The sequence below is a fragment of the Bacillus sp. FSL M7-1345 genome (genome assembly GCF_038006985.1).
Lineage (GTDB): Bacteria > Bacillota > Bacilli > Bacillales > Bacillaceae_G > Bacillus_A > Bacillus_A cereus_U.
Map to the genome: position 1 here is coordinate 824,215 of NZ_JBBOWG010000001.1, position 57,671 is coordinate 881,885.

The window sequence follows — 57,671 nt, forward strand, 5'->3', positions numbered from 1 at the left end:
TCCTTCTCGCCTATGCTGAAGGAAGCTGTCTTTACGACAATTCCGTTAACGCTTATTACATTTATTATCGGTATTATACTTGCGACGTTAACAGCGCTCGCGCGTATTTCAGGTAGTCGTATTTTACAATGGATTGCTCGTATCTATGTATCTATCATTCGCGGAACGCCACTTCTTGTACAGTTATTTATTATTTTCTATGGTCTTCCAACTCTTAATATTGAGGTTGAGCCATATACAGCAGCAATTGTTGGTTTTTCATTAAATGTCGGTGCATATGCATCTGAAATTATTCGTGCTTCTATTCTTTCTATTCCGAAAGGACAGTGGGAAGCAGCTTATACAATTGGGATGACATATCCGCAAGCATTAAAACGTGTTATTTTACCGCAAGCAACGCGTGTATCTATTCCGCCGCTTTCGAATACATTTATTAGCTTATTGAAGGATACGTCATTAGCGTCGTTAATTTTAGTAACAGAAATGTTCCGAAAAGCGCAGGAAATCGCGGCAATGAACTATGAGTTTTTAATTGTTTATTTCGAAGCAGGTCTAATTTATTGGGTAATTTGCTTCTTATTATCTATCGTGCAACAAATATTAGAAAAACGTTCAGAACGTTATACTCTAAAATAACCCTTTCATAAAAGGAGTTTTTGTTTTTATGATTTCAATTCAACATTTACAAAAAAGTTTCGGAGATAATACCGTACTAAAACATATAGACTTATCAGTTGAGAAGGGCGAAGTTGTTGTTATTATTGGGCCATCTGGATCTGGTAAAACGACATTCTTGCGTTGCCTCAATGTGCTAGAAACGCCGAACGCTGGTAGCATTCGCATCGGTAATAAAGAGCTCGATTTCTCTAAAAAAGTATCGAAGAAAGATATTGTAAATCTTCGTACGCAAACAGGTATGGTATTCCAGCACCATAATCTATTCCCGCATTTAACAGCAATTCACAATGTAATGGAAGGGCTCGTTACAGTGAAAAAGATGGGGAAAGAAGAAGCGAAGAAAAAAGCGAACTACTTCCTTGAAAAAGTTGGTCTTGCGGATAAAGTGGATTTATATCCGTTCCAATTATCAGGCGGACAACAACAGCGCGTCGGGATCGCTCGTGCGCTTGCGATGGAGCCGGAAGTATTACTATTTGATGAGCCAACGTCAGCTCTTGATCCTGAACTAGTTCAAGAAGTTTTAAAGGTTATGAAAGAACTTGCTAAAGAAGGAATGACGATGGTCATTGTAACGCATGAAATGCGCTTTGCTCATCAAATTGCGAACCGTGTTATTTTCATGGATGGCGGTGTCGTTGTCGAACAAGGTACACCGGAAGATGTATTTACAAATCCAAAAGAAGAACGAACGAAGAAGTTTTTACAAATGTTGCAGTAAATTAAGGAAGGTCTCAGGGCATATGCCCTGAGACCTTTTTGCCATATATATTTATTTTTGGAATCCGCCAAGGCTTTGCTCAGCCATTGCAACTAAACGTTTTGTAATTTCTCCACCAACAGAACCATTAGCGCGAGCCGTAGAATCTGCTCCTAATTGTACACCAAATTCTTGAGCGATTTCGTACTTCATTTGATCGATTGCTGCTGTTGCACCTGGTACTACTAATTGATTGTAAGAACTTTGGTTTGCCATAGGAATATATCCTCCTTAGAGTTATAAAAGTTTTTTTGGTTGGACTAGCTGGAGTTGAACCAGATTATCGCCCCGTTGGCGCTAATCCATCGGTAATTAAGTTTGTACTCATAGTATGGATGTTACCTAGAAAGATATACAAAATAATAATTTGTAAATTTTGTAAAAAACATTTCATCATTTCGTAAATTATGAAATAAGAGTAATCGTTGTATTTTTAAGAAAGAAGGCTAAACTAAGAGCGAAATCATATGCGTTTTTTCATTGTATAACCAGCTTGGCTTACTTAACTTATGATTTGTTAAAGTGAGAAAAATTCCAGCTTAGTAAAATGAAAACTAAATCGGTAGCAACTGTATAGTTTTGTTTTAGCCCGGTATGGGGCAGAAAAAGGAACTAACCGCTCCTATGCAAGGCTAGACGTTTTTTCAGCTTGATATTATTAAACAGATTAGAGAAACAAAAATGAAAATGGTATCAACTGCGTATTTCTGTTTTAACCCGGGATGGGGCAGGAAAAGGAACTAACCGCTCCTACGCACGGCTAGATGCTCTCTTCAATCTAAAAAAAGAGGCTTTTTAAACGACAATGTACGGAGGAATAACGATGGGAATTTGCCCGCTTTGCAACGCGCTAGAATCACAAACATATTCTTGTCAAAATTGCCAAGGAATACTCCAAGATTATGGGAAAGCTGTAGATTACATAGATGATTACAGTGCATATATGGATCAGGAATTATTAAGTGCGGTAGACGGTTTAACACATAATAATTCAAATGAGTACTGCAATCATATTTTTTATTGCGGAGTATGTAATGTGGAAACGGAAGTTGTAGTGAAGTTTGTATAAATAGAAAACTTCCACCTTATGAGTGAGGTGGAAGTTTTTGTATTTGTATTTGTGAGTTAATCATAGGGGACGGAATATTTCCGGTGTTAGGTGCAGTATTCGATTGGATTTGAGATGTTTTTTCTTTCGGACCGCACAAAGAATGTTCAGTTAAATAGATGGCATATTCATAAAATAATTGACGCGTAAGTTCACTTTGTTCTTTTAACTTTTCATCTTGGAATACAGTTCGCCCCGGTTTAGAATTTGCTTCAAATAGCCACGGATTTTCCGTGGTGTCTAAACCAATGTCAAAACCAATTTCTCCAATGTTCCCGGTTACTTGTTGGTCGAGTGCATAACTGATTTGTAAGGCTGTTTGTTTTAGTTTATTTTCAATTTGAACTTGCTTTGTTGAATCAGGAAACAGTTCCTGAAGTAATTTCGTATCACCACCGCTATTTACATGAGTTGTTAAGCTACCTTTGCCGGCGATTTTTGCGACGATTGCACTGACGACCCAATTACCAAAATGATTTTTATTTGTATGAATGCGAAAATCGACGGGTTGCCCTTCGAAGCGGAGCAGTGAGATACCTTGTTGTACGATAAACTTTTTTAAATCATGTCCTTTTAACACATGGTTAAGAAGTGCTTCTAATGATTGATACTTTCTTAGTTTATTTTGTTCATTTTCACGATAACGACAATAGTAGCAATTATCAGTTTGAGAATAGAGTATTTGATGAATATTTCTTCCGAAGCTACCGTGTATTGGTTTCATATAAATGTACTTATACGTACCGAGAAGTCGTTCTACTTGTTCAAAATGCTGAAATGCCTCTGTTTTTGGTAAGAATGGTTTAATCGAATCTTCTTTTATTAAAAGTTGATGAACTTCCCATTTGTTGAAAAATCCTGGATTAAACCATGGAATCGCATAGTCGCTTTCTAATCGTTTTTTTGCTCTTACGATAGGTTTGTAATTTTCTGCTTGCCGATTTGGTAAACGGTCGTAAATGACATTTGGTAAAGGGACTTTGTTTTTTACCCATTTGCTTTCTTGAAAGAAGTACCCTTCAATTGTTTCCTCTTCCCAGTTTATATGTTGAATGCCAAAGACAAATACAAATGGCTGCAATGTGAATGGTGGTGTTAGTAACTCGCCGAGAGAGATGGAACGATTCCCTAAAGGAGAATTAGAATCATCGTTAAAGCCAGTTGTGAAAATCCCGATTAATGGACCGAAAACAATGGTTTGATTTTGTATGAAGGCATGGATTGTTGCTGAATGCGGTAGTAAAAGTTTAGCTGCAATTTGTTCTCCAATAATGATTTCTCGAGTGAATGAATAATGAATTTTAATACTCTCACATGTAATATAACGTAAGCCAAAGGAAAGGGATGTAATTGGTGGTGTAATAGAAAAAACGTAAGGTAAAGTAATACTATTTGGATTCTCATCTGAAATACTTAATGTATATATGTGCTCTTTCAACGGGGATTTCCTCCTTTCGTTATGGTGTAAATCGGCTAAACTTTAATGGACCATGAAAAATTTGTTCAGCGAGTTCGTCGTTGTACCTAGTATAAACTTCGTAAGACGGCATCGTATTGACGTACATAAGCCAAATGGCACCTTTTTGATCCATAATGGTAGAAAGCTCTAATTCAAATAATGACGAATAGGACTGATCGAGTGTTTTAAACACTTCATTTACAACATCATGTAAAGCATCTTTCAATAATTGAACACCAGTTGAAGAAAGCAAATATTTAATTTTGGAAAATGGATGTAACATGGACCGCTCTGTTACTGAAAGTAAAAATTGCGCTGGGAATGAAGACTTTTGTATGAATTGACCAAGTACTTCCCAATTCTGTTCTTTGTTTTTTTGCATAATAGTCCGAATATGAATTGGATATGATAGTTGATTTGGAGGTTGTAACATTGGATGGATCATATAATGGGATGAGTGTACGTTCGATTTGCACCATGATATAAATTCATCTGTCCGTTTGAACTTAGTAGAAGTACAATGCTTTTCATTTATTGTATCGATATGAAATGTTTTATGTTTGTAAGTGACTCGATATAAATTTTCATTAGAGTGTATATTGATAGGACGTATAACAATATCTCTTGTTTCTAGTAGTAATTTGAAAATTCCTTGGACCGTTCCTTTTTTTATTTTTGGAATGTAAGGAGAAAGACGTTTATTAGTAAGAAAAAGATTGTGTAAATCACTTGGATTAATAAGAGTGTTATTTAAAAAAGTAGTCGAGGAACGTTTGCGTAATGAATGAATAATCGATTTTGCTTGTTGGAATGCTTTATCCTCCTTGAAATGACAGCGATCATATATATATGAAGGAATGGGAAAGGTTTGATCTATCCAATTTCCTGTATCTGTATCGTAAATAAGACCAGAAACAAGATCTGTCTTTGAATCAATGCTAAACGGTGTGAATTGGGCAACGACGTTATGATAAAGACGAGCTCGCTTAGCGATTTCGGTGTAATACATTTGCTCGTGATGAAATTTAGAAGTTAAAAGACCAAGAACCAACGAAACCCCTCCTTTATTAACAGGATGTTTGCATAATAGGCGAAGCTATATATTGCAAATACATTTTTATACCATTATACTTTTGTCCGTATGATGATATGCTATAGTTTTGGAGAAGTGAAAGGTTGATTATGATGAATATATGGTTGAATATGCTAACAACGACAGGACTCGGGGCGATTATTGGAGGGTACACGAATCATTTAGCAATAAAAATGTTATTCCGTCCTCATCGTCCTATTTATATTGGGAAGTTTCAAGTTCCATTTACGCCAGGGTTAATTCCGAAGCGTCGGGATGAGCTTGCTGTTCAATTAGGGAAAATGGTTGTAGAACATTTGTTAACACCAGAAGGAATCGGAAAGAAATTAACAAATGAAGAGTTTCAAGCCAGTTTAATTCGCTGGGCACAAGTGGAAGTTGATAAAGTAATTACGAATGAACAGTCGTTACGGGATATGTTAGAAAAATGGGATTTAGAACATGTAGAAGAAGAGGCGATTCAAAAAATTGAACATGTTATTACAGAAAAAATTCATGCATTTTTAGCAGAGTACTATACATATACATGGGAACAGGCTTTACCTCATTCTGTTCATGAAAAAATAGAGAATACGATTCCGAATGTAGCATCTTTTATTTTGAAAAGAGGAATTCGCTTTTTTGAAAGTGAAGAAGGAAAGGCACGCCTTTCAAAAATGATTGATGACTTTTTCGCTTCTCGCGGGACGATGCTTAATTTAGTTGGTATGTTTTTAGGGAATGTAAGTTTAGTGGATCGTGTGCAGCCGGAAGTGATTAAGTTTTTAGGACAAGATGGAACAGAGTGGCTGTTAACTGATGTACTGCAAAAAGAATGGGAAAAGTTAAAAGGAAGAGGCGTACAAGAATTAGAAACGTTTGTAGAGAAAGAAATGATTGTGAAATCCATATTGTCAGCTGTTAAAGTAGAGGAAACGGTGAGTAAATTTTTAAACCAATCTGTGCAGAAAGTATGTGAACCAGTTCGAGAAACAATCGTTGAAAAAGTGCTTCCTAGCGCAGTAGAGAAAGGCTTGAAGTGGGGAACAGAAAATGTAGCGAGCATACTAAACAATCTACAGCTTGCGGAAATTGTCCAGCAAGAAGTATCTACATTTTCAACAGAGAGACTAGAAGACCTCGTATTGTCCATTACAAAAAATGAGTTAAAAATGATTACATATTTAGGGGCGTTACTAGGAGGAACAATTGGATTTATTCAAGGATTGCTACTCTTGTTCCTTAAGTAATAAATATGGGGACATAGAAATAAAAGTGAAAATTCTTCACATCTCTTGCATAGTTTGATATGGTAAGAAGAGGTGCGGATGTAAATGCACTTAAAAGGCAGTGCGAGCGAAAAGCGCTAGCCTTCTAAAGGAGGAAAAATAAAATGACAAAAAACATTCATGATGTTGCATATGAATTACAAAAAGCAATCGCTGAAAACGAAGATTTCCAAACATTAAAAGCAAGCTACTCAGCAGTACAAGGAGATGCAGAGTCAAAGAACTTATTCGAAGAGTTCCGCACGATGCAACTTGGCCTACAACAAAAAATGATGCAAGGTCAAGAAATCACTGAAGAAGACAACCAAAAAGCACAAGAAGTTGTAGCTCGCATTCAACAAGATGCTAAAATCACAAAGTTAATGGAAACTGAGCAACGTTTAAACATCGTTATCACTGACGTTAACAAAATCATCATGCAGCCACTTGAAGAATTATATAGCGCGCAACAACAAGCTTAATAGTGGAAGACGCCCTGGTATAGGGGCGTCTTTTTTGTTTTCTACCATTAAGTTTATTAAAGCGCTTTGGGAAAGAAAAACCTGTCTTGAACAAGTTATCAACTTGTGTGAGTTTGTTTAATTTGTAAAATGAAACCCCAATTTTGAAGCAAAAGAAATATAAATTTCTCTCCAAACATATACATCAAAAGGGTAGGGGGGATATGATGGGAAACTCAATTACTATTAGTTTATGCATGATTGTAAAAGATGAAGAACAGACTATATCAAAATGCTTAGAATCGGTCAAAAGTGTTGTGGATGAAATTATTATTGTAGATACAGGTTCAACAGATGCTACAAAAGAGATTGTGAAGAAGTACGATGCGAAAGTTTATGATTTTCAGTGGATTGAAGATTTTTCAGCGGCACGAAATTTTGCATTTTCTAAAGCTACAAAAGAATATATTCTTTGGCTAGACGCAGATGACATAATAGGTACGGATGATGGAAAGAAATTGCTACAGTTAAAACGTACGTTAGATCGTAGTACGGATGCAGTATCTATGAAATATTATTTAACTTTTGATATAGAAGGAAATCCAACACATTCTTTAAGGAGATATCGATTAGTCAACAGAAGTAAAAATTTTCAATGGTATGGATTTGTTCATGAATATTTAGAGGTGTATGGAAATCTTATAAATAGTGATGTAGGGGTAAGTCATAAAAAAGAAAAAGCATATACTAATCGTAATTTGAAAATATATGAAAAACATCTTGAGAGTGGAAAAGAGTTTAGCCCCCGCGATGTGTACTATTATGCAAATGAATGTAAGGATCACGGATTATATGATAAGGCTGTTAATTGGTATTCAAGGTTTTTAGATGAAGAAAAGGGTTGGGTTGAAGATAATATTCAAGCTTGTTTAAAAAGAGCCGAATGTTATTTTGAATTGGGGGACTTAAAAAAATCTATCCATTCTTGTTTACAATCATTTATGTATGACACACCTAGAGGAGAACTTTGTTGCCACTTAGGACGTGTATTTTTGCAACAAAGTGAATATGCCAAAGCAATATATTGGTACCATGCAGCAATTGACGGACCGCGATCAAAAGATTCTCCATTTGTCCGGGAAGAGTGTCATACATGGTTGCCGCATATTCAACTATGTATTTGTTATGATCGAATAAAAGAATATGAACAGGCAATTTATCACAACGAACAAGCTGCACAGTTCATACCTAATAATCCGAGTATTGAATATAATAGAAAATATTTTGATGGTTTATTTAAAAAATAGTATTTAATAATACTAGATAATTATTTCGGTTGCTGAGAGGAGTCTGATTCATGCTCACAAGTATAATTATATTAACTCATAATCAATTACAATACACAAAAGAATGCATCCAAAGTATTAGAACTTATACAGTGGAACAAGAGTATGAGTTAATAGTTGTGGACAATGCATCAACAGATGGTACTGTAGAATGGTTACAAAAACAATCGGATATTATACTAGTGGAAAATGCAGAAAATATGGGTTTTCCAAAGGGATGCAACCAGGGAATTAAAAAGGCAAAAGGTGATAATATTCTATTATTAAATAATGATGTGGTCGTAACTAAAAATTGGTTAAGAAACTTAATTCGGTGTTTGTATGAAAACGAAGATACTGGAGCTGTAGGACCCGTCACTAATAATGCTGCTTACTATACTGCTATACAAACCTTTTATAAGGATATTCAAGGGATGCAGAATTTTGCAACTTTATATAATCAAAGTGATAAAAATAAATGGGAAGAACGTATGAAATTAATAGGATTTTGTATGCTTATAAAAAAATCAGTGTTAGATGAAGTTGGAGTATTAGATGAACGATTTACACCAGGGAATTATGAAGATGATGATTTGTCGTTAAGAATTTTTGAAAAGGGATATAAATTGTATTTATGTAAAGATACATTTATTCATCACTATGGAAGCGTATCGTGGAGAGAAGACAGTGTTAACTTTTCCATAGTTTTACATGCAAATAATATAAAATTGTATGAAAAATGGGGATTTTATGGTGAAAGTTTATACATTCATTATGATTTACTAGCAATTGTAGATCGATTTGCGCCTGATCAAGTAAATATTCTTCATATAGGAGCTGGATGTGGTGCAACTTTATTAGAAATGAAAAGGCGTTACCCGGCAGTTTCCACATTCGGTGCAGAAGTTAATGAAAAAGCGGCAACTCTTGCAAATAGGGTAGGTCCTACAACTTCTAGCGAGTATGACAAGTTACACGAGGTATTTAAAGATGAAAAATTCCAGTACATTCTATTATCACATCCTATTGAGCCAGCGCAATTACCTCATGTCATACAATCTATTTCTCAGCTTTTAACGCCAACAGGAACTTTCATTATGACGAAATTCAATTTAGATAATTATAATGCATTAAAAAATTCATAAGAAAATTAATGTTTTTTTAGGTTCCTCTTCGGAGGTGAACTGTATTTGGGAATTTTGGAGAGGAAATGGTTCCTTCTATATATACAAAACCGAAATCCGAGCCCGGATTTCGGCTTTTCGATGTGTGATGAAATAAGAAATCACCTTCGTATTTTTGTTGGTTTGGTCACTTGCAAATATACAGGATGGGGCAGTTCAAAGTCAGTGAAACATTATAGGATAGCTCCTTTACTTTGAAACACACGGATGCTTTTCATAATAAAACCGCCATGGATAGTGAACGGCTTCGTCTGCATAATCAATATTAATACGAGGACCAGCTAGTATGTTATGTGTGGATGATAAATGGCCTTCTTCAGGAACTAATTCAATATGTAACGCATCACTTTGAAGTGATACGCCGCGCTCTTCTAAAGTGATTCCGAGTGAGCGGCATAGTTTTCCGGGTCCATTTGTTAAGTTTTTATACTGAGCCTTCGTAATGTCAGTTTTGTTGTAGCGCGCTAGTTTCATGTCTTCGATGCCATCTACAGGTTCAAGAGCACGAATAAGAACTCCTTGCGGGGTGCCGATTGGTGCTGTAATTACGTTAAAGCAATGATACATACCGTAAATTAAATATACGTAAGCATGTCCTGGTGCGCCGAACATTACTTCTGTTCGATCAGTCCGTCTGCCGCCGTAACTATGTGCGGCCTTATCATCTGGACCTTTGTATGCTTCTACCTCTACAATAATTCCGCTTCGCTTTATGCCGTCTACAATATGAACGAGTTTATGTCCAAGTAACTTTTTTGCGACCTCTAACGTATCGCCTTCATAAAAAGAAGGTGGTGCCTGCATTGTACTATCTCCTTTGCCAGTTGTATATGTATATAGTAAACCAAATTTTCAGTAGTAATTCTAACTCGTTCTATTTACTACATTTATTTCATAAATTATGGATAGAGTACAACAGCGAAGAGGGGGAGTGCGACATGATTTATCGCTTACTAGCTCTTAATATAGATGGGACACTACTATACAACAACGGAAAAATTGCTAAAGGGTTACGGGAGACAATTGACTTTGTGAAAAGAAAAGATGTATACGTTACATTATTTACGAATCGTAATTTTCAATCTGCTCATAAAATAGCGAAGGCGTTAAAATTAGATTCAATATTAGTTACACACGGTGGAGCTTTCATTTCAGCAACGTTAGATAAGCCGTTCGCTCAAAGGAGATTATCTGAAGAGAAAACCTTTAATATTGTGCAAGTGTTAGAGCATTTTGATTGTAATGTTCGCATTTCTCATGAAAGATATTCAATTGGGAATCGTGAGAGAAATACACCAAACTTAATTGCGCGTACTGTATTATCAAGCGCAGATCCGTTATTTTATCCGGTTCAATTTGTAGATTCGCTAGGGGATGCCCTGCGTGATAACCCAGTAGCTGCACCAAAAATTGATATTGTCTTCCATACGAAAGGTGAAAAAGAAAGAGGGATGAATACGTTAAGAAAGGCATTTCAAGATGTAGAGTACGTCGAGTGTGATGCGAGGCGTATAGAAATTCTCCCTCAAAATGTATCAAAACTACGTGGTTTACAAGTACTTGGGGAGCATTTAAATATTAACCTTAGTGAGATGGTTGCGATTGGAGACAGCACAGAAGACTTAGAGGTAATTGAAAATGTTGGCCTTGGGGTAGCAATGGGGAACGCTCCTGTAGAATTAAAGCAAGCCGCAGACTGGATTACACGTTCTAATACTGAGAACGGCGTAGAGTATATGATTAAAGAGCATTTTCGTAAGCAATTCCCGCTTCCTTTTTTAAAGAATCATAAACATACACCGAAACGATGAAAAAAGAAACGTAGCATTTTCGCTACGTTTCTTTTCTTTTTTTATGCTTCGATTACTTTCAGCATTCTATTTAAAAATGCCGCAGCTTCACCACGTGTTGCTGTGCCTTTTGGTACAAACTCGTTTCGCTCGTTACCTTTTACAATTCCGTATGCGTAAATCCATTTTGATGTTTCGTTTAATTGAATTTTAAACCAATTTCCAGACTGTTCAGTAGGAGTGAGTGCTTGTGGCTATATTTTGTGTTCTTCTTTAAATGGTTCGAAAGGAAGTGAATATGTAAAAGTCTCTTCCTTTATATGTATTTAAACTAGTAGTAAGTACTAATACGTTTTAGATTGTAACAAGGGCATATTACAATTTCTATACAACTAGAGGGTATTCGTGAAAAATCAATATTCAGTATGTTTTAAATAGGATATAGAAATAAGGTAAAACCTTCTGTATTGACCTGCAAACGCCCTTCAAGTAAACTAAAGAGAGTTTGCAAATGAAAAGGTGATAATGTTGTTAATTTCAATTAAAACGTTACAAGATGATCGTTTTTTACGTCCGCTACAAAATATTGGCGGTTTATTTTTTGAAGAGAGCAAGATAGGGTTTGAGCAAGAAGAAGCAAATCTTATCGTTGATATACAGATAGAAGGTAATGTGACAGCATCGGCTCGTTTAACAGATGTTGCGACTGGAAATGTATATGAAGAAACATTCTCTAAAGATTTATCTGCTTTCACAGAAGAAAAAGAACGTATGAAGCAAGTGAAACATGTTGTTTCTTACGTATATCTTTCTGTACTTCAACAGCTAACTGGACTTGAACAGAGCTGGGGAATATTAACTGGGGTACGCCCAACGAAACTTCTTCACAAACTGCTTCAAAATGGTATGTCAAAAGAAGAAGCGCATAAAGAACTTCGTGAAAGTTATTTAATTCATGAAGAAAAAATTGAGCTTCTTCAGCGTATCGTTGATTGCCAATTAGCGGTTATTCCAGATTTATACCGTTTGAAAGAAGAAGTAAGTATTTACATCGGTATTCCGTTTTGTCCTACAAAATGTGCGTACTGTACGTTCCCGGCTTATGCAATTAACGGACGCCAAGGATCAGTTGATTCGTTCTTAGGCGGGTTACATTATGAAGTTCGTGAGATTGGTAAGTTTTTGAAAGAAAAAGGTGTTACAGTTACGACGATTTATTACGGCGGTGGTACACCGACGAGTATTACAGCAGAAGAGATGGATATGCTTTATGAAGAAATGTACCAAGCGTTCCCAGATGTGAAAGATGTACGTGAAGTAACAGTTGAGGCAGGTCGCCCAGATACGATCACACCAGCAAAGCTAGAAGTGTTAAATAAATGGAACATTGACCGTATTAGTATTAATCCGCAGTCATACCATCAAGAAACACTAAAGGCAATTGGACGTCATCACACTGTAGAAGAAACAATTGAGAAGTATCATTTAGCACGTGAAATGGGAATGAACAATATTAATATGGATTTAATTATTGGTCTTCCTGGTGAAGGATTAGACATCTTTAAGCATACGTTAGATGAAACAGAAAAGTTAATGCCAGAATCGTTAACAGTTCATACGTTATCATTTAAACGTGCTTCTGAAATGACGCAAAACAAACGTAAATATAAAGTGGCAGGTCGCGAAGAAATTACTGCGATGATGCATGAGGCGGAAGAGTGGACGAAGAACCACAATTACGTGCCATACTATTTATATCGTCAAAAAAATATTTTAGGTAACTTAGAAAACGTTGGGTATGCAATGCCGACGCAAGAAAGTATCTATAATATTGTTATTATGGAAGAAGTACAATCGATTATCGGACTTGGTTGCGGTGCATCAAGTAAATTTGTTCACCCACAAACAGGAGCAATTACACACTTTGCAAATCCGAAAGATCCAAAATCATATAACGATGGCTTCGTGAAATATACAGAAGATAAACTGAAAATTTTAGAAGAGCTATTCGTTTAAGGAGAAGGGGGTTGTTCCAATTTGGAACAACCCCTTTTTATATTGTCAGTTTTTGTCGGTAAGTCGATATATTCGAAAAATCGCTGATATAAATTGAGTTGCGTGCGATATATTTTAAAAATCGCCGATATATTTCAAGTTGCGTTCGATATATTCAAAAAATCGCCGATATAATTTCATTTACCATCAAACGGTCCATTTGTAAAACTATGTCGATAATAATCAGAAAAATTAGTCAAATTATTAGAGGACAATGTCTACTTATAGACGAAATGATAGATTTATGAAAGAGAAAAGGGGGAAATTGTTGGCATGTACATGACGATAGGGAGAGTTTTTGATTTGGCAGTTGGCAAATATCCGAATAAAGAGGCGTTAGTAGAACCGGAAAAAAATATTCGCTGGACATATAAACAGTGGGATGAGCAAATAAATAAAACGGCGCAAGCTCTATTGAAAGAAGGAGTAAGAAAGGGAGATTGTGTATCTGTTTACTTATATAACTGTCGTGAATTTGTAAACGTTTACTTAGCCTGTGCCAAAATTGGGGCGATATTTAACCCGATTAATTTCCGCTTAAAAGCAAAAGAACTATCTTATATCCTCCAAGATGCAGCCTCGAAAGTAGTTGTCTTTGAAAAAGCAGTCGAATCAACAGTTACTATGATTGAAAGAGATTTTCCAAATTCGTCTTTTTGGTATGTAGAAGACGATGCACCTTCTTATGCTAGTTCCTACCATGAAAAAGTAAATGAAGCATCAGCTGAAAAAGTAGATATTGTAGTCGATGAAATGGATTATTGCTCTATGCTTTATACGAGTGGTACGACGGGTCATCCGAAAGGCGTACTACATCGCCATCGTGATATGGCTGAGCATAGTATGATTTGTACGTATTTCATAAAATATAACAGGGATAGTGCCGGACTTGTGGTAGCGCCTTTATATCACTGCGGCGAGTTAAATGCTGGAATCATACCGCGCATTCAAGTTGGCGGAAAGAATGTTATTTTACATCATTTTGATACGGATAGAGTATTACATACCATTCAAGAAGAGAAGATTACGACGTTTTTTGCAGCACCAACGATGTGGAATATGTTACTGCAAAAAGATCTAGCCGAGTATGATTTAACTTCGATGAAGATCGGTGTATATGGCGGGGCTGCGATGGCTCCAGCGCTAGTGAAGGAATGTAAAGAGCGTCTTTATATTGATCTTGTCCAAATTTACGGAATGACAGAAATGGGACCGGTTGTTGCGTTTCTCGTAGAAGAGGATCAAATTACGAAAGCTGGTTCAGCAGGAACACCGTGCTTTAGCCATGAAATTCGAATCGTCAAACCGAACGAAGATGCACCAGCAGAGCCAGATGATATGTTGCCTCCTTATGAAGTAGGGGAAATTATTTTGCGCGGCCCGACTATGATGGCTGGATATCATAATCGAGAAGAAGCAAATGCAAAATCGATGTATAAAGGATGGTATCATTCTGGTGATTTAGGATACTTCGATAAAGACGGCTATTTATTCGTTGCAGATCGCGTTGATGATATGGTAATTAGCGGTGGTGTAAATATTTATCCTCGTGAAATTGAAGATTTCCTTCATAGTCACCCTGGTGTATTAGATGTTGCAGTACTTGGTGAGCCAGATGAACTATGGGGAGAGCGTGTCGTTGCGGTCGTTGTAAAGAAAGATGAAACGATTACAGAAGCTGATTTAGAAACATATTGTAAAGAAAGTGATGAATTAGCAGACTATAAACGTCCACGTCATTATTTATTTGTGGATGAACTTCCGCGTAATGCGAGTGGGAAATTACAAAAATTTGTGCTGAGAGAGTCGTTGAAAGGCGCGAAAAACTAGGCGCTAGATCAGTCATCTATACAAATAAGGCTATCTTTCTTAATAAAGAAAGGTAGCCTTATTATTGTGAAATTATTAAAGATGGGAGATCACAGGATAAAAAATTTGTATGTACCTTCTATTTATAATTATTCCCTATTATTATAGTAGAATATATTTTTGTTTAATGATTTGATTTTAAAATCATATTACCTGTTTTAAATAGGTAGGGTTTTGAAGTGGATGAGAAATATTAAAATAGTAAATATAGGTGTGTAATTACGGAATATGTTCGTGCTTCAGTGCGAGTGGAATAAAGTTATTAGGAGAGAATGGTACTGGATAATATTCGAAAGAGAAAAATACTCAGTCATCAGATGACCTAATGACTAAATCGGTCATTAGGTATATTTTGGTAGCATGAATATAGTAACAAATTAATATATAAATGAACAGTCTTGTAATGTATTTTTATTAGTACTAATATTTATTGTTGGCTGCCAAAACAAGAGAACAATATGGTTAATGAATTGTGTTGTTTACTGCTTTGTTTTGCATGATTAAAGATAGTTTGATGCTGCAAATATTCTTTAGTTGTAACCTTTTTTAAGGTGGGAAAGATTCCACAACAGAAAAATGTGAGAATTAGAATTGGAGGCTTTATGAGTACATATTTAAAAAGAATATCTGTAATCTGTTTTATTTTTACTGTTATTATTGGACAAGTTTTTATTCCTATCATAGGGCATGCTCAAGAATTAAACACAACAGGATTTGTTGATCGTTTTACATTCAACAAAACGGAATTAAATTATGGAGAACGATCGGGAATAAGAGTAGATTTTAGTGATAAATCTGGAAATCAAATGAAGGCTGGAGACACAGTAACATTAACGCTACCGGCAGAATTAGCAGGATATAGTAAAACGATTGATTTACAGAATGATACAGGTGTTAGCTTTGGTACTTGTCAAGTAACATCAACGAATGTGGTATGTACATTTAATGATATGGTTGAGAAACTTCAAAATATTAGAGGTTATTTGTATTTTGAATTTAAAGCAACTAGTAATGTAGGAATGAATCAAACGATACCAGTTGATACAAATTTAGGCACAAGTTTAGCAACTCAAAGGGTAACAATTAAAGGGCCCACAGAATCGACGGGTCCATCATCATTTATCTACAAAACAGGTGAAATTTACCCAGACGCTCCCAATGAGGTGAAATGGGAGTTGAATGTAAACACTAGTAGTAACAAGGAACAGTTAGGTGCTGATATTGTTTTGACTGATACTTTACAATCAGGTCAAACGCTGAAGCAGGAAGGGTTTATTATAATAGTCGGAAATACGGGTGTAACTCCGCAACAATTTATCGATCAAGGTTATGGTACGATTACGCTTAACGGTAACTCTTTTTCCCTTAGAGGTTATAAGGATCAGGTAAGTGGTAAGGGTATCAGTATTCGATATAGCTCGATTATAACTGATAGCGGAATGAATCAAGATGAGTTTTATAATGATTATACAATTGATTACCAGATTTTAAATCAGCCGCCAGTAACTGTTTCAAAGAATGCATGGGTTAAAAATATAAACGCAGGTGGCGGTGCACAAGGTGATTTACCACCTAAAGGTACGCTAAGAATTGTGAAGCACATTGAAGGAGATAATACAAAATTCATCCCAGATGTTACGTTTAAGTTGTATAAGAAATCGGGTGAACAAATTGGCGATACGTATACAACGGGTGCAGAAGGTATTGTTGAAATTTCTAATTTAGACCCAGGAAATTACTATGTAACAGAGATTAAAGCTCCAGAATATGTGGATTTTGATCCTCAAAAAAAATTCGACTTTACAGTTGATGCAACTGCTCAAAAAGGTGTAAAGTTGATGGTTCCGAATAAGGTGAAAACGACATCCATTTCAGGAACGAAGACCTGGAATGATAACAATGCAACAGATCGTCCGAGCACGATTCAAGTAGACTTACTGAAAAATGGTGACGTAATCCAGACACAAGACGTAACAGCAGCAAACAATTGGAATTATACATTTGCAAATATACCTGCATATGATAATGACGGTAATGCCTATACGTATACAGTAAAAGAGCATCCAGTATCAGGATATCAATCGAAAGTTAACGGATATGATATTACAAATATAAAGATCCAGGAAGCAACAGAAGTAGAAGAGCAAGGTAAAGAAGAAACACTAGAAGAACTGGAAGCCACAACTAAACCGGAAGAGCCAAAGGTGACAGAGGAGCCGAATGTTCTAGAGAAGCCAGAGGTAACAGACAAGCCGGAAATCTGGGTAAAACCAGAAGAAGAACAAGTGGAAGAAGAAACAACAGAAGAGTTAAAAGAAGAAAAACCGGAAGAGCCAAAGGTGACAGAAGAGCCGAATAAGCTAGAGAAGCCAGAGGTAACGGACAAACCGGAAATCTGGGTAAAACCAGAAGAAGAACAAGTGGAAGAAGAAACAACAGAAGAGTTAACAGAAGAAAAACCGGAAGAGCCGAAGGTAACAGAAGAACCGAATGTGTTAGAGAAACCAGAGGTAACAGACAAACCGGAAATCTTAGTAACACCAGAGGAAGAGCAAAATAAAGAAGAAACAACAGAAGAGTTAACAGAAGAAAAACCGGAAACACCGAAGGTAACAGAAGAACCAAATGTGTTAGAGAAACCAGAGGTAACAGACAAACCGGAAATCTTAGTAACACCAGAAGAAGAGCAAAATAAAGAAGAAACAACAGAAGAGTTAACAGAAGAAAAACCGGAAGAGCCGAAGGTGACAGAGGAACCAAATGTGTTAGAGAAGCCAGAGGTAACAGACAAACCGGAAATCTTAGTAACACCAGAAGAAGAGCAAAATAAAGAAGAAACAACAATAGAAATAGAAGAGCCAGTAAAACCGGAAATACCAAAGGTGACAGAGGAATCAAATGTGTTAGAGAAGCCAGAGGTAACAGACAAACCGGAGATCTTAGTAACACCAGAAGAAGAGCAAAATAAAGAAGAAACAACAGAAGAAATCGAAGAATCATTAAAACCGGAAGAGCCAAAGGTAACAGAAGAACCGAATGTGTTCGAGAAGCCAGAGGTAAAAGACAAGCCGGAGATTTTGGTAAAACCGATCGAAGAAGAAAATAAAGAAGAGACAACAGAAGAAATCGAAGAATCATTAAAACCGGAAGAGCCAAAGGTAACAGAAGAACCGAATGTTCTAGAGAAACCAGAGGTAAAAGAGAAGCCGGAGATTTTGGTAAAACCGATCGAAGAAGAAAATAAAGAAGAAACAACAGAAGAAATCGAAGAATCATTAAAACCGGAAGAGCCAAAGGTAACAGAAGAACCGAATGTTCTAGAGAAACCAGAGGTAAAAGAGAAGCCGGAGATTTTGGTAAAACCGATCGAAGAAGAAAATAAAGAAGAAACAACAGAAGAAATCGAAGAATCATTAAAACCGGAAGAGCCAAAGGTAACAGAAGAACCGAATGTGTTAGAGAAACCAGAGGTAAAAGAGAAGCCGGAGATTTTGGTAAAACCGATCGAAGAAGAAAATAAAGAAGAAACAACAGAAGAAATCGAAGAATCATTAAAACCGGAAGAGCCAAAGGTAACAGAAGAACCGAATGTGTTCGAGAAGCCAGAGGTAAAAGACAAGCCGGAGATTTTGATAAAACCGATCGAAGAAGAAAATAAAGAAGAAACAACAGAAGAAATCGAAGAGTCATTAAAACCGGAAGAGCCAAAGGTAATAGAAGAGCCGAATGTGTTCGAGAAACCAGAGGGAAAAGAGAAACAGGAAGTATCAAACAAACAAGAGGTACAAGATAAAGTAGAAGTACAAAGCAAACAAAATGTACAAAATAAATCTGAGGTACCATCTAGTAAAGAAAATAATAAGCAATCAAAATTACTTCCTCAAACAGGGGGAACATCAACTGAATCTACTTCTCTTATTGCAGGTATGTTTGCATTAATTTTGGGAGCGAGGTTGTTTAGACGCAAAAAAAATTAATGGTGAGAGTTAGTTCGGAAACAAAATATATGTGAAAAAGCGGAGACTATGGGTCTCCGCTTTTTTTATTATTTGTGTACTTTATGGATGAACGATTTTAATAACATGCTTTTCGTTTTAATTCATATTTTTTATAAACACATGCTTTATTTTTTGGCGAAATCGGGTGATTAGCGTAATGATAATAATACCGAAGATAATTTTCCAAATGTGTTGTTCAAGTACTAGGAATATATCTTCTAGGTTTTCCCCTAACCAGTAACCACCGATTAAGAAGAAGGATACCCAAAATAGGGCGCCTGAATAAATTGTCATCGCAAAGCGGCGAAACGGTAAGTTGATAATTCCTGCAAAGTATCCTGTGAAGTGGCGAACGCCTGGAATGAAAAAGGCGATAAAGATTAGAAAATATCCGTATTTATCAAACCACATTTTCGTTAAATTAATTTTCCGTTCTGTTAAAAATACATATTTCCCGTATTTCTGAATGAAAGGCATGCCAAGTTTATTTCCTAAAAAGTATTGGAATGTCATACCTACACTTGTCCCAATAAAGGATAAAATAATTAAAATGGGTAAACTCAAATCACCTTGATGTGATAAGAATCCTGCATAGGCTAATGTTGGCTCTCCTGGAAACGGAAGAGCAATATATTCTAAAAGTAATCCAACAAGTACTACATAATACCCATATTGCTGAAATAATTCGTGAATCCATTCCATATTGTGCGCTCCTTTTTACATTGAAGTTGTTACACATCTTCCTCTTTTTCGCACTAATCGAACTGAAACAATAGTAGTAGAAGAGTTTGGCTGGAGGATTTAAGCTAGTATGATTTTTTGACAACCACTCGCGAGTGATATCATACTTAATATAGCTCTTTGCTAATTAGCAAAGAGCATCGAAGTGTAAATATTACTATTAGTTAAAGTCATAGCGGTATAAAAATATGTTGAAATCTTCTTCTTTTGGTCCGAAATTAACTGCTTTTTCTTGTATACGTTGGAAGTTTTGTTTGTCATAAAATCCATAGTTGCATTCATTATCTGTATATAAATATAAAGATGTAACATCTTCTTTTGTCATATATTGGAATAAATGATTTAATAAAGATTTCCCAACTCCAAGACCTCTAGATTCTTCGGATACGATGAATAATTGTATGCATCCTTGAAAATGATCTTCTTTTCCTTGAATTAGTTCTTTATATGTTTTTTGAACCTTTATAAATGCTTTTAAAAACCCTCTATTCTCTTTATTAGTCATGAATAGTTTCAGCGTGTTAAAGGCAAAGCTAACAGTATTATGGAAGCTCTTTAAACGGTTTTTATCTTTTTCGGAATCGCCTAAAATGACACCGATAATTTTATTATCTTTTTCAGCTACCTTACTAAAGGAACTTTCTAAAATGCAACTGTGTAGGTAGAAGTTTAATAGTGAATTTAAAAATTTTTTATCTGTAATGAATTTATTAAATCCAAATGCCTCACCAATTAAATGTTTTATAGGCTCATAGTCTTCCTTAACAAGACTTCTATATTTTACTGTGTTCATAATTGTATACTCCCTTTATCAATGTAAATGACTTATTATAAATAGTAAGGTCTCCTCTAAGGGGAGAGTCAATGGTTGTGTGAGAAAAAATATGAGGGAAGAGATTCAAATGAAAAAAATATTTTCTATTGGAGAAGTTGCAAAAATAAAGGATATAACGATAAAGGCGTTAAGGTACTATCATAAGATGGGGATTCTTATTCCAAAGCATATTGATGAATCAACAGGATATAGATATTATTCTATAGATCAATTCATTCACATTGATATTATAAAAAGCTGTAGAGAGTTGAACACCAGTATAGTAGAACTTCAAGAGATTTTTAAGGAATGTGATATGGATAAATTGCTGCAATTTTTACAAGTAAAGAGAGCGGAAGCGGAAGAACATATAAAGAAAATGAAAGAGGTAATTGAAACGATTGATGGGTTAAATGAGAAAGTAGGGAGTTCACAGGAAATATTAAAAAGTGATGAAGTGTGTATTCAGTTCCTTGAACAGCGGAATGTGATTGTGGCGCCATGCAAAGAAGTGGGGAGTTTACAAGAGTTACTGTATTATTCTAATTTAGAGAAAATCATTCAAGAATATGAAGATAAGATGTCAATGGAAATGGGCATTCTATACAATGTTAATGAAAAGTGGGATGTAGAGCCAAAGTATGTTTTTAATAAGGTGCAAGATCATGTACATGTGGAAGAGATGCCAAATATAAAAGTATTACCGGGCGGGAAATATATAACATTAGCGTATAGTAAAGAAAATGAAGAAGAACGCCGAAATACTATAATTAAATATGTAAAAGAAAACAATATAGAAGTGGAGAGTTTTATTGAAGTAGAGTTAGTTAATGATTTTTTTAATACGGAGTCTTATAGTTGTCAAATTCAAATTTTTATAGGGGATAGTGAGAATAAGAAGTTTTGATTCCATAATTTTATGGAGGGGACAGTCCAAAAAACTTAACTTTGAAATGGAGTTATGCTCTTATTGGGTAAAATTGCAACAGTGCATGAAATTAAGTCGACTTAACTATAAAATACGGTAATGATAGCCTATCTATTAATAAAGGCCACCCCAAAAAAATTTGGGACGGCCTCATGATTAGTAAGGAACGTATTATTTACGTGAAAAACCTTCTTCATCAAGGTATTCCGCAGCTTCTGGATAAGAGTTGAATGTACCGTCTAAGTTTACGCCAGCGTAAACGTTCCACATGTCATCCTCTGAGATAAGAGTAAGGATATGACCATCTTCGTTACGCCATTCTTCTTCGGCAGCAGGTTCCATTGGTGCTACAATTTCCTCTTGCTCCTGTGATAGACGTTCAATTACTTTTTCAATTAATGAACGCAGTTCTTCTTCTGAAAACTCACGGATGTTAATCATACCTTTATCATCTGTTTTATAACCTTTAATGAAGTTTGCATATACAAATCCGTTTCCATTTGGGTGTAAATGATATACAACGTTCTTTTTATCTAAACGACTTTCTTCAAAGTGAAAGTTTACGCGTTTTAATGATACGTTCTTTCTTTCTAATTCCGGGAAAGATTCAATAATTGATAATTTTTCTTCAAAAGTTAGCATAGTGCCTCCAAGTATATAGTAAAAGATTTAATTTGTTCATTATAGCATAGTCAAGTTTGTTTCCAAAGGTAGATTCGTCATATTGCTGTTTTTTAGTTTGATTTGGGAAGGCTATTTATCAATGTAGGCGTTTACTTCACGAGACTGTAAAGAGTTTTTTATAAATACGCTAACGAATGATTTGTTTTAGATGTACAATGGAACGTGGACTTTATCCCGCTATTTGCGGGCTAATAATCAGTGGGGGATGAACAAAACCCCCACTGATTAAAGTTTCACTTTATACGAAGGTGGTTATTTATATGTTTCAAAAAATAGCAAAGGAATGTTTAGCAGGGTTTACTGTTGCGATTGTTGCTTTGCCGCTAGCAATTGCATTTGGTATTGCCGCAACGGGAACGTCTGAGGGAGCATTGGTCGGATTGTATGGTGCGATTTTTGCAGGTTTGTTTGCGGCGTTATTTGGCGGTACACCGGGGCAAGTAACAGGTCCTACTGGGCCGATTACAGTTATTGCAACAGGCGTTATTGCAACTCACGGATTAGAAGCGAGTTTTATTGCATTTATGATGGCAGGGTTATTTCAAATCTTATTTGGTGTATGTAAGCTCGGCTCTTACGTTCGTTACATTCCATATCCCGTTGTTTCAGGATTTATGAACGGAATTGCACTGATTATTATTTTAGGTGAAATGAAGCACGTACAAAATAGCTTTCTACTTGTGTTATTAACGATCATTGTAATGATTGTTTCTGGAAAATGGATTAAGGCCATTCCATCAAGTTTAGTAGCGTTAGTAGGTGTTACAGTAACGTTGCCGTTATTTTCTTCTATGCTACAAGGAATTACAGTAAACTTACCAGTTGTAGGAACTCTTTCTTTAAATAAGATGATTGAAAAGATTGGTGCAATTCCAGAGGCGATGCCATCTCTTCACGTACCGGCTTTAGACGCAAATGGCATGTTAGCACTTGTATTACCAGCACTTAGTATTGCTTTACTAGGATCAATTGACTCATTATTAACGTCTGTCGTCATGGATAATGTGACGGGGACACGTCATAAAAGTAATAAAGAGTTAATCGGACAAGGTATTGGTAATATTGCGAGTGGCTTGTTCGGCGGATTAGCAGGAGCAGGTGCAACTGTTAGATCTATCGTCAATATAAGAAGCGGGGGGAAGACGGCACTTTCAGCTTGTATGCATAGTGTCATCTTATTTATTTTCATTATGGGACTCGGTTCAGTCGTACAATATATTCCGCTTGCTGTATTATCAGGCATTTTAATTTTAACTGGTATCGGGATGCTTGATTGGGAAAGCATGAGGAAAGCACATGTAGCACCGAGAGGCGATGTGATTGTTATGTTCGTGACGATGTTTGTGACAGTGAAATTCGATTTAATGGTTGCTGTTGCGTTTGGCATTATTCTTTCCTTCATTATATACATGGTGAAATGTAAAGAACGTAAAGCTTCTATTATAAAAGAAAAAGAAGCGACGTATACGATTCAGGGACCACTTTCATTTCTATCAGTAGATCGTATTTTTGCTTCTTTACAAAATGTGAAGTCACCAGTTATTTTGCGTATGAAAGATGTACGTTATATGGATGTATCAGGAGCTATGGCGTTATTAAACTTTGTTGAGCAATCGGATAAAATAGGAGCGAGTGTGACACTTGAACATGTACATCCGCATGTTGAAAAGACGATAGTGACGATGGCGAATGATGAGCAGAAAGGGAAATTACGATTTTTGAAAGCTGAAGCAATATAAAAAATAAGAACCTTCACATGAATTGCGTTGTAGATTGTGAGGTTCTCATTTTTTGTATATGTGTTTATTATGCACGAAAATCCTTATATCTAGATGTTTTAAGTCTGTTGACAATTGCTACACTAAGCAGTATAGTAACATCTTAGATTAGCAGTATGCTATCATAATAAGTGTAAGAATTTTAAGATTTCTTTATGCTAAAAAGAAATCGCTTTAAGCTGGAGGGAATATTTGATGTACAAACAGTTACCACACGGAGTAAAAGTCGGGATTACACGTTCAATTGCTGCTTCTTTTGAGAAGTATATGAAGGATATTGAATGGAACGAAGAAAAGTTTGACATACAACAATTTGTTGAACAGTGGAAACAATATTTATATACAAAATCAACTTGGATTAATAAAGTAGATGATAAGTTGAAAGAACATCCAGATTTCCATCAAGCGTTAGCAGTGAAAGTGAATGAAAAAATTAACGAGCTTATTAATGAAGAGCCGACTGAAGATCAATTGAAAATTTTAAAAGATAACAAAGTAAACAATATAGATGATTTTTGTAAGCTAGAAGCAGCATATCATATTGAACGTCTGTAGTTGAATTGCATAATATTGTACATCAAAACACGTCGTATTCATAAAAGAATACGACGTGTTTTGATTAAGAATGGTTATTGCGGGATAAATGCTTTCCATTTAGATAAATCGATTGTTTCCTTTGATACTGAATCAGCAGAGAATGTAAAGGTCCAAGGTTTAGTTGAATTGGCCTTGATTTGAAAATCTGTTAATGTAAATACTCCTTTTGCAACGACAGCCCCAGAGCAATCTGAAATATGCAATGGAAGTTGTTCAAGAGTTATATTTTGATTATAACCATTACGGATTAAAATCGTTGCATTCAAATCTCCATTTTCTTCTACAGCTGCGTTTAGCCCTAGGAAATTAATTTCATCTTCTGCAGGTGGAGTAAGGTTAGTGATAATTTCTTGCAATTTCATTATTGCGCTTTCAGATAGTTTTTCTTGCCATATAGGATCTAAATCTAATGAATGTTTGCCTTTTAAGTCAAATACTAGTTGCCAGTCTTCTGTAGATAGAGTTGCTCCAGTTATTGAATTTTCTTCAAATACGAAAGTCCAAGGCATATTTACATTTGATGGAATCTCGCTTAAGAGTGACAAATCAAATTCTTGACGTGCACATGTTTCTCCATCTTTATTTAATAGTGATAGAGTAAGAGTCTCAAATTGAATTGAATGTTTTACGCTACTACGAATAAATGTAGTAATATAATAAGCATTTTCATGTTTTTTACTTTCAATTCCAGCTAGCGAAATTTGATTTTCTTGTAAGGTAGGTAAAGATTTATGTAAAAATTGATAAATATACTTCTGTTCTTGTGAAACTTCATTCCAAGAAGGATGAAAGTATAAGTTAGGTTTTATGTTTTTTGTATTGTTGATATTGTCTTCGGTTCCTAATAATTGAGAACTCGAAATTACAGAGTCTCTACCTTTTTTTCTTGCCTTCTTTAAAAATGATAGCATGCAATTCACCTCGTTATATATTTTGTGGAACAGTTATATATCTTGCTAAATATAAAGCAACCTCTTTTTCAAAATGGCTAAATGTTTGTAAAAAGATTTCAAAACCTTCTTTTTGATAAAGGCGTGCTGGATCCTCTTGTTGATATTGTCTTAAGCCAATACCTTCTTTTAAATGTTGCATTGCACTTAAATGATTTGTCCAACCAGAATCAAGGAAGTGTAAGCTGATTTGACGTAATACTTGTTGTGCATCTGCATTTTTTTCTAAATCATTAATACGCTTTATATAACTTGTAAGAGTATCTTTTAATAGTTCTTGTAAGTCTTCAGCGGAATGGACGTTATTAGCAGATAATGCCGGAATTTCTTCGATAGATAAAACTTCTTGTAAAGCTTCCACTAGTCTGGTGAAATCCCACTCTTCAGGAAGCATTCCTTCTAATAAATGTTCATTAGCAATAGTAGCTACTGTATTTTTAATCATTGGAACGACAATCTCTATCATATTGGTTTCTTCGTTTAAGAGGTTAATACGAAGTTTGTAAACTACATTTCGTTGATCGTTAATGACATCATCTAATTTCAAGTTATATTCACGCATCGAAAAATGACTACCTTCACAAATTAATTGCGTACGGTTGACTAAATCGTAAATTTTAGTAGTTTGAATTAGGCCATTCTCATCGGTTTTAAGTGATTTTTCAAGCTTCTCTACTTCTTCACCAGCGTAGCGTTGCATCATTTCATCTTCTAATGAAAGGAAGAATTGAGAACTTCCAGGGTCACCTTGTCGGCCAGCTCGTCCTTTTAACTGATTATCAACACGGCGAGATTCATGTCTTTCTGTTCCAATTACATGTAAACCGCCAAGCTCATGGACGCCTTTTTCTAATAAAATATCCGTTCCGCGTCCTGCCATATTTGTAGCGATTGTAATTTTTCCTTTTTTCCCAGCTAATGCAATTAAATCAGCTTCTTGCTCAGCACTTTTCGCATTCAATAGTTGGTAAGATAAATTTGCTGCATCTAAATAACGAGCAACAGTCTCTGATTGGAGGATGGACATCGTACCAATTAAAATAGGACGTTCTTCCTTATGTATGTTTATTACTTCTGCACAGACAGCTTTATATTTCGCATCGGCTGTTAAATATACGACATCTGTTTTATCTTCGCGAAGTATAGGACGATTCGTTGGAATAGAGATAACTTCCATATTATATACGCGGTTAAATTCTTTTTCTTCTGTTTTAGCTGTACCAGTCATACCGGATAATGCTGGATACATGCGGAAGAAGTTTTGAATTGTAATAGATGCTTGCGTTTGATTTTCATCTGTAATTTTTAAGCCTTCTTTAGCTTCAAGTGCTTGGTGTAAGCCGTCGCTTAAAGAACGTCCATCCATAACACGTCCTGTAAAAATGTCAACGAGCATAATTTTTTCATCATAGACAATATAATCCACATCTAATTGGAAAGCGACATATGCACGTAATGCTTGAATCATATAATGATATAAAGTTTGATGCTCTAAATCATATAAGTTATCAATATCAAATAAATCTTCAATCTTCGTAATGCCATCTTCTGTGAAGTTACATGTTCTTGTCTCTGCATCGAAAGTGTAGTGCAGAGTATCTTGAAATGTTTTCATTACCTTTGCGCATAAGTAATGAAAATCGGAACTGCTTGATTTTTTTCCAGCGATAATGAGAGGGGTTTTTGCCTCATCAATTAAAACGCTGTCAACTTCATCTATAATTGCAAAGTGATATGGACGCTGCACTTGATGCGCTTGAGATGATGCCATATTATCACGAAGATAATCAAAACCAAACTCAGTACCGATTCCATATGTAATATCAGCTTCATAAGCGTGTTTCTTATCGCTAGATTGCATTTGAGCAAGGTTTAATCCAACCGTTAGACCAAGAAATTCATGAACTTGACCAATTAGTTCCTTATCTCGTTTGGCTAAATAATCATTTACTGTAATAACATGGACACCTTTTTTCTCAAGAGCACGTACGTAAGTAGGTAAAGAGGAAACGAGTGTTTTCCCTTCTCCAGTAGGCATTTCGGCAATATTTCCTTCTAATAATACAAGGCCGCCAATTAACTGTACATCGTAGTGACGAAGACCGAGTACCCGTCTTGCAGCCTCTCGAACGACAGCAAATGCTTCTATTTTTATATCGTCAACTGTTTTTCCATTTTGTAACATAGTTTGAAAAGTAACAGTTTTTTGACGTAACTCATCATCTGATAATGTTTCCATTACAGATTCTAATTGATTAATATCATTCACAATTTGTTCGTAATTTTTAATCTTTCTTTTTTGTGAATCTCCCAATAACTTCTTGACCGAATTCAGCATTTTTGTAACACTCCTCTTACTGACAATAGATACATTATAGCATAGTTATACTAGAAAAAAGTAGAAATGGAAAGTGGTAGGGAGTTTGAGTAAAATCGTTTTTTGAGTAAGAATACTTGCGTTTTGTTATAAAAAAGAAAGTATTCAATATATAAGAAATTTGGTATGATAATTTAATGAGATAAAAGCAGTCTCTATATTTAGTAATAATATGTTTGAGAATATATGTATAAAAGAAAAGAGAAGGAACATGAATAAGAATTTTGTAAAAGGTGCAGCAATTTTAACAATTACAACTTTTTTGTCGAAATTGCTTGGAAGTTTCTTTCAAATTCCATTACAAAATATAGCAGGAGATGAAGTGCTTGGTATTTTTCGCCTCGTGTTTCCTGTATATATGATTGCTCTTACATTGTCAGTAGCTGGTGTACCATTGGCAATTTCAAAATTAATTGCAGAGTTGAAAGAAAAAAATAAGCATAAAGAAATTGCGAAATTATTTAAATCGGCATCAATTATAGGAATGGCTTTTGGTGCATTCGGATGTTTGGTGATTGTATTATTTTCTACTGAAATTGCAAATATGCTTGGTGGGGAAGAAACGAGAGGACCGTTACTGATTACGTCATTGGCTTTACTCGTAGCACCATATATGGCAGTTTATCGTGGTTATTTCCAAGGGTTTGGTGATATGAAACCGACGGGGATATCACAAGTCGTTGAGCAATTTGTACGAGTATTTTTTATGTTAATCATCGCTTATGTATTAGTATATTGGAATGAAAGTAGTGCTGTCATTACTAGTGGGGCAATGGTTGGATCGTTTCTAGGGGTAATAAGTTCCCTTATATATTTACGTAGGACGTACAATAAGAGTCCATACCGCTATAAGGAAGACTCATATTCGCTTAGAGATTTGAGAAAAGATGGAAAGAAAATATTACAAGTATCTATTCCGATTGCTATAGGAGCTTTATCCATGCCGCTTTTGAATTTAGTAGATTCGCTTACAGTGCCGCATGTGCTGCAAGGGTCGTCGGCAGAAATTCAAGCGCAATTTGGTATATATAGTCGTGGTTTTGCATTCACACAATTAATTGTTGTTTTCGCAAGTGCAATTGTATTTCCGTTAATACCGTTATTAACGTCTGCGTTAGCAAAGAAAAATATGAGTTTGGCAAAAACAACAGTTCAAAATACAAATCTACTCATGCATGTGCTAACAGTCCCGTTAACGATATGGTTAATGGCATTAACAGTTCCATTAAATGTGGGATTGTTCACAGATGCAAAGGGAAGCGGTATGTTAGCTGTTATGATTGGTAGTTCGTATTTTACATCGGTTATGATATTATCGATAGGAGTTTTACAAGGGATTAATCGTTCTGCACAAGCCGCGTGGATTGTTGTCGGAGCGAGTTTTGTGAAAGTATTGTTAAACATAGAGTTAACAAGAAAGTTTGGCATAGATGGAGCGGCGTATAGTACATTGGTTATATATGTGTTAATCTGTATCGTAAATCATCTATACATTCGAAAATATCTTTCCTATTCTATACACATAGGGAGATTTTTCACTGTAATAGGATTATCTTGTATTTTAGGATTAGGATTATATGAACTATCTACAATGATAAATGTTACATCTTCAAGAATTATTGCGTTATTATATAGTGGTGTAGCATTTGTTGTTGCAACAATTTTGTATGGGATATGTGCTTTGAAATTAAACTGGATATCAACAAAACAAATACCATTTTTGAAAAAATAAATATAGAACTATGAAATTTTAGAATTGGAATTCGGACGGGCGTATTGAGGGGATATTTGTTTATGTATCGCGTTTTTTAGGTAAGGAGTTGGTGCCAGTTATGATGGATGAAACAATTGGTTACCAAATGTTGGAGGAGATTAAGAGTGCGGTTAGTTTTATCAGGATATTATGGTTTTTATAACGTTGGAGACGAAGCTATTCTACAATCGATTATTGAATCGTTACATAAAGAGAATCCGAATATTGAACTCGTTGTGCTGTCAAATGACCCTGACTATACAAGGAAAATGTACGGAGTTGAAGCGGTAGATCGTTGGAGTATAAAATCGGTTTATAATGCAATTAGAAAAAGTGATGGGCTTATTAGTGGTGGAGGGAGCCTCCTCCAAGATAAAACGAGTGTGAAAAGTATTTTATACTATACGGGCATTATGTGGTTTGCTCGTATGTTAAAAAAACCATATTACATTTATTCACAAGGGATAGGGCCGATTACAAAAAGGCATAATCGATTATTAGTTAAATGGCATTTGTCGAAAGCTGCATATATATCAGTTCGAGATGAGGATTCATTTTTATACTTAAAGGAAATTGGCATGAAAAGGGATATTGAACTGGTTCCAGATCCAGTTTTAACATGGAAACAAAAAAAACAATCAGAGTGGTTACAAACACATTCTCTGCACGGGAAAATCATTGCAGTTAGTGTACGTCACTGGAATGCAAAAGAAGATTATATAAAAAAGTTAGCGGTTGCTTTAAAAAAGTTAAAGCAAGAAGGGTACCAAATTTTATTTGTCCCAATGCATGGTCCGTTTGATCAAAATGCTTCGCGTGAGGTAGTGGATTTAATGGGAGAAGAGACGTATATGCTTCCATATAAAATGGATATTGATGAGAAAATATCCATTTTATCAGAGTGCTCACTTTTAATTGGTATGCGTCTTCATGCTCTTATTTTTTCTGCTGTTGCGAAAACACCGATGGTTGGGATTTCATACGATCCAAAAATTGATTCATTTTTAAGACAGGTGAATCAACCTGTTATAGGAAGTGTTGATGGAGACTGGAGTGCCGAAGATTTATATAAAATTGCTAAAAAGCAAGTGACGCAGCATGAGGAAATACAGCAATCTTTGCAAAGAAGAGTAGATGAGCTTCAATTACAAGGCGAACAAGCAGTAAAGAAACTTATTCATCATATAGAAAAAAACACTCTACAGAAAAAGTAGAGTGTTTTTTTGTTAGTGTACTTCTTTACGTTGAAATCTTTTTTTCATATATTGCGTAATGAGATAGACGCCGTAACCTTGCATAATCATAAACGTAGGTATAATAAAGTAACGATAACGCGATTGTATCTCAATAAATATATGGACTCCCGCGTAACCTAAAATTAATAGGGAGAAGAATAGTAACGTTTTATTTTTTTGTTCTTTTATCGTTTTGATGGAGGCTATGCAAGCAAATATGCAAATGCTTATGTAAGATAATTTTTCTAACGTCCATAGTAATCTTGATAATTCGGGTTTTGCATATCCTTCTAGCCCCCAATAAATGGATGCGTCATAATCTCCCCACATAACTTTAAATTTATTCTTGAATAACAATAATAGCTGTCCTTTATCGGCAATTCTTTCTGTAATGAGTTGTTTTTCAATTTCGAAACGTTCCTCGCCAATTGGATATTGAAAAACAAGTTTATGGTCAGGGAAAGAAAATCCACCTGTTGTATCAGGATTGAATCCGACTACAAATTTCCAATAAGGGTCGCGACTAGATAATGGATATTGTGTAACCCCTGTAGTAATTAATGTATAGCTAAAGATAAAGTGCACGATATAATAAATGCCAAGCATACCAATTAACTTTGATACGACCATTTTTTTATTTATTTTTTGATCACCAATTACATGAGTGATAAGTAAGAAAAGAATGAGCGCTAGTAAAATAACAATACCAATCGGTCTCATAATATCGCCAAATGCAATAAGAATACTAACAAATATCCATGCATACGAATGCGAGATTCCTTTTTTTACGAGAAGATAAAAACCAGCGTAGAATAAAAATGTCGCGAGGTGCTGATTTGTTAAAACAGAAGTCATCATAATGTTAGGGATGTATGTTGCGAAAATAAGTGCTGCAATTCTACCGCTAAATTCGTTAAATAGATGCGAAGCTATGCGATATATAAAGTACGTAATGCCAGTGCAATACAGTATGTTTAGTAATTTAATCGCCAATACACCTTCGCCAAACAATTTTATAACACCAGCTTGATACATAGTAAACCCTAATTGATATACCCAAGTAGTGAAGTATGTTTTGTCCGCGAATGAGAAATTGTTATTTGCTGCATCAACTGCTCCGTTATACATTTGTGCGAAATCTTGTACGACATTTGTATGGATTGTTAACACCCATGCAAGGCGCAGTATGAATGCTAGTAAACAAAGAAATATGAGAAATTGTGTTTGAGTAAAGAACCGGTTCACGATAATGGAAATGAATACGATACCGATTAGAACAATCATGAGTGCAACTACAAGTAAAAAGGTGTTGTACTTCGGTTCAGTTATTAAATATTGCAATGAGAAAATAAGAGTCATTGCAAAAAATAATACTGTTAATATTTGCAGTGATTTAAATGCAAATGCATATAATCTAGGCATAGTTATCCTCCGTAGTATGTAATATCTTTGTAGTTATTTCTATATAAACAGAAATAACTACGCCATTATATCATAAAGGATTTCACGGTTGTAAAAGGAAAGAGGTACGAAAGAAGAATATCTAATTTATATATTATTCTTATATAATAAAATATGTATTTTAAAAAGGCTTTATATTAATTTTTATTTATCATGTTTATATAATTAGTATATAATCGGTGTTGGAATGATAAATTCGTAGATTAAGAGGAGGATAACCGTGAAGAAATTTTCAAAAGGTATTACAGCAGTTGCGTTAACGGGGTCATTGCTTTTAGCTCCTATTTCAAGTTATGCGGCGAGCGATGATATTACAGGTCATCAATTTGAGCAGCATATGCGTTCTCTTATTAATAAAGGGATTATGTCAGGGTATGGAAATGATGTTTATTTACCAGATAAAGAGATAACGAGAGCAGAGTTTGCTACATTAATAGCGAAAGCGTTACAACTTCCACAAGCAGATTCGAATTTTAATGATGTGCCAAAATCATACGGCTTATATGACGGTGTAAGTAGAGCATTCGGAGCGGGAATTATTAAAGGGCGTAGTCCTGAGACTTTTGCACCTGGTGATGTGATTACACGTGAAGAAATGGCTGTAATGGTAAAACAGGCGCTAGATTATAAAAAGGTTAAAGTAACTGTAAGTCCGCTTACATTTGCTGATACGAATCGTATTAACTATAAAGAACATGTACAAGTTATGGTAGCAACTCAAATTATTAAAGGCTATCCAGAAGATAATACCTTTAGACCACATTTATCAGCGACAAGAGGTATGGCTTCGGCGATGCTGAACTTAATGCTTGATAAAATTGGTAACAACGGTGGAGAAACGCCTGTAGAAACAAAGAATTATGTATTGTTAAATGATGCAGGGAAAATAGTAGAGCGTTACACTACATATAAAGAAGCTGTTACAGCTGCACAAAATAAAGGCATCAATGCAGTGAAATATGAAAATGAATACGTATGGATTAAAGACGGCTTTGCAACGGCGAAGAGAGTTACTGGAAATACAATTAATGTTTACGGTGATAATTTAAAAACAGTATATACATACCTTGATTACGGAACGGAATTTAAAGTGTTAGAAGTTGGAGAAGATCGTGTGAAAGTACAACTCTCTGACTTAACAGGTTATGTGAAGAAAAACGAAGTCACTTTAGTTCCTGACAAAGAAATGCAAAAATCATATTATTATGTTGCCAATGATGGATACTTATATCATAAGTATTATGAGTTTGAAAAGAAGCCGAGCTATACAGGATATAGATATGGCGCGGCACCTGCCTTTATGAAACCGGGGCAACAAATGGAGAGTATAGATGGAAAGACATTTGGAAATGAAACGTTCTATCAATATTTTAATTACGTATCATTACGTTCTAAAACAGACTACACAGCAGAACAATTAGATAGTTATGTAAAATCAGTTAGAGCAGATTCTCCATTAATCGGTTTAGGTGCGAAATTTAAAGAAGTAGAAAGCAAGTATAATGTAAATGCATTATTCTTATATTCATTAGCAGTTCATGAAAGTTTATATGGAACAAGCGATCTTGCAAAAGATAAAAATAACTTATTTGGTTTAAATGCAACAGATGATAGTCCATTTGGTAACGGTCTAACATTTAATTCAAAAGAAGATTGTATTGAACATGCTGCAAAAGTATACATGAATGAAGGATATTTAAATCCATCAAGCTGGCGCTATACAGCAGCGTATACGGGCGATAAAGCTGGCGGTTTAAATATGAAATATGCATCTGATGCAAACTGGGGTAAAAAAGTAGCAGGGCATATGTTCCGTTTTGATTCATACTTAGGTAAAAAAGAGTACAACAAATATAAACTTGCTCGTGTAAAGAGTAAGGTAGAAGTGAAAAAAGATCCTCATACGTCGAACAATCGACTGTATAGCTTAACTGCAAATAAAGTTGTTACAGTTACAGGTGAAGAAACGATAAATGGACAAGCATGGGTTAAAATCATCTCTGATGACCCTGCTGTAAATGAAGCTTATATTGCAAAAGAAAATGTAGAGTATGTAAAACACTAATAAAAAAGAGAAGACTGATCATCTAGATGCATTTTATAAAAATGACAAGGTGATCAGTCTTTTTGTTTGTCGAACACAATAAATGTTATTTAATAGAAAATTAATGAAAATAATCCCATCTTATAGAAAAAAATAACAAATAATTCGACAAAAAAACAAAAATAAAGCGCATTCATGTCGAATGATGTCGAGAATTTTAAATATAGTAAATCATCAATCGATTTGTTTTTTGTGTTATAATGCTATTGTTATATTAAATACAAGCGATATATATACGTTTACATATTAGAATCGTTGATAAAAACACAATTCGACAAACATTTCGAATTTGTCGAATTATGCGATAAAAAATTCTTTTAAAAAAAAGAATTATGACGTATTATATACATGGTTTAACTTTTTGGAAAAAGATAGTATTTATTATGGCTGATAAATTACTAATCTCCAAAAAGTGTTTGTAGATTAATATATGAATTTAGTAAATCACTAGTTTTTCAAATACATATTTCTAAAGCTAGTATTATATTTCTCAAGGAGGAAAATAAATCAATGGCAAAAAATAAGTCTTTTAACAAATTAATGGCTGGTACAATGACAGCTGCAATGGTAGCTGGCGTAGTAGCACCAGTTGCTACAGCAGCAGAAGAGGGCGCATTTAAAGATGTTCCTAAAGGACATTGGTCTGCAGATGCGATCAATTCTATGGCTGCAAAAGGTATTATCGTAGGTACTGGTAATGGCCTATTCGGATTTGGTGACGATGTAACTCGTGCTGAAGTAGCTACTTTCATGGTAAAAGCGAAAGGCATTGAAGCTGGTTCAACAAAAACTCCATTTACAGATGTAGATGCAAACGAATGGTATGCTAAATACGTTTCTGCTGCTGAATCTAACAAAATTATGGCTGGTTTAGGCGATAATAAATTCGGTCCAAAAGAAAAGTTAACTCGTGCACAAATGGCACAGCTTCTTGTTAACGCATACGGCTTCAAAGCTGATGACAATAACAAAAAAACTTTCAATGACATCGACGGTTTATCTTGGGCAACTGCAAAATCTTCAATCGAGACTCTTGCAAGCTTAGGTATCGTAGCTGGTGAAGGTGAAGGCAAATTCAATCCAAACGGCGTTGTAACTCGTGAGCAAGCTGCTCAATTCATCTTCAATGCTATGAACTATCATCCAGAAGTAAAAACAGATGCTAAAGTTGAATCTGTAAGTGCGATCAACGCTCAAGAAATTAAAGTTACATTCACAAATCCAGTAAATGAAAAAACTGCGATTGATGTAGCTAACTACAAATTCAAACAAAATGGTCTTGACTTAGTAGCTGGTGATTTCTTAGGTAAAGGCGTTCTTTCAAAAGATGGTAAGAGCGTAACTTTCAAATTAAAAACTGAGAAAGCATTTGCTAACTCTGATAAATATGCAGTACACGTAACTACAGGCGTATTAGGTGCTGACTTAAAACCTGTAGAAAAATATCTTGATTCAGAAAAAACATTCTCTGACTCAGTAGCTCCAGAATTATTAGGTGCACGTGTTGTTGGTAAGAAAGTTGAATTAACATTTAACAAACCTGTGACAACAGATGCAAAAGTTAAAATTGATGGTGTTGAGCTTACAGAAACAAAAACTGCAAGTGAAATTCCAGGAGTATACACTTTAACAACTGATGTAGTTACAGGAAAAGATGGAATCTTCGCTAAAGGTGATCATGAAGTAGTTGTATATGATGCGAAAGATACATTACAAAAGAATCCTAATACATCTTCAATCTTAACAACAAAATACACTGTATCTTCTGATACAACAGCACCAGAAGTGAAAGAATTAAAAGCTATTAACAGCCGTACTTTCAAAGTTACATTCTCAGAGCCATTAAGCCAACAACCTGAAGTAACTGTGAAAAAAGGTAACTACACGTTCCCAACAGCAGCATATAATGTTGCAGGTGGTAATGGTGCAGTACAATTTACAGTTGATCCACAAGATCCAACTTCATACATCGTTTCTGTTAAAGAAGATGCAAAGGGAGCTCTTAACCCATTATATGCGGGTAGCGAAAAGAACGTTGACTTAAGTGTTAACCTTAAGAACTTCAAAGATGGAGCAAACTTACTTGGTAAACCAGTTGATATGAGCGTTTCTTTATCTGCTGATACTGCTACACCAAAAGTAGCTACTGATAGCTTAAATAAAATTGAAGGCAATAACTTACTAGTTAAATTCAATGGTAAAATTGCTGTAAATAATGAAGACCAAATCGTAGTACGTGACAAAGACGGTGTAGTTGTAGAATCTACTTTCGTAACTGATGGTGACGTATTAAAAGTTACTCCTAATAACGGTAAAGTAACAGCTGAGCCTTACACAGTAGAAGTAAAAGCTGGTGCTGTTAAATTCGCAAAAGATGAGAACTTAGCTTCTTACTCTGTAAATACAAACAGCAACGTTGCATTCAACACAACTGTTGGTAACACAGGTATCGTAACACCTGTAGTGGAAATGCCAGAAAGCATTATTGATATTACTGGTGATGTAATCACTGTTACGTATACAGAAGACATGAGCGGTAACGCGAAAGATGTAGCAAACTACAAAATTGACGGTAAAGCATTACCAACAGGCACAACTGCAGAGTTCGTTGGTGACAAAAAGACTGTTAAGGTTTCTCTACCAAAAAATCATTTCTCAAAAGACCAATCTGCTAAGTTCACAATTAGCACAAACGTATTAACTGCATCTGGAAGCAAAGTAGTAGCTAACGCTCAAACGAAAGCTCCAGTTGAAAGCTTAATTAAGTTTGCTGATAATACAGCTCCTAAATTAGCAAGCGCTGTTTATGTGAAAGCTAAGAGTGGAGATGAAGTTTCAAGTGAAATCAAAGTAACATTTGATGAAAACATTAAAGAGTTCACTGAAAATGAAGCTCAATTTATCAATGACTTAAAAGTTGTTGTAAATGGCAACGATGCAGCAGTTAAAGGTATTAAGCATGGCGGAGCAAACGAGAAGAACGTTGTTTACTTAACAACTACAGAAACTCTAAACGTTGCTCAAGCTGCAACAATTAGTGTAGTAGCAAAAGGTTCAGCTAATGAAGACGGCATCAAAATTACAGATGCTACTGGTAACCAGTTAGCACTTGGTAACGTAACTGCATCAACTGCTATTGTTAAAAAATAATAATAGATAGTACATCTGTTATTGATGAAAATCCCTTGTAGGAAATTTCCTGCAAGGGATTTTTTATACTACTCGCTTCATAGTGGTTATAAAAAATACCATGCCCTTAAAACAAGGGTATGGTATTTCAAGTGTTATTCAATTTCCAAATCAACGATCATATAAGCAAGTATAACAGCAAAGAAAATACTTACAGCCGGTGCTGTTAATACGTGGCCAGACATAAAGCCGATGCCGAGCGATAGGACGAGTGTGCTAGCTAGTAGCATATGTTTTACACTAAATAGTTTCTTGAAGTTTGTGATTATACGAATGAATATTTTTATACCGAAATAAAGAAGTGGTAGTAAGTACGTAAGGAACCCGACAATTCCGAATGCGAAGAATAGGTCGTAGAAATCCATTTCGATCAACTTTATTTTCGTTGTATAGTTACCAGCGTAGCCCATTCCAAATAGTTTTTGAGATAGTGGTGCGTCTTTATAATATTGTTTGTATATTTTTAAATACTTGTCACGATCACTGTAAATTAAACTTTTCATTTCAGAGTCTGTTAGTTCACCCTGCTTATGTTCTTCTTCTTTAATTACTTTTCCTTCTTTTCGTTCTTTTTCTTCTTGTACTGATTTTTTATATTCATACATTTGTAAATGAATGCTCATATTTTTTGCGATAGGAGTTTGTGGTGTAAGGGCAAGTAAACCTCCTAATACGATAGCAGCAATAACTGTGTTTACAAGGTATGTGAATCCTTGTCCTTCTTGTTTGCGATGAATCATATATTGAATGAATGAGAATAGAAGTGCCACGCCAAGCGTAACAATAATTGCACCATATCCTACTTTCGTTCCGACCATAATGCTTGCATACATCGCGAGTACAGTTGGAATCCAGTAATAAATTTTCGAGAAAGAAGTTGTTTTATGAACTGAGTATAAGACAACGATTGGGAACATAATGGCAAAAATAGAACTTAAATCATTCCCAGCAAAGAACCAACCTCTTGAACCGATCTTTGAGTGAGGATAGCTTTGGAAATCTGTGCCCGTTACCATTGCCGCAATGAGTGAGATACTCAAAATTAATGTTGCATATAAGAAATAGGTAATGATTTTATGAAACGCATATTCGTTATTTTTTAGTTCTTTCAGTGCGATAATATATCCAAACAGTAGTACAATTGGATATACACTCTTTAAAATAAATTTCACTTCTTCTCCAAATGAAATTGGAGATTTGACCATTAAATTATTCACGAGGCCGATTGCGAGTACAATGCCAAATAGACATAAGTAAAGAATATACTTTTTCGCACCTTGTTGTTTATGATGAAGAAGTAGATAACCTAATGCAAGAAGCATAAAGGCGAAACGGACTACGATTCCGACTGTTGCACTCATGTGTAATACATAGATTGAAAAGGATGTTAATAAATCTAAGATTGGTTGAAACACAATGAATAGCAGTAGGAAATGCGGGAAGTAGTTATCCGTCTGTTTTAACTTAGTAACCATATGTTCCACCATTCCTTCATTCTTTTATTTCAGTATCCCTATATAGGAAGATAAATGAATTTCTATATTTGTTTTTTATATTAAACTTAAGAATACAACATTTCATTGTAATGGTAAATAGATGAAGAGTATGGGGAAACCGACTTTAATTGCTATATTTTTCAACGGAATTGTATGTTTTACCCCGCTATTGGTGGGCAGTAAGGCCCCTGCCTCAAAATTCAGCGAAAGTAAAAAAGTTAGATGGGGGTTGGGCTGCCCTTAAAAGCCCGATTGGTGAAGGCTAATAATCAGCGGGGGATGAAGAGAACCCCCACTGATTAAAGTTTCAATTTATACAAGGGTATATACAAATTATGAGATTATTAGACAGAAAATTTAGAAAAAAGAAGGGTTTTTCATCTACTTTCTATAATTATATAAGTATAATCTTTATGTGGAAAAGAGGGGTATATATAATGGAAGTAACAAGTAAAACAGAATCTGTTGTTGTGAAATATGAAGGGCGCGTAGCAACGGTTATGGTCAATCGTCCAGAGGTGTTAAATGCATTAGATGAGCCAACGTTAAAAGAGTTATTACAAAAGTTGAAAGAAGTGGCGGAAAGTTCTGTTCACGTTGTTGTGTTATGCGGAAGTGGCCGTGGTTTTTCGGCGGGTGGAGATATTAAATCCATGCTTTCAAGTAATGATGAAAGTAAGTTTGAAGGCATCATGAATACAATTTCTGAAATCGTTGTGACGTTATATACGATGCCAAAGCTTGTTATTAGTGCAATTCATGGGCCGACTGCTGGGCTTGGATTAAGTATTGCATTAACAGCTGATTATGTCATGGCAGATATATCATCAGTTATTGCGATGAACTTTATTGGAATCGCTTTAATTCCAGATGGTGGTGGCCATTTCTTCCTTCAAAAGCGCGTCGGTGAAAATATGACGAAGAAGATCATTTGGGAAGGGAAGAAATTATCAGCGACAGAAGCGCTAGATATCGGTTTAATTGATGAAGTAATCGGTGAGGATTTCCAAACGGCTGTGAAGCAAAAAATTAATGAATGGTTACAAAAACCGATTAAGGCGATGATCCAAACGAAACAAATTTTATGTGAAGTGAATCGCTCTAATTTAGAACAAACGCTGCAGCTTGAAAAACGCGGTCAATATGCGATGAGACAAACAGCAGATCATAAAGAAGGTATTGCTGCTTTTTTAGAAAAGCGTCTACCATCATTTAAAGGGGAATAAAGTGAAACTTTAATCCGCGGGGGATTTGTTTATCCCACGCGGATTATTAGTCTTACTGCCCGTTAATTCGAGATAAAGGGAAGAAAGTGCTAACACATTTTAGTATAATTGTGTTAGCACTTTTTTTAGGAGTAATAAATGAAGAAAATTATCGGTGTTATCGTTATTATCTTACTTACATATTATGCTTTGCATAGTACACCATCTCTTGCGGTACGGACTGCATTATTCTTTGAAGGACATCCAACTGTTGCTTTCTCTGGTGAAGTGAAGAAAGAACGGGATGTGAAAAAAGAGGCGATTCCTGATGAGTATCAAACCTTATACGGCGATAAGAAAGAAGAACCAGAGGATTACTTCTTTCCGGTAGTAAGGGCGCACGGATCAGGAATTGATATGTTAAGTGCTTGTGTGAAAAAAGAGTGGTTTTTCTATAAAGCAGAGCTCGGGTGTTATTAAAAATAGGAGGAAAAGTGATGGTAACTTATAACAAGTTAGTAAGAGATCGTGTCCCGGAGAAAATTTTAATGTCTGGAAAAACATATACAGCACAAAAATTAACAGGACAAGCTTACATACAAGCGTTAGCGAAAATTGGTACAGAAGAAATTCGTGAATTTGCTTCGATGAAGGATCGTGAACATGCGTTAGATTCACTTGCAGATGCACTTGAAGTTATTGTTTCATTAGCTCGCGCAGAAGGTGCAACAATTGAAGATGTAGAGCGTATTCGTAAGCAGAAAGAAGAAGAGCGCGGTGGGTTTGCAAGAGGCATTTATTTATTAGATGTTTCAGAAGAATAGTTTGATAGGAAAAGCATAGCGCCCGTGAATTGCGCTATGTTTTTTTGTTAAAGTGAATTTTATTATAATTTAGAAAATTGAGCCATATGAGTAGAGGTTTCCTAGTAAATTTTGTATACTGAATAGTAGAGAAAATGAGGAGGAAACGATAATGGCACATCATGCACAAGAAACGATGGAACTCATTAAGGAGCTTGTCTCTATTCCGAGTCCGTCTGGAAATACAGCGAAAATCATTCGTTTTATTGAAAACTATGTAAGTGAGTGGAATGTAGAGACGAAGCGTAATAATAAAGGCGCTCTTATTTTAACGGTTAAAGGGAAGAATGATGAGCAGCATCGTTTATTAACTGCACACGTTGATACGTTAGGTGCAATGGTGAAAGAAATTAAGCCTGATGGCCGTCTTAGTCTATCTATGATTGGTGGATTTCGTTGGAACTCTGTAGAAGGGGAATATTGCGAAATTGAAACGTCAAACGGTAAGAAGTATACAGGTACAATTTTAATGCATCAAACTTCTGTCCATGTGTACAAAGATGCAGGGGAAGCGAAGCGCGATGAGAAAAATATTGAAGTTCGTATCGATGAGCGTGTCTTTTCAGCAGATGAAGTACGTGAGTTAGGAATAGAAGTAGGAGACTTCGTTTCATTTGATCCACGCGTTCAAATTACAAAGAGTGGATACATAAAATCACGTCATTTAGACGATAAAGTAAGTGTAGCAATTCTATTAAAATTAATTAAAAGATTACAAGATGAAAAGGTAACATTACCATATACAACACATTTCTTAATTTCTAATAATGAAGAAATTGGGTACGGTGGTAACTCTAACATCCCAGAAGAAACTGTTGAATATTTAGCAGTTGATATGGGAGCGTTAGGTGATGGCCAAGCATCTGATGAATATACAGTATCTATTTGTGCGAAAGATTCTAGTGGCCCATACCATTATGCATTACGTAAACATTTAGTTGAACTTGCGAAAGTGAATAATGTTGAATATAAAGTAGATATTTATCCGTACTACGGATCGGATGCATCAGCTGCGATTCGTGCTGGATTTGATGTGAAACATGCGCTAATTGGAGCGGGTATCGATTCTTCTCATGCATTTGAACGTACACATGAAAGCTCCATCGCTCATACAGAAGCATTAGTGTATGCATATGTAATGTCTAATTTAATTGAAGACTAATTTCATAGAAAATAGAGAGGGCTGATTGAAAATATTATTTTTAATCAGCTTTTTATTTGGGGGAAAAGATGAAGAAACTATTGATGGGTAGTATCGTTGTAAGTTTAGCGTTAAGTGGATGTTCTAAAGAAAGCGTAGGGGAAAAAGAAGTGACGAAGGTAGAGGATACCCAGGAAAAGAAAAAAGAGAGTGGGAAAATCCAAGGATCACAAATAAATCCGCAGGTGCAAAGTCGTTATACTGTTTCCATGAATTCTACTGAGGGTGAAACGTATACTTTGCATGTATTTGCGAATAACGAAAAGCATGAAACGCAAAAAGAAGTTTGGGTCGGTGCACAAGAAGGGGATCAAATATATACAGGTGAATATCAGCTTGCCTTACAATCTACAAGTGCGACATTATATTTGCAAGAGGCACAAATTGGAGAGTTTACATTTAATACGTCTAGAAAAAATGGCTTTGTTAGTAAAGGTACACCAGATTTTTTTGTAGCGTTGCAGCGTGAGTCTTCTAATTTATCTACAGCGAAAGTTTTCTATATTCATAAAGGGAAAGTACTCGAAGTGAAAATTGGCGAAGGGGACCTAGGTATTGCAGGAACTTGTTTTAAAGCTTTAGATAAGGGGGAATTTCTTGTTGGAAATTACGATAACGGAGAAGGAATGTGGTACTTTTCGACTTTCCAAACAAATCTCGATACGGGAGAAGCGAAACTAGTTAGTGAGAAAAAACTTCCTTTAGAAGAAGGAAGAAAATATGAAGAAGACAATTTTAAGTAATTGAATTATATCCCGATATAGTAAGGCGCCCACATCAAAATTCGAAAATACGTAAAAATTATGATGGATGTGGGCTAATAATTAGTGGGGATGGACGTCTATAATGAGTATCGTTTCATTGTATCTATATTTATTATTCTCTATATATTCATTTTTAATAATATGTATAGGAAACGTATTTACTATAGGGATAGAATGTTATAAACTATTGTAGGAGTTATTTACCAATTAATATTTTTAATATTAGTTTGATTAAGAGAATTGTATAATGTGAGATTTTGAGAGGAGATTTGTTTTCATGAAGTACAAAGCAATCGCTGCAGGTATATTAGCAGCAAATTTATTGGTATATCCAATTAGTAGTTTAGCAGAAACGAAGAAGTTTTCAGATGTTCCAGATAACGCATGGTCAAAAGACGCAATTTACTATTTAGTAGAGAGAAATGTAATTAGCGGTATGACGGACAGTACTTTTGCACCACAGGGTCTTTTAACACGTGCTGAAGCAGCGACAATTGTAGCGAAAGCAATTGGATTAAACGTTAATCCAGCTGCGAAGCCATCTTTTAACGATTCAAAAGATCATTGGGCAGCTCAGTATATTGCAGCAATTGAAAAAGAGAATATTATTGCAGGGCGAGAAGCAGGTGTATTTGATCCTGATGGGAAAGTAACACGTGCTGAGATGGCATCTATGCTTGTGAAGGCTTATAAATTACAAGGTTTGGTAAAAGCCCCAGTAACGAATAAATTTACTGATTTAGAAGGTCATTTCGGTAAAGAAGCAGCAAATATTTTAGTAGTGTTAGAGATTTCTGCTGGTACAGGGAAGACAACTTGGAGTCCAGATCTTTCTATACCACGTGAACAAGCTGCACAAATGACGTATAAAGCGGACAAGCTAAGCAAAAATAATGATAATGTTAGTAAACCAGAAACAGAGAAGAAAATGTATATAGATCGCAAGTTTATTACATATCACCAACCATCTTTATCATCAGGAATCACTGACGTGCAACATGATCCACAAACGGTTGTAGTAAAAGAAGAGCGTGATGGATGGATTAAAATTGTAACGAGTAAAGGTGAGAAATGGACACCTTTAACAGAAAAAAAAGAAGCTATTAATGAAGGATTTACTGCGTATGCAGAAGCTACACATTCTTCTAAAGTGGTAGGGAAATATGGAGCGCAAACAGTAACGGTTATTGAAGAAAAAGATAGCTGGATTCGTATCCGTACAAATAGTGGCTTCCAATGGGTAGATAAAAATCAATTAAACCCAGTAAAACAAGGTAATTTCTTAGAAGGAAAAGCAATTATTATTGATCCAGGTCATGGTGGAATTGACTCGGGGAATCCTGGTTATTATGAGAAAGAAAGTCAAACCGTATTAGATGTATCATTACGATTACAGAAAATATTTGAGAAAAAGACACCGTTTACTGTGTTATTCACTCGTACAGATGATACTCGTCCAGGAGTAGACTCAACAGATTCATTGAAAAAACGAGTAGAGTTTGCACAGAAAAATAATGGAGATATTTTTGTAAGTATCCATGCTAATGGTTCTGACTTGAAAAATGGACAAGGTACAGAAACGTTCTATTATCAGTCAGCAACGACAAGAGCAACTAATCCAAATACAGAAGAAAGTCGTTTATTAGCAGAGAAGATTCAAAAACGTCTTGTAGAAGCGCTGGGAACAAAAGACCGTGGCGCGAAACCAAAGGACTTATACGTAACTAGAGAAAATACAATGCCAGCTGTATTAGCAGAATTAGCATTTGTAGATAATAAAAGCGATGCTGATAAAATTGCTACACCAGAACAGAGACAAAGTGCAGCAGAAGCTATTTATCAAGGTATTTTAGATTACTACGAAGCAATGGGTAATGACGTATCTTCGTACCGTTAATAAATAGAGAGAATGATAGAAGAGATTGCCAGAGGCAGTCTCTTCTATTTGTTAAATGAATTATAAAGGTTTCTCTTTACTTCGGGCATATGATATCATTAAATTTTATGTGAAAAAGTATTCGAGTAATTGTAATCATAACAATTTAAAATGATAAAGGATGATCATAGATTGAATAATCATAGTAAAACACCTGCATGTATATATACGTATGCGTTTCGCGAAGAGGAGCGTGCTTTATGTTACTTGGAAATGCGCTCGTTCTTTGGGATGGAGTCTCACGTTAATATTTTGAAAAGTGAAGTCAAGATTGCTCCGAGTAGAAGTCCGTTTATTAAAGAGCGCGTTGAGGTTATGTATGAAGGAGACGACTTAGAAAGCATCTTGAAACAAGTGGAACAAATTGACTTGGCGGGAGCGACGTTCAAAGTCATCTTCGTTAAAATTAATGACCTTGTTGGAGAAAATAAAATTGAATATGGGGAAAGACGCCTTATTGAACGAGACCTTGGCATGCATATTGAAGGAGAAGCGGATGTTCGTAATCCAGAGCGTGTATTCGGGATTGTTCCTCTTGGAGGACGCTGGTACTTCGGACACTATGTAGAAAGTGATCCGGTTTGGTATCATCATATAAAAAAACCGCATAGCTATTCGACATCACTGAGCACACGTGTTGCTAGAGCTGTCGCAAATATCGCTGTACCAAACCCAGAGGGAGTGCGAGCAATTGACCCGTGCTGCGGTATTGGAACAGTAGTAGTAGAAGCACTTTCTATGGGGATTAACATCGTTGGTAGAGATATAAATCCACTTGTAGTTCTTGGAACGAGAAAAAACATCGCACATTTCGGGTTTGAAGGAACAGTAACAAAAGGCCCAATTGAAGAAATTACTGAGAACTACGACGTCGCAATTATCGATATGCCGTACGACCTATTTACGCACGCAACACCAGAAGATCAACTCTCGATTCTTTCAAGTGCGCGCCGCATTGCAAAAAAAGTAGTCGTTGTCACGATGGAAACAATGGACGACATGATTCATGAAGCGGGATTTGAAATTTCAGACCGCTGTATCACAAGAAAAGGATCATTTTCTAGACAAATTCTTGTTTGTGAATAGGAAAGGTCACCCGTTTATTAAATTTAGATAATAAATTACAGGATAGTTAGTCCATTATGAGGCTGATTATCCTTTTTTATTTATATAATGAATGAGATAAATAAAGGATGTGGAAAGACGAGAAACTAAATGCATTGGACAACCCTTACTGGTTGTGTCGTGCTAACGGTAATTGTCTATTAGCAGTAGAGCCCCCTTGCTTTACAACAAACGACGGAAAACCTTGTTTTGACTTAGCAGTTGGTATGACAAGATTTGATGTAAAAAAATATGAGCTGCATATAGAAAGTGCAACCAAAATGATTGAAGCTTCAAAGGAATATGGTCGCCAAGATATGGTCGAAGCAAACGAAAAGAACTTAGAAAGATACAAAAACATTTACGAAACGATTAAAAACGGAAATGTCATTTTTGGACGTTTTGAACGTGTGAAGAGACAGTTAGAGGGCAAGAAAAGGAAAGGTGTTAAACGTGGATAATTTTAATCGTGAAGAGCAATTGAGGCAGCTACACGAAAAAAGAAATCAAACAACTAAAATTAAAGTTGAGGAAGCTATTAAACGCTTATTTAACCACAAATACAAAAACTCCATTTTGAATAAAGATTGATCAAAATGGAGTTACTCTTTTTAGCTAAGTATGAGATTTTTATAAAAAAGTTTGATTATTTTACTGAGCCTTAATGAATAATATTTCAAGAATACCAATAAAAAGCATAATCAGTCATAACTGAAGAATCACCCAACTGATGTAACATAGCTGAAATATTCCCTCTATGATAGGTTCCATGATTCACAACGTGTAAGACCATTTCAGATATACTTGTTTCTCTTAATCCTGCCCATGGATTATCCAACATTATTCTCTTTTCCATATCTTCCTGTCTGTTCAAAAAGGTTTTAAACCGGGATGTTAAAGTGTGAAATTCCGTTTCTAAGTCTTCAATGGGCAGTTTCTCAATCTTTTCTTGAATTTGAAATGAAGATTGCATTGCTTCGTTCATACTCTGACCCTCGAGGGTATGAAGCCATCCATATTCCACCAAATAGAGATGCGATAAAACCTTTGAAACAGAAGAAAAGACACTTTTCATTTCCTTTTGATATTTCTCAGGAGAAAGTGTCTTAAGATGATCAATAATCAGTTGATTTGCCCATACATGATAGCTATATAGATTTTCTACATGATTGGCCATACAATCGCCTCCTTATCATCACGTTTTTTAATGTTCTTTATCAGAATGAATTATTCCTTTAAATATTATTACTTATCTGATGAGATCTTCAACTAACCTGCCCCGTTAGTTGAAGTACATTTCTTCACAATGTTTATCGTTAGATTAACATAAATATCCAACAAGAAAACATCAAACTTTATTATAAATAATCAATCTTTTTTACAAAGCTACACTTGTGACAAAAAAGCTTATTTTTTCATTTTGGGATAATTCTGAATTCTTAAGTTGATGGGCATGCCTGTTTGGGTGACCTTTTTTTAGTTTGTATCAATGTGTGATTAGTTGGTAGCTTAGATGGGTGATTTGCCGGGATTTGTTGAATAGACGATATATCTCGAGAGTAATTTTGTTAGTAAATTACTCTTCTTTCGTTGTCTCTTGTTGTGCGATTAATAAATTGCGTAATACGTGTGCGCGGTAACTTTCTAGTTTTCGTCCTTCATGATAGCGAACACCTAATTTTTTAAGCTCAGCTACGTACCAGCCCTTTGTTCCGTAATACATTGGATCACTTCCTTTTTTCTTTTGAACAGTATATGTGGCGAGGTGAGAGAATTTTCTTTTTTTATTCATGAAATTTGCGAAAACGAACATTGAATATTCAGTCTTATTGTATTATGATTAACTTATTATCGGATGACAGTGATTAGCCTCTCTGTAAGCCCGGGTTTACTTTTGTTCAATTGAATAGCGGAGCTTCTTTCCACTTGAACTTCCTTAGCAGGAGGACGAGCCATACGGATAGAGACAGTAAAATCCAATGTAAATGTGTACATTGTTTTTCTGGCTCTTTTTATTTTTTAGTCAAAGTAGGAGGGGATTTTTAGAAAGCGTTGTCAATGGAGTATGGTGCACGTTCACGCTAATGGAGGGGCTGGTGAATTGTTTGGCTAAAGAGAAAAAGGAGTTACAGAAGGATTTAAAAACTCGGCATATAACAATGATTTCGATCGGCGGGGTTATCGGTGGTGGTTTGTTTGTAGGAAGTGGAACGATTATTCAATCGACGGGTCCAGCAGCGATTTTGTCCTATATTATCGGCGCTTTAATGGTTGTGCTCGTGATGCGGATGTTAGGAGAGATGGCAGCGGAAAATCCTGATAGCGGTTCTTTTGCAACGTATGCGAATAAAGCAATTGGGCCGTGGGCAGGGTATACGATTGGGTGGTTATATTGGTTTAACTGGGTCATTATTATCGCAATTGAAGCGGTGCTTTTAGGCGTGATGATTAACAATTGGTTCCCGTCGGTTCCAGCATGGCTGGCGAGTTTATGTATGGTCCTTTTAATGACGATGACGAATGTATATTCAGTAAAACTCTACGGTGAGTTTGAATATTGGTTAGCGTTTATTAAAGTTATTGCGATTGTTGCGTTTTTAATTTTAGGAGTTTCGATGTTTTTTGGACTTGTTCCGGGAGTGGAGAGACCGAGTCTCGCTATGGTTACGGAAAATGGAGGCTTCTTCCCGAATGGAATTGTTCCTGTCTTACTGAGCGTTGTATTTATTTCTTTCTCTTTATCGGGAAGCGAAGTCGCCGCGATTGCAGCCGGGGAATCGGAAAATCCAGAGAAGAATGTTATACGAGCTATTAATAGTGTAGTATGGCGCCTTATGCTTTTCTTCGTAGGTTCGGTAACGATTTTAGTTATGTTTATTCCGTGGACGGATAAGGAGTTATTAAAACTTCCGTATGCAAGTTTATTTAATATGGCAGGGGTACCTGCAGCCGCAGAAATTATGAATGGTGTTGTATTTTTATCACTACTTTCCGTTATGAACTCAGGTATATATACGAGTTCGCGTATGTTATTTTCACTTGCTAAAAAAGGCGATGCTCCGGCTAGTTTCTCACGGTTAAATAGTAGAGGGACACCGGTTGTAGCGATCTATGCAAGTATCGTATTTGCATTTATTTGCGCGATGTTGAAATTTATATCTCCTGATAAACTGTTTGCGTTTTTAGCGAATAGTTCAGGAGGGGTAACGATGCTGATGTATATGTTCGTTGCCGTTTCACATGTCAGGTTAAGACGAGAGAGGGAAAGAGACGGGGCTGGAAAGCTGAAAGTGAAAATGTGGTTATTCCCTTATCTCACATATGCAACGCTTTTAATGATTATTACGATATTTGTTTCACAAGCGTTTATAGCAGATATGCGTATGCAGTTTTACATGACATTATTAGCTATGATTCTAGTAATAATAAGTTATTTTTTAAGAGTTAGAAAGTTCGATAAGCAAAAGTTGAATGATTTTACGATTATAAAAGATTCAGAAGTTAGCATAGAAAAAGAATAAGAAAAGGGGTAATGTTCCATGTTGAAAGAGAAGAAAGATATTACAACTACAAAATCTAGCATATTACATGAAAGAAGAAAAAATGCGGTGCCAGAAGGGCCTTACAATATTACAGAGTTGTATGTGCAATCAGCAAAAGGAGCGATTATTACTGATGTAGATGGTAATGAGTTAATCGATTTTGCGGGCGGAATTGGTATGCAAAACGTCGGGCATTGTCATCCGAAAGTAGTAAAGGCGATTCAAGATCAAGTGGAATCTTCTATTCATAGTTGTTTTCACGTAGCGCCTTATGAAAGTTATATTGCATTAGCTGAAAGACTGAATGAGTTAACGCCAGGTGATTTTAAGAAAAAAACGATGTTTGCGAATAGTGGTGCAGAAGCAGTAGAAAATGCGGTGAAGATTGCGAGAAAAGCTACTGGAAGAAGCGCGATTGTTTCGTTTGAGCGTGCATATCACGGACGTACACTTTTGACGATGTCACTGACAAGTAAAGTGAAACCGTACAAGCATGGATTTGGGCCGTTTGTATCAGAAGTATACAAATTACCATATCCGTACTATTACCGCGCTGAAGAAGGACTGACACCAGAAGAAGTAGACGCGCAAGTTTTAGCGTATTTCGAACGCTTTATGTTAGAGGAAGTAGCAAGTGATAATATTGCTGCGATTATTTTGGAACCGCTTCAAGGAGAAGGTGGATTTATCGTTCCGACGACTACGTTCATGCAAGGTGTTCGAAATATTTGTGATAAATATGGAATTATTATGATTGCGGATGAAATTCAAACTGGTTTCGCTCGTACGGGCAGTTTATTTGCAATGGATCATTTCGGCGTAGCTCCTGATTTAATGACTTTTTCGAAATCAATCGCTGCTGGAATGCCGCTGAGCGCAATAACAGGAAGAGCGGATTTGATGGATGCACCTGGGCCAGGTCAATTAGGTGGTACTTTCTCAGGAAGTCCGGCTGCTTGCGCGGCTGCATTAGCTGTTTTAGATGTAATCGAAGAAGAGAATTTAGTAAATCGTGCTGTAGAAATTGGCGAGCGCATGATGGAAGTGTTTAATAGCTGGAAAGATAAATATGAACTAATTGGTGATGTCAGAGGCCTTGGTGCTATGACTGCAATTGAGCTTGTAAAAGATAAAGAGACGAAAGAGCCAGCAGCAGAAGAGGTTAAAGCGATTATGAAGGAAACGCATAGTAAAGGGGTCATTACGATAAGCGCTGGTATTTATAGTAACGTACTTCGCTTCTTACCGCCTCTCGTTATAACAGATGAACAGCTTGAAGAAGGGCTTACTATTTTAGAAGCTGCTATTGCGAAACTATCAAAATAAAAATGGTGGGGGCAGGGGAATGAGGTTTTTCAATTATATAAACGGTGAGTGGAGAGAACCTTCTACGAATGCATACGTGAAAAATTATAATCCGCATAACGGGGAAGTACTAGGTGAATTCCCGTTTAGTTCAGTAGAAGATACACGAGTAGCAATCGCATCAGCGAAAGAAGCTTTTCATAAATGGCAAAAGTTATCGTTTCAAGAAAGAGCAAGTTATTTATGGAAAGCGGCAGCTATTTTAAAAGAAAAGGTAAATGAAATTGGCCGGGATGTAACAAGCGAAGAAGGAAAGACGATTGCGGAAGGAATAGGAGAGACGAAGCGGGCGATTAGCATTCTTGAATATTATGCAGGGGAAGCAAATCAGCCGATCGGAGAGCTCATCCCGTCTGCTAATGAAAGTACAATGCTTTACAGTAAACGTGTAGCAGTAGGGCCAGTTGGATTAATTACACCGTGGAACTTTCCAATTGCGATTCCAGCGTGGAAAATGGCGCCGGCACTTATTTACGGAAATACGATTGTCATTAAGCCGGCTGAAGTTACGCCAAAATCGGTGTACCATCTTGTAAATGCCTTTCATGAGGCAGGCATTCCAGCAGGCGTTATAAATTGTGTATTCGGAAAAGGCTCTGAAGTTGGAGCAGAATTAACGGGAAATCCGGATATAAAAGCGGTATCCTTTACTGGTTCTAATCACGTTGGAAACATCATTCAAAAAGCAGCGGTTGAAACTCAGAAAAAAGTACAATTAGAAATGGGCGGAAAAAATCCGTTAGTTGTATTAAAAGATGCCGATATTGAAAAGGCGGTAAGTATTGCGATAAAAGGTGCGTTTATGTCAACAGGGCAAAAATGTACTGCAACAAGTAGAGTAATAGTCGAAGAGGACATTTATGAAGCGTTCAAGGGTCGGCTGTTGCAGCGCACTGAAGCTCTTACAGTTGGGAACCCGCTAGAACCGGATACATTTATGGGCCCATGTGTTTCCAAGGGTCAGCAGCAATCTATTTTATCGATGATTGAAGTAGGAAAAGGAGAGGCTTCTTTACTGTATGGAGGCAGCGTGCCAGGCGAATCTGAACTGGAGCGAGGGTGCTATGTTTTACCGACTATTTTTGAAAATGTCGATAAAGATGCACGCATCGCGAGAGAAGAGATTTTCGGTCCAGTTATATGTTTATTTAAAGTGAATAGTTATGAAGAAGCAGTTTCTTTAGCGAATGATACAGAATACGGACTCAGTGCATCGATTTGTACGAATAATTTAAGTTTATCGCAAAGGTTTATTGATGATATGGAAGTCGGAATGGTACACGTGAATTCAGAAACTGCAGGAGCAGAACCACAAGTTCCGTTTGGCGGAATGAAAAACTCTAGTGCTGGCCCACGTGAACAAGGAAAAGCGGCGAAAGAATTTTATACGAGAATAAAGACAGTATACGTAGATCAAGTATAAGCGATAAAAAACATAGTAACGGAGGATGAAATATGCGTAAAGGGACATTTTTTATGGCAGGACATTCGAGACTTCCGAAAGGGATGGCTGTTCGCAGTATGTACGAGACACTAACAATTACAATTGAGGCAGATCATAAATATCATGTCATTATTGAAGCGTCATGTACGCTTGCGACAGAGCATGGTAGAGACTTCGTCGCTCAAATGTTGAGAGGACATAGTTTGCAAGATGGTATTGAAGAAATCGTTCAAGATATTATGGACCATTATCAAGGAAAAGCGCAAAATGCTATCGTTAGTGCGGTAAAGGATTTACATCGCCAATACGTAAGTTATTTAAATGATGAACAGCCCAGAGGAGAGTACGAGGAAACAACACCATAAAAACTGTCTAGTTTGTATAGCTATAAACGAGAGCCAGTTGTATTTCTTTTAAAGGGATACGACTGGTTTTTTATATTGAGGAGGCAAGGAATATGAAAAAGTTAAATGAAGCGCAAGTTGTAAAACAAGAGATGAAAAAAAGAGGGTGCGTAGAAAGTAAGGGGATTTTTAAAACGTATAAAGTATGTCGAGAAAATAATAAAAAACGAATTGACAGTTAGAATATTATGAATTATTATTTAATTAATAAGATCCATACGAGAAATTAGCCTTCTCTATATTCGATCTTGCTTTCCTGTTTTACAAATATTTTCATACAAACTGTCTATTATTATTGTACTTTAAGAGATTAAAGAACACTCGTAATTATGAGCCAGTTGTACGTTTCTACGATTTTATGTCGTGGATGCGTATGACTGGCTTTTTTGATGTTAGGGCAGTAAGACCGAATCTCAGCATAAGAAGATAAGGATAACTGTCTGTAAAAAACGTCAATAAGTTCTTCATATTTAAATTAGGGAGGAATTGAAATGTCGATTATTACAGAACAAAGTACGAAGATGAAATTTGCAAAGAAATATGAGGGATATGAGATTGTTCCTCATCCAGAGCATAAGCGTTTATACCATATTGTGTTAAATCAGCAATTGCTTAAGCAGTTTTTTGAAGAGGTAAAAGAGCATTCAGAGCAGTCATTACAATACATTCCTTATTCTCGGTTTAATCTTGCTGATGGAATGAGAAAGATTTTTGGGCAATCATTTATGGATAACATTCGCGGCATTGTTCATGACCGTGAAACGGGCGGATTTACAATTGGGGTACAAGGTGAAACGGCAGATCCAGCAGACTACGTGAAATTTGCAACAGCGTTAACACATTTAATCGGGGAGCCAAACTTTGATGCAATGACAGGAACGTATTATGCTAGATTTAATGTGAAAGATACAGATAGCAGTGATTCTTACCTTCGTCAAGCATACCGATTGTTTACACTTCATACAGACGGTACATTCGTTGATGAACCGACAGATTGGCTTCTTATGATGAAAATTGAAGAGCAAAATGCAGTAGGAGGGGAATCCCGTTTACTACATTTAGACGATTGGGAAGATCTTCAGAAATTTAGAAATCATTCGCTCGCATCTGTTAAAGTTACGTATAAAGCACCACCAAGTAAAAATGCGCAAGAAATCGTCTATCGTGAAACGTTTTTTGATGTGAATAACGCACCATGTATTTGTTTTATTGATCAGTTCGCTTATCCAGATAATATTGAACAAGCAAACTATCTGAAAGACTTATCATATTCTGTTGAAAACTCACCAGCAACACATGCATTGAAATTACCAATTGGTGACTTAGTTCTGTTAAACAATTTATTTTGGATGCACGGAAGAGCTGCGTTTGAGAAAAATAAAGATTTATATAGAGAACTAATGCGTCAACGTGGTTGTTTTTCTAAATAATATGTACGGCGGGTCTTTTAAAGAGACCTGCCTTTTATACTATTAAGGGGGAAGTAGGATGTATGACTTTATAATTATTGGCGGAGGAATTGTTGGGCTTTCAACTGGAATGGCTTTAACGAAAAAATTCCCTCGTGCGAAAATCGCGATCATTGAAAAAGAAAAGGAACTTGCACATCATCAAACTGGACATAATAGCGGTGTAATTCACTCTGGAATTTACTATAAACCAGGGAGTTATAAAGCGAAGTTTGCTAAAGAAGGAAACGCAGCTATGGTTCAATTTTGTAAAGAAAATGACATCGCTTATGACATGTGCGGAAAAGTAATTGTCGCTACAGAAAAGGACGAACTTCCTCTTTTACATAACTTATATGAAAGAGGCTTACAAAACGATTTACATATTTCAAAAATAGATAAGGAAGAATTAGCTGAAATTGAACCTCATGTAAAAGGACTTGGGGCAATCCGTGTTCCTTCTTGTGGGATTGCTGATTATAGAGGAGTAAGTTATGCGTTTGCTCGCTTAATTCAGGAAAGCGGTGGGGAAGTACATTTTGGAACAACCGCAGAGCGTATTACTGAGAAGAAAGACGCTGTAACAATTGAGACAAATCAAGGTGTATTTAAAACGAAATTTCTCATTAACTGCGCTGGATTACATAGTGATCGCATTGCGAAAAAGACAGGAATATTAACGGATATGAAAATTGTTCCGTTTCGTGGTGAATATTACGAACTTGTCCCAGAAAAACGCCATCTCGTAAAACATTTAATCTATCCCGTTCCAAATCCAGAATTCCCGTTTTTAGGTGTTCATTTCACAAGAATGATAAACGGAGACGTACATGCAGGACCAAATGCAGTATTAAGCTTTAAGCGAGAAGGCTACACGAAAAAAGACTTCGACATAAAAGACTTCATGGAAACAATGACATACACAGGCTTCTGGAAAATGGCGATGCCAAATATGAAAGAAGGCATAAAAGAAATGGTGCGCTCATTTAGTAAACAATCATTTCTAAAAAGCTTACAGCGCCTCATACCAGAACTAACAGAAAAAGATATCGTCCCAACGCATGCAGGGGTAAGAGCACAAGCCATCTTATCAAACGGAAATATGGTTGATGACTTCTGCATTATCCCTGGCATCAATTCTCTGCATATTTGTAATGCACCATCTCCAGCCGCAACGGCTAGTATAAAGATTGGTGAGGAAATTGCTAAGCAAGTGCCGGATGTGGTGGCGGTTAGGGTTTGATGGATCCCCCGGGTTTCGGGGGGGGGTTAATTTTGGATGCTCGAGTGTCCTTGGCGGGTGCTGGTTGTGGGATTGGTTGGTGGATATGGACTTTATTCTGTATTTAGTTGGTGGTTATTGGGTGTGAAAACGCGAAGTTTGTCGAAACGTCGATATATTCGGAGTTGTGGTCGATATAATTGGATAATCGCTGATATATTTTTGTAGAGTGTGGGGTTGGTTGTAGGCCCCCACACTGATTAATGTTCTACTTCGTAAGTAATCCCATACTTCTTCAGTTTCTTATATAAATTAGCCCGGGACATACCTAATTTTTTCGCAGCGATGCTTTTGTTTCCGTACGTGTCTTCGAGAGCTTGTATAATTCTGGTTTTTTCTAAGTTCTTTTTCTCATCAGTGAGTGAACGCTCTGTATGATGAACAGATTTTTGCGAAGGCAATAGCTGCAAAATATTTGCTTCCCGTATTTCTTTCCCGTCATGAAGGACAATTAATCTTTCTATTATATTACGCAGTTCGCGAATATTACCCGGCCAAAAATATGTATGCAGTCTATTCATAGCTTCTTGATGAACGAAAGGAGCGGGCTTGTTATATTTAAAAGAAAATTCCTTTAAGAAATGATGAGTTAAGAAGGAAATATCGTCCGTCCGTTCCCGTAATGGCGGGATATGCGCTGTGAAAACATTTAATCTATAAAATAAATCAGATCGAAATGTCCCGCTGAGCACCATGTCTTCTAAAATACGATTTGTTGCGGCGATAATTCTTACGTTTATTTTTTTTGGCGTTTGTCCGCCAATCCGGTAAATTTCTTTTTCTTGTAAAGCGCGAAGTAGCTTCACTTGCATATCAAGCGGGAGTTCTCCCACTTCGTCTAAAAATAAAGTTCCTCCATTTGCTAATTCTAACTTTCCTGCTTTTCCGCCCTTAGCGGCTCCCGTATAAGCTCCTGATTCATAACCAAATAACTCACTTTCAAATAAAGCGGCAGGAATAGCACCGCAATTAATCGGGATAAAAGATTGCTTACTTCTCAGGCTTGCTTCATGAATGGCCTGGGCAAAGAGTTCCTTCCCAACGCCGCTTTCGCCTGTAATTAAAATCGTCGCATCTGTTTTTGCTACCTTTTTCATGTTGTGGATTATGTGCTGAAGTGTTGCGTTATTTCCTTTAATCGTGCTGAAGGGGTCATCTTGTTGATGTTGAATCAGTTGCTTTAATTGCTGTAATTCTTCAGAAGTGGAGGATAGTTTTTCATTTAACTTAATCGTTGCGGTAATATCTCTTTCTACAGACATAGATCCAATTAATTCATTGCTTTCGTCATAAATAGGAGTCGTACTAATTAATACGTGCTTATCTGGCCGAGGAAGATGATAAATATCCCGGACCGGTTGCCCGCTCTCAAGAACTTTCAAATTCATAATATCTTCCTTTGAAAAAAACTCTTGCACATTTCTACCGATAATATCTTCTTTCTTAATGTCATACATTTTTTCTGCTGCCTCATTCCAGTACAACATAACGCCCTTCGTATTTACGATAGAAATCGCTTCTTCCACGTAAGAGAGGAGTGTATGCAACGTTGGAACTGCAAAGTTATCGAATTGTTTCATAACGTGGCCTCCAAAAGAATTTATCCCGTAATAATGAGTAGGGGATTTATAAAAAAGTAGACAGTGGTATACAGATTTGTTGCCAAAAGGATACACCTTTTTCTGAAAAATGTAAACAAATTAACGCTCTGCACGTTGGCATGATACTTGCAATGGAAATGGTATAAAGATATGAAGGAGAGATAGAAATGAAGGTTAGTAAAATATACACAACAATTGATGCTCACGTAGCTGGGGAACCACTTCGAATTATTACGGGCGGAGTGCCAGTGATAAAGGGAGAAACACAACTAGAAAGACGCGCGTACTGCATGGAACATTTGGATCATCTTCGTGAGATTCTTATGTATGAACCGAGAGGACATCACGGAATGTACGGTTGTATCATTACTCCGCCTG

Annotated in this window: 47 protein-coding genes and 2 pseudogenes (2 of these 49 only partly in view); 34 read left to right on the plus strand and 15 right to left on the minus strand. The window is 36.0% G+C overall.

Features of this window, described 5'->3' with window-relative positions; genetic code table 11:
• On the plus strand, positions 1-636 hold the 3' portion of the coding sequence (locus MHB76_RS04280) for an amino acid ABC transporter permease (protein WP_002114865.1). 63 nt of this gene lie to the left of the window's left edge; the window shows 636 of its 699 coding nt (coding positions 64-699); its start codon lies beyond the left edge, outside the window; its stop codon occupies positions 634-636.
• A 28-nt stretch (positions 637-664) separates the two neighbouring features.
• Positions 665-1,399, plus strand: a complete 735-nt coding sequence (locus tag MHB76_RS04285; RefSeq protein WP_002159133.1) for an amino acid ABC transporter ATP-binding protein — start codon at positions 665-667, stop codon at positions 1,397-1,399.
• A 51-nt stretch (positions 1,400-1,450) separates the two neighbouring features.
• On the opposite strand, the gene sasP is transcribed toward MHB76_RS04285, so the two are convergent.
• On the minus strand, positions 1,451-1,654 hold the full coding sequence (gene sasP / locus MHB76_RS04290) for a small acid-soluble spore protein, SasP family (protein WP_000013349.1): 204 nt from the start codon (positions 1,652-1,654) through the stop codon (positions 1,451-1,453).
• Positions 1,655-2,261: 607 nt separating this feature from the next.
• Between sasP and MHB76_RS04295 the strand changes: the two genes are divergently transcribed.
• Positions 2,262-2,507: a hypothetical protein gene (locus MHB76_RS04295; RefSeq protein WP_002159132.1), complete on the plus strand. Its 246-nt coding sequence runs from the start codon at positions 2,262-2,264 to the stop codon at positions 2,505-2,507.
• Between the two features lie 16 nt (positions 2,508-2,523).
• On the opposite strand, the gene MHB76_RS04300 is transcribed toward MHB76_RS04295, so the two are convergent.
• The gene (locus MHB76_RS04300; RefSeq protein ID WP_078174012.1) at positions 2,524-3,984 is read right to left on the minus strand and encodes a YheC/YheD family endospore coat-associated protein; all 1,461 of its coding nucleotides are present in this window, start codon (positions 3,982-3,984) and stop codon (positions 2,524-2,526) included.
• Between the two features lie 19 nt (positions 3,985-4,003).
• Entirely contained in the window at positions 4,004-5,056 is a 1,053-nt protein-coding gene (locus tag MHB76_RS04305) for a YheC/YheD family protein (protein ID WP_078174011.1), read from the minus strand.
• Positions 5,057-5,181: 125 nt separating this feature from the next.
• Here MHB76_RS04305 and MHB76_RS04310 point away from each other — a divergent pair, with 125 nt between their 5' ends.
• The 4 genes from MHB76_RS04310 to MHB76_RS04325 all read left to right on the plus strand — a co-directional run bounded on the left by MHB76_RS04310 (position 5,182) and on the right by MHB76_RS04325 (position 9,276).
• Positions 5,182-6,327 carry a DUF445 domain-containing protein gene (locus MHB76_RS04310; protein WP_078174010.1) on the plus strand — a complete coding sequence of 382 codons (1,146 nt, stop codon included), beginning with the start codon at positions 5,182-5,184 and terminating at the stop codon, positions 6,325-6,327.
• A 143-nt stretch (positions 6,328-6,470) separates the two neighbouring features.
• A complete protein-coding gene (locus MHB76_RS04315; protein WP_078174009.1) occupies positions 6,471-6,827 on the plus strand; it encodes a YlbF/YmcA family competence regulator in 357 nt (118 codons plus the stop codon).
• Positions 6,828-7,033: 206 nt separating this feature from the next.
• Positions 7,034-8,113: a tetratricopeptide repeat-containing glycosyltransferase family 2 protein gene (locus MHB76_RS04320; protein WP_078174008.1), complete on the plus strand. Its 1,080-nt coding sequence runs from the start codon at positions 7,034-7,036 to the stop codon at positions 8,111-8,113.
• A gap of 50 nt (positions 8,114-8,163) precedes the next feature.
• Positions 8,164-9,276: a glycosyltransferase gene (locus tag MHB76_RS04325; protein ID WP_078174007.1), complete on the plus strand. Its 1,113-nt coding sequence runs from the start codon at positions 8,164-8,166 to the stop codon at positions 9,274-9,276.
• Positions 9,277-9,504: 228 nt separating this feature from the next.
• Here MHB76_RS04325 and MHB76_RS04330 read toward each other — a convergent pair whose 3' ends face one another.
• Complete coding sequence (locus MHB76_RS04330; RefSeq protein ID WP_078174005.1) at positions 9,505-10,119, minus strand: DNA-3-methyladenine glycosylase; 615 nt, start codon at positions 10,117-10,119, stop codon at positions 9,505-9,507.
• Between the two features lie 134 nt (positions 10,120-10,253).
• Here MHB76_RS04330 and MHB76_RS04335 point away from each other — a divergent pair, with 134 nt between their 5' ends.
• Positions 10,254-11,126 carry a Cof-type HAD-IIB family hydrolase gene (locus MHB76_RS04335; RefSeq protein WP_078174004.1) on the plus strand — a complete coding sequence of 291 codons (873 nt, stop codon included), beginning with the start codon at positions 10,254-10,256 and terminating at the stop codon, positions 11,124-11,126.
• A 41-nt stretch (positions 11,127-11,167) separates the two neighbouring features.
• Here MHB76_RS04335 and MHB76_RS26260 read toward each other — a convergent pair.
• Positions 11,168-11,287 (minus strand): annotated as a pseudogene (locus MHB76_RS26260) (S-layer homology domain-containing protein); the annotation flags it as partial.
• A 343-nt stretch (positions 11,288-11,630) separates the two neighbouring features.
• On the opposite strand from MHB76_RS26260, the gene MHB76_RS04345 reads away from it, so the two are divergent.
• The 3 genes from MHB76_RS04345 (at position 11,631) to MHB76_RS04355 (ending at position 19,006) form a co-directional block, all read left to right on the plus strand.
• Complete coding sequence (locus MHB76_RS04345) at positions 11,631-13,121, plus strand: coproporphyrinogen III oxidase (protein WP_078174003.1); 1,491 nt, start codon at positions 11,631-11,633, stop codon at positions 13,119-13,121.
• Between the two features lie 312 nt (positions 13,122-13,433).
• Complete coding sequence (locus MHB76_RS04350) at positions 13,434-14,990, plus strand: fatty acid--CoA ligase (protein ID WP_078174002.1); 1,557 nt, start codon at positions 13,434-13,436, stop codon at positions 14,988-14,990.
• A 641-nt stretch (positions 14,991-15,631) separates the two neighbouring features.
• Positions 15,632-19,006: a Cna B-type domain-containing protein gene (locus MHB76_RS04355; protein ID WP_340985757.1), complete on the plus strand. Its 3,375-nt coding sequence runs from the start codon at positions 15,632-15,634 to the stop codon at positions 19,004-19,006.
• A gap of 117 nt (positions 19,007-19,123) precedes the next feature.
• Here MHB76_RS04355 and MHB76_RS04360 read toward each other — a convergent pair whose 3' ends face one another.
• Both MHB76_RS04360 and MHB76_RS04365 read right to left on the minus strand, forming a co-directional pair.
• On the minus strand, positions 19,124-19,729 hold the full coding sequence (locus tag MHB76_RS04360) for a DedA family protein (RefSeq protein WP_078174000.1): 606 nt from the start codon (positions 19,727-19,729) through the stop codon (positions 19,124-19,126).
• A gap of 199 nt (positions 19,730-19,928) precedes the next feature.
• Positions 19,929-20,561: a GNAT family N-acetyltransferase gene (locus MHB76_RS04365; protein ID WP_340985759.1), complete on the minus strand. Its 633-nt coding sequence runs from the start codon at positions 20,559-20,561 to the stop codon at positions 19,929-19,931.
• Positions 20,562-20,640: 79 nt separating this feature from the next.
• Here MHB76_RS04365 and MHB76_RS04370 point away from each other — a divergent pair, with 79 nt between their 5' ends.
• A complete protein-coding gene (locus MHB76_RS04370) occupies positions 20,641-21,489 on the plus strand; it encodes a MerR family transcriptional regulator (RefSeq protein ID WP_340985762.1) in 849 nt (282 codons plus the stop codon).
• Positions 21,490-21,681: 192 nt separating this feature from the next.
• Here the strand turns inward: MHB76_RS04370 and MHB76_RS04375 are convergent, their stop codons facing one another.
• Positions 21,682-22,152: a hypothetical protein gene (locus MHB76_RS04375; RefSeq protein WP_016103847.1), complete on the minus strand. Its 471-nt coding sequence runs from the start codon at positions 22,150-22,152 to the stop codon at positions 21,682-21,684.
• Between the two features lie 302 nt (positions 22,153-22,454).
• On the opposite strand from MHB76_RS04375, the gene MHB76_RS04380 reads away from it, so the two are divergent.
• Both MHB76_RS04380 and MHB76_RS04385 read left to right on the plus strand, forming a co-directional pair.
• Complete coding sequence (locus tag MHB76_RS04380; protein WP_078173997.1) at positions 22,455-23,933, plus strand: SulP family inorganic anion transporter; 1,479 nt, start codon at positions 22,455-22,457, stop codon at positions 23,931-23,933.
• Between the two features lie 234 nt (positions 23,934-24,167).
• The gene (locus MHB76_RS04385) at positions 24,168-24,527 is read left to right on the plus strand and encodes a hypothetical protein (protein WP_016103849.1); all 360 of its coding nucleotides are present in this window, start codon (positions 24,168-24,170) and stop codon (positions 24,525-24,527) included.
• A gap of 74 nt (positions 24,528-24,601) precedes the next feature.
• On the opposite strand, the gene MHB76_RS04390 is transcribed toward MHB76_RS04385, so the two are convergent.
• Together MHB76_RS04390 and secA2 are read right to left on the minus strand one after the other, a co-directional pair.
• The gene (locus MHB76_RS04390; RefSeq protein WP_340985766.1) at positions 24,602-25,480 is read right to left on the minus strand and encodes an accessory Sec system S-layer assembly protein; all 879 of its coding nucleotides are present in this window, start codon (positions 25,478-25,480) and stop codon (positions 24,602-24,604) included.
• 13 nt (positions 25,481-25,493) lie between these two features.
• On the minus strand, positions 25,494-27,857 hold the full coding sequence (gene secA2, locus MHB76_RS04395) for an accessory Sec system translocase SecA2 (protein ID WP_340985767.1): 2,364 nt from the start codon (positions 27,855-27,857) through the stop codon (positions 25,494-25,496).
• A gap of 250 nt (positions 27,858-28,107) precedes the next feature.
• On the opposite strand from secA2, the gene MHB76_RS04400 reads away from it, so the two are divergent.
• The gene (locus MHB76_RS04400; RefSeq protein WP_340985769.1) at positions 28,108-29,628 is read left to right on the plus strand and encodes a putative polysaccharide biosynthesis protein; all 1,521 of its coding nucleotides are present in this window, start codon (positions 28,108-28,110) and stop codon (positions 29,626-29,628) included.
• 146 nt (positions 29,629-29,774) lie between these two features.
• Positions 29,775-30,863 carry a polysaccharide pyruvyl transferase CsaB gene (gene csaB, locus MHB76_RS04405; RefSeq protein WP_016103853.1) on the plus strand — a complete coding sequence of 363 codons (1,089 nt, stop codon included), beginning with the start codon at positions 29,775-29,777 and terminating at the stop codon, positions 30,861-30,863.
• Positions 30,864-30,875: 12 nt separating this feature from the next.
• Here the strand turns inward: csaB and MHB76_RS04410 are convergent, their stop codons facing one another.
• Positions 30,876-32,306: a glycosyltransferase family 39 protein gene (locus MHB76_RS04410; protein ID WP_199709779.1), complete on the minus strand. Its 1,431-nt coding sequence runs from the start codon at positions 32,304-32,306 to the stop codon at positions 30,876-30,878.
• A 259-nt stretch (positions 32,307-32,565) separates the two neighbouring features.
• On the opposite strand from MHB76_RS04410, the gene MHB76_RS04415 reads away from it, so the two are divergent.
• Together MHB76_RS04415 and MHB76_RS04420 are read left to right on the plus strand one after the other, a co-directional pair.
• Positions 32,566-34,410: an S-layer homology domain-containing protein gene (locus MHB76_RS04415; protein ID WP_078173993.1), complete on the plus strand. Its 1,845-nt coding sequence runs from the start codon at positions 32,566-32,568 to the stop codon at positions 34,408-34,410.
• 549 nt (positions 34,411-34,959) lie between these two features.
• The gene (locus tag MHB76_RS04420; RefSeq protein ID WP_340985773.1) at positions 34,960-37,599 is read left to right on the plus strand and encodes an S-layer homology domain-containing protein; all 2,640 of its coding nucleotides are present in this window, start codon (positions 34,960-34,962) and stop codon (positions 37,597-37,599) included.
• A gap of 134 nt (positions 37,600-37,733) precedes the next feature.
• Here the strand turns inward: MHB76_RS04420 and MHB76_RS04425 are convergent, their stop codons facing one another.
• Positions 37,734-39,113: an O-antigen ligase family protein gene (locus MHB76_RS04425; protein ID WP_016103857.1), complete on the minus strand. Its 1,380-nt coding sequence runs from the start codon at positions 39,111-39,113 to the stop codon at positions 37,734-37,736.
• Between the two features lie 458 nt (positions 39,114-39,571).
• Between MHB76_RS04425 and MHB76_RS04430 the strand changes: the two genes are divergently transcribed.
• The 8 genes and pseudogenes from MHB76_RS04430 to MHB76_RS04465 form a co-directional block, all read left to right on the plus strand.
• Positions 39,572-40,360 (plus strand): enoyl-CoA hydratase, encoded by a 789-nt coding sequence (locus MHB76_RS04430; RefSeq protein ID WP_016103858.1) that lies wholly within the window; start codon positions 39,572-39,574, stop codon positions 40,358-40,360.
• Positions 40,361-40,498: 138 nt separating this feature from the next.
• Positions 40,499-40,819: a hypothetical protein gene (locus tag MHB76_RS04435; RefSeq protein WP_340985775.1), complete on the plus strand. Its 321-nt coding sequence runs from the start codon at positions 40,499-40,501 to the stop codon at positions 40,817-40,819.
• 17 nt (positions 40,820-40,836) lie between these two features.
• The gene (locus MHB76_RS04440) at positions 40,837-41,163 is read left to right on the plus strand and encodes a nucleoside triphosphate pyrophosphohydrolase (RefSeq protein WP_016103860.1); all 327 of its coding nucleotides are present in this window, start codon (positions 40,837-40,839) and stop codon (positions 41,161-41,163) included.
• Positions 41,164-41,314: 151 nt separating this feature from the next.
• Entirely contained in the window at positions 41,315-42,364 is a 1,050-nt protein-coding gene (locus MHB76_RS04445) for a M42 family metallopeptidase (RefSeq protein WP_256416218.1), read from the plus strand.
• 68 nt (positions 42,365-42,432) lie between these two features.
• Positions 42,433-43,146: a hypothetical protein gene (locus MHB76_RS04450; protein WP_256416217.1), complete on the plus strand. Its 714-nt coding sequence runs from the start codon at positions 42,433-42,435 to the stop codon at positions 43,144-43,146.
• A 298-nt stretch (positions 43,147-43,444) separates the two neighbouring features.
• On the plus strand, positions 43,445-45,064 hold the full coding sequence (locus MHB76_RS04455; RefSeq protein ID WP_340985781.1) for an N-acetylmuramoyl-L-alanine amidase: 1,620 nt from the start codon (positions 43,445-43,447) through the stop codon (positions 45,062-45,064).
• A gap of 171 nt (positions 45,065-45,235) precedes the next feature.
• Positions 45,236-46,189 carry a TRM11 family SAM-dependent methyltransferase gene (locus MHB76_RS04460; RefSeq protein WP_002201611.1) on the plus strand — a complete coding sequence of 318 codons (954 nt, stop codon included), beginning with the start codon at positions 45,236-45,238 and terminating at the stop codon, positions 46,187-46,189.
• A gap of 107 nt (positions 46,190-46,296) precedes the next feature.
• A pseudogene (locus MHB76_RS04465) lies at positions 46,297-46,668 on the plus strand (tyrosine-type recombinase/integrase); the annotation flags it as partial.
• A 215-nt stretch (positions 46,669-46,883) separates the two neighbouring features.
• On the opposite strand, the gene MHB76_RS04475 reads toward MHB76_RS04465, so the two are convergent.
• Both MHB76_RS04475 and MHB76_RS04480 read right to left on the minus strand, forming a co-directional pair.
• Positions 46,884-47,384, minus strand: a complete 501-nt coding sequence (locus MHB76_RS04475) for a DinB family protein (protein ID WP_016103865.1) — start codon at positions 47,382-47,384, stop codon at positions 46,884-46,886.
• Positions 47,385-47,783: 399 nt separating this feature from the next.
• Complete coding sequence (locus MHB76_RS04480; protein ID WP_199709836.1) at positions 47,784-47,999, minus strand: DUF2639 domain-containing protein; 216 nt, start codon at positions 47,997-47,999, stop codon at positions 47,784-47,786.
• A 304-nt stretch (positions 48,000-48,303) separates the two neighbouring features.
• On the opposite strand from MHB76_RS04480, the gene MHB76_RS04485 reads away from it, so the two are divergent.
• The 7 genes from MHB76_RS04485 to lhgO all read left to right on the plus strand — a co-directional run bounded on the left by MHB76_RS04485 (position 48,304) and on the right by lhgO (position 55,653).
• A complete protein-coding gene (locus tag MHB76_RS04485; protein ID WP_256416214.1) occupies positions 48,304-49,728 on the plus strand; it encodes an amino acid permease in 1,425 nt (474 codons plus the stop codon).
• Positions 49,729-49,746: 18 nt separating this feature from the next.
• Positions 49,747-51,075 (plus strand): 4-aminobutyrate--2-oxoglutarate transaminase, encoded by a 1,329-nt coding sequence (gabT, locus tag MHB76_RS04490; RefSeq protein WP_199709786.1) that lies wholly within the window; start codon positions 49,747-49,749, stop codon positions 51,073-51,075.
• A 19-nt stretch (positions 51,076-51,094) separates the two neighbouring features.
• Entirely contained in the window at positions 51,095-52,537 is a 1,443-nt protein-coding gene (locus MHB76_RS04495; protein WP_340985786.1) for an aldehyde dehydrogenase family protein, read from the plus strand.
• Between the two features lie 32 nt (positions 52,538-52,569).
• A complete protein-coding gene (locus MHB76_RS04500; protein WP_002134650.1) occupies positions 52,570-52,923 on the plus strand; it encodes a DUF3870 domain-containing protein in 354 nt (117 codons plus the stop codon).
• A 92-nt stretch (positions 52,924-53,015) separates the two neighbouring features.
• Entirely contained in the window at positions 53,016-53,144 is a 129-nt protein-coding gene (locus MHB76_RS04505) for a hypothetical protein (RefSeq protein WP_275958484.1), read from the plus strand.
• 309 nt (positions 53,145-53,453) lie between these two features.
• A complete protein-coding gene (gene glaH / locus MHB76_RS04510) occupies positions 53,454-54,392 on the plus strand; it encodes a glutarate dioxygenase GlaH (RefSeq protein WP_002114772.1) in 939 nt (312 codons plus the stop codon).
• 58 nt (positions 54,393-54,450) lie between these two features.
• Positions 54,451-55,653, plus strand: a complete 1,203-nt coding sequence (gene lhgO, locus MHB76_RS04515; RefSeq protein WP_340985789.1) for an L-2-hydroxyglutarate oxidase — start codon at positions 54,451-54,453, stop codon at positions 55,651-55,653.
• Positions 55,654-55,892: 239 nt separating this feature from the next.
• Here lhgO and MHB76_RS04520 read toward each other — a convergent pair whose 3' ends face one another.
• Positions 55,893-57,272: a sigma-54 interaction domain-containing protein gene (locus MHB76_RS04520; RefSeq protein WP_340985793.1), complete on the minus strand. Its 1,380-nt coding sequence runs from the start codon at positions 57,270-57,272 to the stop codon at positions 55,893-55,895.
• 188 nt (positions 57,273-57,460) lie between these two features.
• On the opposite strand from MHB76_RS04520, the gene MHB76_RS04525 reads away from it, so the two are divergent.
• Positions 57,461-57,671, plus strand: the 5' portion of a protein-coding gene (locus MHB76_RS04525; protein ID WP_340985795.1) for a proline racemase family protein. Its footprint extends 794 nt past the window's final position; the window shows 211 of its 1,005 coding nt (coding positions 1-211); it begins with the start codon at positions 57,461-57,463; its stop codon lies off the right edge, out of view.

What these genes read in the sequence shown, in the direction of transcription:
- MHB76_RS04345 (WP_078174003.1), top strand. Translation starts at nt 11,631, where the DNA reads ATGTTGTTAATTTCAATTAAAACGTTACAAGATGATCGTTTTTTACGT.
- MHB76_RS04390 (WP_340985766.1), bottom strand. Translation starts at nt 25,480, where the DNA reads ATGCTATCATTTTTAAAGAAGGCAAGAAAAAAAGGTAGAGACTCTGTA.
- MHB76_RS04325 (WP_078174007.1), top strand. Translation starts at nt 8,164, where the DNA reads ATGCTCACAAGTATAATTATATTAACTCATAATCAATTACAATACACA.
- glaH (WP_002114772.1), top strand. Translation starts at nt 53,454, where the DNA reads ATGTCGATTATTACAGAACAAAGTACGAAGATGAAATTTGCAAAGAAA.
- MHB76_RS04455 (WP_340985781.1), top strand. Translation starts at nt 43,445, where the DNA reads ATGAAGTACAAAGCAATCGCTGCAGGTATATTAGCAGCAAATTTATTG.
- MHB76_RS04335 (WP_078174004.1), top strand. Translation starts at nt 10,254, where the DNA reads ATGATTTATCGCTTACTAGCTCTTAATATAGATGGGACACTACTATAC.
- MHB76_RS04295 (WP_002159132.1), top strand. Translation starts at nt 2,262, where the DNA reads ATGGGAATTTGCCCGCTTTGCAACGCGCTAGAATCACAAACATATTCT.
- MHB76_RS04355 (WP_340985757.1), top strand. Translation starts at nt 15,632, where the DNA reads ATGAGTACATATTTAAAAAGAATATCTGTAATCTGTTTTATTTTTACT.
- MHB76_RS04480 (WP_199709836.1), bottom strand. Translation starts at nt 47,999, where the DNA reads ATGAATAAAAAAAGAAAATTCTCTCACCTCGCCACATATACTGTTCAA.
- sasP (WP_000013349.1), bottom strand. Translation starts at nt 1,654, where the DNA reads ATGGCAAACCAAAGTTCTTACAATCAATTAGTAGTACCAGGTGCAACA.
- MHB76_RS04380 (WP_078173997.1), top strand. Translation starts at nt 22,455, where the DNA reads ATGTTTCAAAAAATAGCAAAGGAATGTTTAGCAGGGTTTACTGTTGCG.
- MHB76_RS04285 (WP_002159133.1), top strand. Translation starts at nt 665, where the DNA reads ATGATTTCAATTCAACATTTACAAAAAAGTTTCGGAGATAATACCGTA.
- MHB76_RS04315 (WP_078174009.1), top strand. Translation starts at nt 6,471, where the DNA reads ATGACAAAAAACATTCATGATGTTGCATATGAATTACAAAAAGCAATC.
- MHB76_RS04410 (WP_199709779.1), bottom strand. Translation starts at nt 32,306, where the DNA reads ATGCCTAGATTATATGCATTTGCATTTAAATCACTGCAAATATTAACA.
- MHB76_RS04350 (WP_078174002.1), top strand. Translation starts at nt 13,434, where the DNA reads ATGTACATGACGATAGGGAGAGTTTTTGATTTGGCAGTTGGCAAATAT.
- secA2 (WP_340985767.1), bottom strand. Translation starts at nt 27,857, where the DNA reads ATGCTGAATTCGGTCAAGAAGTTATTGGGAGATTCACAAAAAAGAAAG.
- MHB76_RS04375 (WP_016103847.1), bottom strand. Translation starts at nt 22,152, where the DNA reads ATGCTAACTTTTGAAGAAAAATTATCAATTATTGAATCTTTCCCGGAA.
- MHB76_RS04330 (WP_078174005.1), bottom strand. Translation starts at nt 10,119, where the DNA reads ATGCAGGCACCACCTTCTTTTTATGAAGGCGATACGTTAGAGGTCGCA.
- MHB76_RS04360 (WP_078174000.1), bottom strand. Translation starts at nt 19,729, where the DNA reads ATGGAATGGATTCACGAATTATTTCAGCAATATGGGTATTATGTAGTA.
- gabT (WP_199709786.1), top strand. Translation starts at nt 49,747, where the DNA reads ATGTTGAAAGAGAAGAAAGATATTACAACTACAAAATCTAGCATATTA.
- MHB76_RS04435 (WP_340985775.1), top strand. Translation starts at nt 40,499, where the DNA reads ATGAAGAAAATTATCGGTGTTATCGTTATTATCTTACTTACATATTAT.
- MHB76_RS04430 (WP_016103858.1), top strand. Translation starts at nt 39,572, where the DNA reads ATGGAAGTAACAAGTAAAACAGAATCTGTTGTTGTGAAATATGAAGGG.
- MHB76_RS04475 (WP_016103865.1), bottom strand. Translation starts at nt 47,384, where the DNA reads ATGGCCAATCATGTAGAAAATCTATATAGCTATCATGTATGGGCAAAT.
- MHB76_RS04450 (WP_256416217.1), top strand. Translation starts at nt 42,433, where the DNA reads ATGAAGAAACTATTGATGGGTAGTATCGTTGTAAGTTTAGCGTTAAGT.
- MHB76_RS04400 (WP_340985769.1), top strand. Translation starts at nt 28,108, where the DNA reads ATGAATAAGAATTTTGTAAAAGGTGCAGCAATTTTAACAATTACAACT.
- MHB76_RS04365 (WP_340985759.1), bottom strand. Translation starts at nt 20,561, where the DNA reads ATGAACACAGTAAAATATAGAAGTCTTGTTAAGGAAGACTATGAGCCT.
- lhgO (WP_340985789.1), top strand. Translation starts at nt 54,451, where the DNA reads ATGTATGACTTTATAATTATTGGCGGAGGAATTGTTGGGCTTTCAACT.
- MHB76_RS04495 (WP_340985786.1), top strand. Translation starts at nt 51,095, where the DNA reads ATGAGGTTTTTCAATTATATAAACGGTGAGTGGAGAGAACCTTCTACG.
- MHB76_RS04440 (WP_016103860.1), top strand. Translation starts at nt 40,837, where the DNA reads ATGGTAACTTATAACAAGTTAGTAAGAGATCGTGTCCCGGAGAAAATT.
- MHB76_RS04320 (WP_078174008.1), top strand. Translation starts at nt 7,034, where the DNA reads ATGGGAAACTCAATTACTATTAGTTTATGCATGATTGTAAAAGATGAA.
- MHB76_RS04420 (WP_340985773.1), top strand. Translation starts at nt 34,960, where the DNA reads ATGGCAAAAAATAAGTCTTTTAACAAATTAATGGCTGGTACAATGACA.
- MHB76_RS04500 (WP_002134650.1), top strand. Translation starts at nt 52,570, where the DNA reads ATGCGTAAAGGGACATTTTTTATGGCAGGACATTCGAGACTTCCGAAA.
- MHB76_RS04425 (WP_016103857.1), bottom strand. Translation starts at nt 39,113, where the DNA reads ATGGTTACTAAGTTAAAACAGACGGATAACTACTTCCCGCATTTCCTA.
- MHB76_RS04505 (WP_275958484.1), top strand. Translation starts at nt 53,016, where the DNA reads ATGAAAAAGTTAAATGAAGCGCAAGTTGTAAAACAAGAGATGAAAAAA.
- MHB76_RS04520 (WP_340985793.1), bottom strand. Translation starts at nt 57,272, where the DNA reads ATGAAACAATTCGATAACTTTGCAGTTCCAACGTTGCATACACTCCTC.
- MHB76_RS04385 (WP_016103849.1), top strand. Translation starts at nt 24,168, where the DNA reads ATGTACAAACAGTTACCACACGGAGTAAAAGTCGGGATTACACGTTCA.
- MHB76_RS04445 (WP_256416218.1), top strand. Translation starts at nt 41,315, where the DNA reads ATGGCACATCATGCACAAGAAACGATGGAACTCATTAAGGAGCTTGTC.